We start from the raw sequence: 55,934 nt of genomic DNA on the forward strand, positions 1-55,934 counted from the left end.
GCTGGCGATTCTCATGGGAAGAACACTGAAAATTGCGCAACTTTTTGCGCACCGCTTGCAAAAAGTTGCGCACTCTCTCGGAGCCCTTTGGGTATTTGTTCCCTAGCGTTCTATCCACAACGTTATCAACCAAAAAGTTGCACAGTTCTTCATTGGCAAGGCAGCCGAAGATGGGGCGCGCACTATCACACGACGCAGCACCGGTCCCCCGGCCACACAGATCACCCGAGCGAAGTTTGCTGGGCAAATACGAGACGATACGTACCTGCGGATAGCGACGGTTGGTTGGTCGCTTTCAATGGTGGAGCGCCGCACGGTTTCGTTCCAGCGGCCCTGGGTGAAGGAAAGTGAGTTATTGGAGAGGTTGGGGGCTGAACGATATGGCCAGTTATGGCCAAAAGCCCTCTATGGAGAGGGCTTTTGGGGTAGGGCCAGCAGGGGTGTTCTGCTGCGGGGAACCGGAGGTGCGGTTCTTCGCCTTTCGGCCAAGGCTCAGTTGATCTGTGCGCCCTTGGCGATCCAGCTGCCGATCAGGTTGCGTTCTTCCTGGGTCATCTGCGTGATGTTGCCCAGCGGCATGATCTGCGAGGCCACGGCCTGGGCCTGGATCTTCGGTGCCAGTTGCTGGATCTGCTGCGGGGTGTCGAGCATGATCCCGCCTGGCGCGGTGCTGAACAGTTGGCTGGTCGGTTTCGCCGAGTGGCAGACGGTGCAGCGCTCCTGGATCACGTGATGGACCTTGTCGAAGTCGGCTCCGCTCGCGGCCCCGGCATTGGACGCCTGGGTCGCGGCAGGCGCGGCTGGTGCGTCGCCGCCGGTCGCCGGTTGTGCCGGTGCCGCCGCCGGGGTGCTGGCCAGCGGTGCGGAAGCCTGCTGGTAGTTCGGCGTGGTGACGAAGGCCAGGGCGATCATGCCCAGCGCGCCGGCGGGCAGTGCCCAGGCGAAGCGGTTGCTTTCGTGGCGGGTGTTGAAGTAGTGGCGTACCAGTACCGCGAGCACCGCGATGGCGGCCAGGATCAGCCAGTTGTACTGGCTGCCGTAGGTGCTCGGGAAGTGGTTGCTGATCATGATGAACAGCACCGGCAGGGTGAAGTAGTTGTTGTGCCGGGAGCGCAGCAGGCCCTTGGCCGGCAGCACCGGATCGGGCTCGCGGTTTTCTTCGATGGCTTTCACCAGCGCGCGCTGGGCCGGCATGATCACCCTGAACACGTTGCCGACCATGATGGTGCCGATGATCGCGCCGACGTGCAGGTAGGCGCCGCGGCCGCTGAACACCTGGGTCAGGCCGTAGGCGGCGGCGACCAGCAGGACGAACAGGACCAGGCCGAGCAGGGCAGGGGTCTTGCCCAGCGCCGAATCGCAGAGGATGGTGTAGACGAACCAGCCGCAGACCAGCGAACCGATACCGATGGCGATGGCCGCCGCCGGCGCCAGGTCGCTGCCGGGGGCGATCAGGTAGAGGGTCGGGTTCAGGTAGAACACGATGGTCAGCAACACCACCCCGGACATCCAGGTGGAGTAGGCCTCCCATTTGAACCAGTGCAGGTTCTCCGGCATTTTCGGCGGAGCCAGCTTGTACTTCTCCAGGTGGTAGATGCCGCCACCGTGGATTGCCCAGAGGTCTCCGGACAGGCCTTCACGCGGGTTGCTGCGGTTGAGGTTGTTCTCCAGCCAGACGAAATAGAACGAAGCGCCGATCCACGCGATCCCGACGATCATGTGAATCCAACGCACCAGCAGGTTCAGCCATTCGATGAGATGTGCTTCCACAGTCTTGTACCTCTTGCCCTGGCCGGCGGACCGGCGGCAGGACCTCTCTTATTGGTTTGATTGGGGGTCGAGGAGGAGCTGTTCGTCCTCGGTGAAGAAATGCTCGTCGCAGTTGTTCCCGGAACCGCTGCGATCGACCACCAGGAAGTCATCCCGCTTTTCGATCGTCAGCACCGGATGGTGCCAGACGCCGCGGTGGTAATTGACGCCCTGCCTTCCGTTGGTCAGGAAGGCGCGGACGAGGCCCGGTACAGGTACATCGCCAAGTGGCGCGACCACGACCAGAAAGGGGTTGCCGAGCAGCGGGATGAAGGCCTGGCTGCCCAGCGGATGGCGTTCCAGCATGCGGATGCGCAACGGCATTTCCAGCTTCTCGGCGCTGAAGATGCTGATGATCGCGTTATCTTCCGGCTGCGCGGTCTCGACTGTGGCCAGCTTGTGATAACGGCGGGTGGAGCCGTTGTTGATCATGAAATAGTCGCTGCCGGCGGTTTCGATCACGTCACCGAACGGGGCGAAGGCTTCCTTGGTCAACGGCTCGATCTTGAGAGTGCGCATACTGATCCTGTCGATTCTGTTTGTTGTATTCCGGACGCACGCGGGGCCCGGGTCTCACGGTAATTGTGGCCTGCCGAACAGGCGCAGGCGGCTGACGCCGCCGTCGGGAAAGATGTTCAGGCGTACATGGGTGATCGGGCCGAGGGCGTTGAGGTGCCGCTCGAACCGGTGTTCCTGGTGCATTTCCAGCTTCTGCGCTGGCAGCAGCTCGCGCCAGAAGAGGCTCTGCGCCTCGATCCGGGCCTCGTTCCCGCCTTCCACGAAGGCGGCCTGGATGCTGCAGCTTTCCGGATAGTTGCCCTTGAAGTGCAAGGTATCGACGACCGCCGCCTCGATGCTGCCGGGATGGCCGAGGGCGACGATCACCCAGTCGTGGCCCGGCGTGCGGCGGCGGCCGGTTTCCCAGCCGTCGCCCATGTTGATGGCACGTCCGGGGTTGAGCAGGTTGCCCATGCGTCCGAAATGCTGGTCGGAACAGGCCAGCGCCCGGCCGCCGTTGACCGCTGCGGCCAGGTCGAGCGCCGTTCCCGGCGGCTGGCTGCTCCAGTCGCGGTAGGGCACGCCATAGAGGCGCAGGCGGGCGATACCGCCGTCCGGGTAGATGTTCAGACGCAGGTGGGTCCAGGGACGTTCGTCGTCTATCGGGTGGTAGTGATGGCTATCGCCCTGCAGCCCCACCGCCGGCAGCACTTCGCTCCAGGACGTGCTGTCGTCCGGGTCGCCTTCGGTGCAGAAGCAGCCATCCAGGGAAGCCGCCGGCGGATGGTTGCCGGTGAAGAAGCGGGTGTCGATGTCGACGCCCTTCAGCACGCCCGGCACACCCAGGCGGATCACCGCCTGGTCATGGCCCTCGAAGCGCTTGCGGCGGGTTTCCCAGCCGTCCATCCACTTGCCGCTGTCGTCGAACACGCCTTCCTTCCACACCGGTTCGCCGGCCTGCAGCATGCGGCTGGCGGGGGCGAACCATTCGTCGCTGACGGCGACCACCTGGCTGCCCAGGCGCGCGTCGGCGAGGTCGAGGTAGTGGCGGAAGGGCGCGTGTTCGGCGTTCATGCTCGTCTCCGCAGGCCTCAGAGCTGCTGCAGGCGGAACAGGGCGATCTTGTTGATCTCGGCCAGCGCGGTAGCGAACTCCTCGTCGGCGGAGTGCTGGATGCGTTCCTCGAAGGCCGCCAGGATCTGATGGCGGTTGCTGCCCTTCACCGCCTTGATGAAGGGGAAGCCGAACCTGGCCTTGTAGGCGTCGTTGAGTTCGGTGAAGCGGGCGAACTCCTCGGCGCTGCATTCGTGAATCCCGGCGCCGGCCTGCTCGGAGGTGCTGGAGGCGGTCAGTTCGCCACGGATAGCCGCCTTGCCGGCGAGGTCCGGGTGGGCGTTGATCAGCGCCAGCTGGGCCTCGCGGCTTGCCGACAGGAGAATGTCGGCCATGCGCTGGTGCAGGCCCTCGATATCGTTGAGGCTGTCGTCGATACCCAGGTCATAGGCCTTCTCGGCGACCCAGGGGGAGTGTTCGTAGATGTCGGCGAAGGCTTCGACGAAGGCCTCGCGGGACAGCGAGGCGGGGGTCAGGGTCTGGAAACGGCTCATGCCTCGGTCTCCTGGAAAGGATGCTCACGGTGCCAATGGCGGGCGATGTCTTCGCGGCGGGCGAACCAGACCTTGTCGTGGCTCTGCGCGTACTGGATGAAGCGCTCCAGGGCGGCCATCCGCGCCGGGCGACCGATCAACCGGCAATGCAGGCCGATGGAGAGCATCTTCGGCGCCGTCGCGCCTTCTTCGTAGAGCACGTCGAAGGCGTCCTTCAGGTACTGGAAGAACTGCTCGCCATTGTTGAAGCCCTGCACCTGGGTGAAGCGCATGTCGTTGGTGTCCAGGGTATAGGGAATCACCAGGTGCGGTTTCTCCGCGGTGCTGGCCGGGTCCCAGTAGGGCAGGTCGTCGTCGTAAGTGTCGGAGTCGTAGAGGAAGCCGCCTTCCTCCATCACCAGGCGCCGGGTGTTCGGGCCGGTGCGTCCGGTGTACCAGCCCACCGGGCGCTGGCCGGTGAGTTCGGTGAGGATGCGGATGGCTTCGAGCATGTGCTCGCGCTCCTGGGCCTCGTCCATGTACTGGTAGTCGATCCAGCGGTAGCCGTGGCTGCAGATTTCGTGGCCGTCGGCGACCATCGCCCTGATCACCTCAGGGTTGCGCTGCGCCGCCATGGCCACGGCGAACACGGTGAGCGGCACGTTGCGTCGCTTGAACAGCTTGAGCAGGCGCCAGACCCCGGTGCGGCTGCCGTATTCGTAGAGCGATTCCATGCTCATGTGGCGCACGCCCTGCAAGGGCTGGGCAGCCACCATCTCGGAAAGGAACGCCTCGGACTCCTTGTCGCCATGCAGGACGCAGCGCTCGCCACCTTCTTCGTAATTGAGCACGAAGGACAGGGCGATGCGCGCATCGCCGGGCCAGTGAGGGTGGGGAGGGTTGTTGCCGTATCCGATCAGGTCGCGTGGGTAGTCAGCGCTCACAGCAGTGTTCCTTATTGTGGATGGGGCGGCGGGCCGGACGGGCCGGGGATGCCGTGATGGATTTATTGTATACAAGTTTGCCTGCGGTCTGTAAATACAATCCTGCTTGCCGATCCCTGCCATTCATCCAGCAAAAAACCTGCCCGACTGGTCAGTTAGCGAAGAATGAGGCCCTGCGGGGTGGGGCTTGTGGAAGGAATGCCCGATTTCGGGGCGGCTGCCGCATTTTCGGTTGTGGCGGTGTTTTTTGTATACAATTCATCGAAAGATAACTTATATTGCTTCGCAAGCGGCTCCCTGGCGGGCTGCAAGCGAGCGGCGCCGGGCAGGTCCCGGAGCGATCCCCATCGAACGAAGGCAAGAGGAGGAGTGGTGTCCGCCAGCGGGCGCCCGCAACCCATGGGACGTTTGACCACGCATGTACTGGATTCCGCACACGGCTGCCCCGGCCATGGCATCAAGATCGAGCTGTACCGGGTAGAAGGCCAGCAACTGGAACTGATCGCCACCACCCTGACCAACCACGACGGCCGCTGCGACCAGCCGGTGCTGCAAGGCGAGGACTTCCGTCCCGGGGTCTATCAACTGGTGTTCAACGCCGGCGACTACTATCGCGCCCGCGGCGTGCAATTGCCGGAGCCGGCATTCCTCGACCAGGTGGTGCTGCGTTTCGGCATCGCCTCCGCCGACGATCACTACCATGTGCCGCTGCTGATCTCGCCCTACAGCTATTCGACCTATCGCGGCAGCTAGGTGCGTGCCACGAAACATTGACTCCCTGAGTCCTTTTCCCTGGCCCGCCGTCGAGCGGGCCTTTTTTCGTTCGCGGGGAAGGCGCCGAGGGTTGCCGGTTATCCGCCATCTGCGGGGGGGGGGCAGGACGATGCGGCGCAAGGTGTGAATGGGCGACGGATGAGGCTGTGCGTCGCGAGCCCTGCGGGGCAACGACAGGTTCGAGGCGGATAGCCGCGTGCGGCCATCCGCCATCCGGGCGGGTCAGAGGAAGATGAACTTGGCGACGAAGATCACGAACAAGGCATAGAGGCTGGCCGAGACTTCGCGGTGCTTGCCGGTGAGGACCTTCATCGCGACGTAGGTGATGAAGCCCAGGGCGATACCGTCGGCCACCGAGAAGGTCAGCGGCATCATGATCACCGTGACGATCGCCGGGATGGTCTCGGTGTGCTCGTCCCAGTCGATGTGCGCCATTCCGCCCATCATCAGCATGGCCACGTAGATCAGCGCGCCGGCGGTGGCGAAGGCGGGGATCATCCCGGCCAGCGGGGCGAAGAACATCGCGGCGACGAACAGCACGCCGACCACCACCGCGGTGAGCCCGGTACGTCCGCCGGCGGCCACGCCCGCGGCGCTCTCCACGTAACTGGTCACCGGCGGGACACCGAGCATGCCGCCGAACACGCTGGAGGCGCTGTCGGCCTTCATCGCTTTCGACAGGTTCTCGATGCGCCCGTCCTCCTTCACCAGGTGCGCGCGCTGGGCGACGCCCATGAGAGTGCCGGCGGTATCGAACATGTGCACGAAGAGGAAGGCCAGGATCACGCTGATCATGGTGACGTTGAACGCGCCGGCGATGTCCATTGCCAGGAAGGTCGGCGCCAGGCTCGGCGGCGCCGAGAACACCCCGTCGTACTGCACCAGGCCGAGGGCCCAGCCGACCAGGGTGACGCTGAGGATGCTGATGAGGATGCCGCCGAACACCCGGCGGTACTCGAGCACGGCGATCATCAGGAAGCACAGTGCCGCCAGCAGCGGGCCGGGCGAGGTGAGGTGGCCGAGCTTGATCAGGGTCGCCGGGCTGGCCACCACGATGCCGGCGGTCTTCAGGCCGATCAGGCCGAGGAACAGGCCGACTCCCGCACCCATGGCGAACCTGAGGCTGCGGGGGATGCTGTTGAGCAGCCATTCGCGGACCCGGGAGAAGGTCAGCAGCATGAACATCACCCCGGAGATGAACACCGCGCCCAGGGCGATCTGCCAGCTGTAGCCCATGGTGCCGACCACGGTGTAGGTGAAGAAGGCGTTCAGCCCCATTCCCGGCGCCAGGCCCACCGGCCAGTTGGCGTACAGGCCCATCAGGAAGCAGCCGAGGGCGGCCGCCAGGCACGTGGCGACGAACGCCGCGCCGTGGTCGATGCCGGCGTCGGCCATGATGTTGGGATTGACGAAGATGATGTAGGCCATGGTGATGAAGGTGGTCAGCCCGGCCGCCAGCTCGGTCCTGACCGTCGTACCATGCTGGCGGAGCTTGAACAGGCGTTCGAGCAGGCCGGTGGCGGGCGGTGTCGCAGCGTAGATCCCTTGTTCTTCTTGTTTGGTGCTTTCCACAGCAGGTACTCCTCATCGCTCTTGTTGTTAGGTCCTGCGGGCCGGTTGGTTACCAGGTCCCTGACGCGGCTCGAAGGTGATGTGAGGGCACGATTTTCTGACCTTTGGGTCAAGAACTCGTGCGAGCGATTATGCCTTTGTATACAAAAAGGTCAAAGAATGTTTGAGGGTGTTTCGCCACATTTTTATCAGCTTTCCGTCACGCGTCCTTCCGGGCGGTGCCGCGCGCTCGGAACGAGGGGCGGAAAGGGGTGGTGCGCCGGATGCCGCTGCTTGTGTACACTATTTCGCTATCAGCCGCCGGCGTGCCTCACCCACGCCCGTGAGCGAGGATCAGCCCAGGCCACAAGCCGGACGCACAAGGTTCGAGACCGATGACCGATCAGTTGCAACACATCAGGAAGCCGCCGCGCACCGGCAAGGCTGCCCGCAGCGGTACCCAGGACGAGATCGTCTACGCCCACATCTTCGACGCCATCCTCGAACAACGCCTGGCCCCCGGCACCAAGCTGAGCGAGGAAGCGCTCGGCGAGATATTCGGCGTCAGCCGCACCATCATTCGCCGCGCCCTCTCGCGCCTGGCCCACGAGCAGGTGGTGCTGTTACGGCCGAACCGCGGCGCGGTGGTCGCCAGCCCGAGCATCGACGAGGCCCGGCAGATCCTTTTCGCCCGCCGCACCGTCGAGCGCGCCATCACCGAACTGGCCACCGACAACGCCACCGCCGAGCGCCTGGCCGAGTTGCGCGAGATGGTGGTGCAGGAACAATCCAGCTTCGCCCGTGGCGACCGGGGCGCCGGCATCCGCCTGTCCGGCGAGTTCCACCTGAAGCTCGCCGAGATGGCGCGCAACGCTCCTCTGGTGAGTTTCCAGCGCAGCCTGGTGTCGCAGACCTCGCTGATCATCGCCCAGTACGAAAGCGGCGGTCGCTCGCACTGCTCGTTCGACGAGCACAACGAGATCCTCGACGCCATCGAGAAGGGCGACAAGGAGCGCGCGGTGACCCTGATGATGCACCACATGGAGCATATCGACAGCAAGCTCAACCTGGAGAGCGACAACGCTTCCGGCGACCTGCACGCGGTGTTCTCGCACCTCCTCGGCGGCAAGAAGAAGCCACGCCGGGCCAAGGCCGACAGCGACTCGGCGGCCTGATCCGAAGCATGGAAAAGCCCCGCGATGCGGGGCTTTTTCGTTTCCGCTGTCCCGTCCTGAATAAGGTTTACACCTCCCATGCCGATTTTCCGGAGAGCTAGATGGAGCAAGGTATAAACCTATTTCAGGATTAGACGCTCGGCTTTTTCAGGGGATCGCCAGGCGGCCGATCCGGTCATTTTCCAGGCTGCCGAAGTAGAGCTGGTCGCCCACCGGCTTCGCCGAGGTGATCATGCGCAGGTGGTGGCCGCTGGTGTCGTGCAGGCTGCGGACGATCCTGCCCTGTTCGTCGATGGCGATGACCAGCCCGTAGGCGGTCGGCTTGGGCAGGAACATGCGCGGCAGCTTGGCCAGCTGCGCCTTCAACCAGGGATGCCGGTGGAGGAAGTCGGCGTCGGCCTTGCGCGGGGTCGGCAGGGCCACCCAGAAGGTACCTTTGCGGTCGCCCTGGAGGTTGTCCGGCAAGCCCGGCAGGTTGTCGATGAACACCTCGTGCTGGCCGGCCTTCTCGCCTTTCAGCCAGTAGCGGGTGATGCGATAGCGGTAGGTCTCGTTGACCAGTACGAAGTCCTCGTTTGCCGAGAGTGCCACGCCATTGGCGAAGTACAGGTCCTTGAGCAGCACCTCGGTCTTGCCGGTGGACGGGTCGTAGCGCAGCAGGCGGCCGTGCGGTCGGGCCTCAAGCAGGTCGAGGATGTAGTCGGGCTGATGGAACTTGCTGGAAGCGTCGCTGAAGTAGATGCGGCCGTCGCTGGCGATGTCGAGGTCGTCGGTGAAGGCGAAGGGGACGCCGTCGGCCTCGGTGGCGAGGGTTTCCACCTTGCCCTGCGGATCGATGCGAAGCAGGCCTTTCCAGGCGTCGGCGAGGATCAGGTTGCCGGCGGCATCGAAGTCCATGCCCAGCGGGCGGCCGCCGGTGTCGACGAAGGTCTCGACCTTGCCGCTGGCGTCCAGGCGTACCACGCGGCCGTCGGCGAGACCGGCATAGACGCGGCCCTGGCTGTCCACGGCGGTGTCCTCGGGGCCGTGCAGTTGGCCCTGGCCAAGCAGCTCGGCCTTCATCAGGGTGTCGTTGGGTTCGAGGACCCCGGTCATCTGCGGAGCGGCCGGGGCATCCCAGGCGAGCGGGTCGATCGGGCTGGTCTTCAGGGCCAGGTAAAGAGCCGCGCCAGCCAGCAGGAGGACGATTATTCCGCTGAGCTTCTTCATGCAGTTCCCTTGTTCGGATTGTCGGACAAGGGGCGGAGTATGGACATTCGCTACGTTCATCGGCAAGCGCGGTGCCGAGCGGAATGCTCGCAGGGCGCGAGGCTCTATATAATGCGCCGCACTTGACCAAGGAGATGTTCGTGACCGCGCCCGAAATCCAGTGGATCCGCGATGATGCCAGCCTGGCGCAGCAATGCCGGGAATGGCGCACACAGCCGTACCTCGCGCTCGATACCGAGTTCATGCGCGTCGATACCTTCTATCCCGCGGCCGGTCTGGTGCAGGTGGGCGATGGCCGGCAGGAGTGGCTGATCGATCCGCTGCTGATCCAGGACTGGAGTCCCTTCGCCGAACTGCTCGAAGACGAGCGGGTGGTGAAGGTGCTGCACGCCTGTAGCGAAGACCTCGAGGTGTTCCTGCGCCTCACCGGCAGCCTGCCGGTGCCGCTGTTCGATACGCAGTTGGCCGCCGCCTATCTCGGCATGGCCCATTCGATGGGCTATTCGAAGCTGGTGAAGGAGGTGCTGGACATCGACCTGCCCAAGGACGAGACCCGTTCCGACTGGTTGCAACGGCCGCTCACCGAGATGCAGATGCGCTACGCCGCCGACGACGTCCAGCACCTCGCCCAGGTCTACCTGGCCCTGGATGCGCGGCTGAGCGAGGAGAAACGCGCCTGGCTGCTGGAGGACGGCGCCGAACTGGTCGCCAACCTCTGCCGCGAGAGCGATCCGCGCGAGGCCTACCGCGAGGTCAAGCTGGGTTGGCGGCTGCGTCCGCAGCAACTGGCGGTGCTCCGCGAACTCTGCGCCTGGCGCGAGGAGCAGGCACGCCTGCGCAACCGGCCGCGCAACCACGTGCTGCGCGAACGCACCCTGTGGCCGCTGGCGCGCCTGCTGCCGAAGAACAAGACCGACCTGGCGGCGATCGAGGACATGCATCCGCGCACCGTGCGCCAGGACGGCGACTTCCTCATCGAACTGATCGCCCAGGCTGCGCGCCTGCCGCAGAGCGAATGGCCCGAGGCGCTGCCCGAGCCGCTGCCGCCGGAGGTCACCCCGCTGCTCAAGAGCCTGCGCGCCATCGGCCAGCGCGAAGCGGAGACCCTGGGCATGGCGCCCGAGCTGATGCTGCGCAAGAAGATCCTCGAGGCACTGCTCAAGAGCGGCTATCCCGAAGGTCCCTACGAACTGCCCGATTCCCTCCGCGGCTGGCGCCGCGAACGCATGGGCCAGGCCCTGCTGGACGCCCTGGAGAGCGCATGAAACGAATCTGTTCCGTTTACAAGAGCCCGCGCAAGAACGAGATGTACCTCTACGTCGACAAGCGCGAGGCGTTGAGCCGCGTGCCCGAGGCCCTGCTGGTGCCGTTCGGCGCGCCGCAACATGTCTTCGACCTGCTGCTCACCCCCGAGCGCCAACTGGCCCGCGAGGATGTCGCCAAGGTCCTGGAGAACATCGAGAAGCAGGGCTTCCACCTGCAGATGCCGCCGGGCGAAGAAGAGTACATCGAGCATCTCCCGGAAGAGTTGCTGCGCATGAACGACCCGCTCTGACGCGAGCCGTACCCCGCTGGCGCCGGCTTCCCGGCGCCACTTTCACGACGTGAAACCCGCTCTGTGCAAGGCTGCGCCTTCGGTGCATGATGTCCGCAAGATGTCGCACGATAGCGGAACCCCTGGCAGCGACCGTGGTCTACCAGCGCCAATCCTGCTGCTCTCGAGGGCTTCCCTCCAGGAGCCGTGATGCATGAAAGAACAATATTCTCCGGCCTGATCGCCAGCCCTTGTCCGGCTTGGCAGTGTGACCCATGCGCTTGCTGATTCTCGAACGTGACCACGCTCTCTATGCCGCGCTGCTGATGGCGGCCGACCCCAGCCTGAAGGTGGTGGCGGGGGACGACCCCCTGCAACTCATCGACGCCGCCAGCGAGTGCTCGATCTGGCTCGGCCAGCCCGACCTGGTGGCGCAGATGCTGCGCCAGGGCGTGCATCCGGTCTGGGTGCAGTCGACCTGGGCGGGCATCACGCCGCTGCTGGCCGCCGACCTGCCGAAGGACTACAGCCTGACACGCGCGGTAGGCATCTTCGGCCAGGTGATGAGTGAATACCTGCTGACCTACATGCTCGCCCACGAGCGCCAGTTCCTCGGTCGCCTGGCCAGCCAGGTCGGTTCGCAATGGGATAGCCGCACGCCTGGCGGGTTGCGTGGCCGGCAGGCGGTGATCGTGGGTACCGGGGAGATCGGCCAGGCGGTGGCGCATACCCTGTCCGGCTTCGGCATGGACCTGACCGGGGTGGCGAAGAATCCGCGTTCGCTGGTGCCGTTCAACCGCATGGGCTCGCTCGACGACCTCGGCCGCCTGGTGGAGACGGCCGACTACCTGATCAACCTGCTGCCCGACACCCCCGATACCCACGACATCTACGACCGTGCGCTGTTCGCCCGGCTCAAATCCACGGCGCTGTTCATCAACGCCGGGCGTGGCGTCGCGGTGGTGGACGCCGACTTGGTGGCGGCGCTGGAGAACAACCAACTGGCCGGCGCGGTGATCGACGTCTGCCGCGAAGAGCCGCTGCCGGCCAACCACCTGTTCTGGCATACCCCGCGCCTCTTGCTGACCGGCCACACCGCCGCGCCGACCCTGCCGGGGGCGATGGTCGAACTGTTCCGCGACAACCTCGCGCGCTTCTGGGCGGGCACCGCCATGCGTGGCGAGGTGGACTTCGCTCGCGGCTACTGAGCCGCGTTCCCTCAGGCAGCGAGCGGGAGCAGCGGATTCACCTCGACGGTGATGTGCACCAGTTCCTCATGCTCGGCCAGGCGGCGCTTGAAATAGTCGGCGCTGCCTTCCTCGGTGGTCAGCAGACTCAGCAGGCAGGCGTACTTGCCCTGGCCGACCTGCCATAGGTGCAGGTCGAGCAGTTCCGCCGGCAGCGGGCTGCTGGCGATCGCCGCGCGGATTTCCGCAGCCACCGGCGCATCCATCTGCGCATCCAGCAATACCCGACTGCTCTGCCGGATCAGGCCGCATGCCCAGACACTGACCAGTACCGCGCCGACGATACCCATCAGCGGGTCCAGCCAGGCCGCGTTCCACAGCAGGCCGCCGGCCAGCGCGACGATCGCCAGCAGCGAGGTGGCGGCATCCGCCAGCACGTGCAGGTAGGCGGCGCGCAGATTCAGGTCGTGCCGGTGGGCATGATGGTCGTGGTCGTGGTCGTGGTCGTGGTCGTGGTGATGGTGCGAGTGGCCGTGCCCGTGGTGGGCATGGCCGTCGCGCAGCAGCCAGGCGCAGGCGAGATTGACCAGCAGGCCGAGCGCGGCGACCAGCATCGCCTGCTGGTAGCGGATCGGGCTGGGGTCGAGCAGGCGTTCGACCGATTGGTAGAGCATCAGCCCGGCCACCAGCAGAAGCAGCAGGGCGCTGGTGTAGCTGCCGAGCACCTCGATCTTCCAGGTACCGAAGCTGAAGCGCGGGTCGTTGGCATAGCGCCGCGCGGCGCCGTAGGCGAGTACCGCAAGACCCAGGGCCAGGGCATGGGAGCTCATGTGCCAGCCGTCGGCGAGCAGGGCCATGGAGTTGAACAGCCAGCCGCCGGCGATTTCCGCGACCATCATGCAGGCGGTGAGCAATACCGCCCAGCGCGTGTTGCGCTCGGCCAGCGGGTTGCCCTGGTCGAACCGATGGGAATGGCGCAGGGGCTGGGTAGTCGGGGTGCCGGGCATTTGCTACTGTCCTGTAGAGACGTCGAAAATATACTATACCCCAGTATATTACCTGGAGGAGAGAGCGGTGGCCCATACCATCCATGGGAAGAAGAAGCTCCTGGCGCGGGTGCGCCGCATCGCCGGGCAGACCCGGGCGCTGGAGCAGGCGCTGGAAGAGGGCAGCGAATGCGCGGCAGTGCTGCAGCAGATCGCGGCGATCCGCGGTGCGGTGAACGGCCTGATGAACGAAGTGCTGGAGGGGCACATCCGCGAACACCTCGGCGCCGAGCAGGCGAGCGCGGAACAGCGTCGCGAAGACCTGGAACTGGTGGTGACCGCGCTGCGTTCCTACCTGAAGTAGCCATGTGCCGGCCGGTGCTTGGCCTGGAAGGGGCGGGGGACTAGACTATCGCGCCTTTTCACCAGCCCCCGATGCCATGGCCGCCAAAGTCGAACCCTTCTGGAAACGCAAGACCCTCGCCCAACTCGACCAGGACGAGTGGGAGTCGCTGTGCGACGGTTGCGGCCTGTGCTGCCTGCAGAAGCTCGAGGACGAGGACGACGGCAGCGTCTACTACACGCGTATCGCCTGCAAGCTGCTCGACCTGCAAAGCTGCCGCTGCACCAACTACGCCGAGCGCATCCGTTTCGTCCCCGACTGCATCCAGCTCACCCCGGCGCAGGCCGACGAGTTCCAGTGGTTGCCGCCGACCTGCGGCTATCGCCTGGTTGCCGAAGGCAAGGACCTGCCGCTCTGGCACCACCTGGTCTGCGGCGACCCGGAGCGGGTCCACAAGGAACGCATTTCCCAGTCCGGGCGCATGCTCAGCGAGACCCAGGTGGCCGAGGACGACTGGGAGGACTACCTGATCTTCCGCGCCGGCTGAGCTCGCGTCCGTCGCACTTCCTTACCTTGTGAAATGATATGTATTATCATTCGCATATTTGCGAAGGGACTTCCGTATCCGACGGAAGCGGGGAGGCGAGGTGTTGCAGCGGGTCAACGGCGCGGGGGGCGCCGCCGGAGGATGCACGGATGGATGAGCGCTTCCGTGGTTCCGTCTCGCATGCCTATCAGGCGTTCCATGGCGAGTTGCTGCGCTTCCTGCGCAAGCACCTGGGCAGTTCGGCGGACGCCGCCGACCTCGCCCAGGATACTTTCGCCCAGTGGCTGAAATGGCCGGGCCGGCAATCGGTCGAGCAGCCGCGCGCATTTCTTTTCCAGATCGCCCGCAACCTGTTGCGCGACCATTGGCGCCGGCAGCAGAGCCGCGGCCAGGATCTCGACCGGCCGGCGGCGAACGACGAACCCGCCGCGCTGGAAGGCGAGGCGGCCGGGCCGGGCGAGCGTTTCGAACAGCAGCAGCGCCTCAGCCACCTGGCGGCCGCGCTGGCCGAGCTGCCGCCGCGGCGGCGCGAAGCGTTCGTCCTGCACAAGTTCGACGGCCTGTCCCAGGTCGAAGTGGCCGAGCGCATGGGAATCTCCCTGAGCATGGTGGAAAAGCACATCGCCAGCGCCTTGCTGCACTGCAAGCGGCGGCTTGGCCAGGGAGGCGAAGGATGAAGCCGCTGGAACGACTGGAACCGCTGTTCGCCGACGAAACCGAAGAGGACATCGATCACCGCGCCGCCTACTGGTTCAGCCGGCGTCGTTCCGGGCATTTCAGCGCTGCCTGCCGGGCTGAGCTGGAGGATTGGCTACGCACCGATCCGCGCCATCGCGAAGCGCTCGAGGGCATGGAGCGGCTCTGGCGCGAATTCGACGGCCTGCCGCGCCCGGCGCTGGACGATATTCCCGAGCCGGTGCCGGCCTGGCGCCTGCCACGGGCGCTGGCGGCGGCGTTCTTCGTGTTCTGCGCGCTGCTCGTCGCCACCCTGTTCTGGCGCGACCAGTCGCTCGGGCCGAACCTCGCCTACGGCACGGCGCCTGGCGAGCAGCGCGAGGTGGTCCTGGCGGACGGCTCGAAGCTGTTCCTCGACGTCGATACCCAAGTGCAGGTGCGTTACGCCGAGCGCACCCGCGACGTGCTGTTGAAGAAAGGCGAGGTGTTCTTCGTGGTCAGCCACGATCCGGCCCGGCCGTTCCGGGTCGGCAGTGGCGACAGCCGGGTCACCGTACTCGGTACCCAGTTCAGCGTCCGGCGCAACGCGCAGGCCCTCGCCGTGGCGGTGAAACAGGGGCGCGTGGCGTTGCAGCCGTCCCTGGAGAAGGATGCCGAACATGTGCTGCTGGCTGGCGACAGCGCGCGCCTGGACCTCGCCGACCAGCGCCTGGAACTCGGCCATGTGGCGCCGGAGCAGGTCGCCAGTTGGCGCGATGGGCAACTGGTGTTCCGCGACAAGCCGCTGGGCGAACTGGTGGAGGAACTGTCGCGCTATCGCGCCGCGCCGATCCGCCTGGGAGATCCCCGGCTTGCCGGCAAGCGGGTCTCCGGCACGGTGCGGATCGCCCGCCCCGACGATTTTCTCCTCGCCCTGCCGGCGCTATTGCCGGTGCGGGTACAGCCGCAGGCTGGCGGCGAGGTGCTGATCCTGGCGCGCTGAGGCTCGTCTTCAGCATTAATGAAAATATTTTTCATTCGCATATGTGGGTTTTTCTCCCTGCTGCGTCTTCTCTGCTGTCCGTCGCCGCTGCCGGCGACATCCAGCAGTCACTTGGGGAGAGTTCCAGCATGACCTTGCCTTTCACCCGCGCCGCCTGGCGCCCACTGTGTTCCGCCGCCGTGCTCGGCGCCGCGTTGTGGGCCGCCGGCGCCAGCGCTGCCGAACGACGCTTCGACCTGCCGGCGCAGCCGCTGGCCGCCTCGCTGTCGCGCCTGGCGCAGCAGGCGCAGGTCCAGGTGCTGTTCGACGAGTCGCTCCTGCGGGGCCTGCGCGCTCCGGCGCTGAGCGGCAGCTACGGGGTGCGCGAGGCGCTGGAGCGGTTGCTGGTCGGTTCCGAGCTGGAGCTGGTGGAGGCGGGCGGCGGCTACGTGGTGCGCCGGCGCCAGGTCGACGCCTACAGCGACAACGCGTTGCAACTGGACGCGCAGACCATCGTCGGCAACGGTCGCGAAGTGGACGCCAGCAACGTCGGCCGCTCGACCCTGACCCGGCGGGATATCGAACGCCAGCAGGCGGACAACATCCCCAGCCTGCTGCAGACCCTGCCCGGGGTGACCATGGGCGGCTCGCCCAAGCCGGGCGGACAGACCACCAACATCTGGGGCCTGGGCGACGCCGAGGACGTGCCCTATACCCTGGACGGCGCGCAGAAGAGCGGCTTCGAGCGCTACCAGCAAGGCACCGTGTTCATCGAACCGGAAATGATCAAGCGCATCGAGGTGGAGAAGGGGCCGCACTCGGTGTTCACCGGCAATGGCGGCTTCGGCGGCACCGTGCACATGGAGACCAAGGACGCGCCGGACCTGCTGCGCGAAGGCCGCGACCTCGGCGCCATGCTCAAGTACGGCTATCACTCCAACGACCAGCAGAAGATCTACTCCGGCGCCGTGTTCGGCCGCAGCGAAGACCGCCGCGTCGATGCCCTGCTCTACCTCAACGGCCGCGACGGCCGCGACATGAAGCTGGCCGACAACCTGCCGCTGTCGCCCACCGACTATCCGATCAACCCCAAGCGCCTGCCCAACAGCGCCCAGGACGAGAAGACCGGCCTGTTCAAGCTCAACCTGCACCCCACCGAGGAGCACGACCTGGGTTTCACCTACCTGCGCTCGAAAAGCTCGCGCTGGACGCCGTTCTCCGCCAGCAGCTACCCGACCCCGCCGAGCCAGTGGACCATCGACCGCTACGGCTACGAGCTGGGCCTGACCCGCCTGCTGGCCCACCGCGATACCACCGACACCACTTGGACCGGCAAGTACAACTACCATCCGCTGGACAATCCCTGGATCGACCTGCAACTGAGCTATTCCGACGCCCGCACCGAGCAGCTCGACCGTCGCGAGGACACCGCCTTCTACCAGCTCGCCACCGGCGGCAAGCGGATGCGTACCGAGTACCAGGACAAGGTCCTGGAACTGCGCAACACCAGCCGTTTCGATACCGGAGCGCTACAGCACGAGCTGACCCTGGGCGCGGCGCTGCACAAGCACAAGCGCGACATCCTCATGCACATGCCGGGCAAGACCTATGAGACCCCGCGCTACAACTACGGCTGGCTGCAACCGGCATTCATGCCGGCCGGCAAGCAGGACACGCAGAGCTTCTACATCCAGGACGCGATCACCTACGGCAGCCTGACCGTCACTCCATCGATGCGCTTCGACAGCGTGCGCAACGACGGCCAGGCCAACCTGGCGCCGATCTACGACAATCCCAAGCTCGGCCATGACTATCGCGCCCAGACCTACTCCGGCTGGTCGCCGCGGCTGTCGGTGTTCTGGACCGCGACGCCGAACCTGGCGTTCTTCGCCGACTACACCGAGACCTGGCGAGCGCCGGTGATCGACGAACAGTACGAAGTGCAGAACAGTTCGACCATCGGCGGCAGCAGCCGCGACCTGGACGCCGAGCGCATCCATGCGATCCGTGGCGGCAGCGTGATCAACCTGCCGGACCTGCTGGTCGCCGGCGACAGCCTGCAGATCCGCACCACGTTGTTCCAGAACCGCATCAAGGACGAGATATTCCGCACCCGCAGCGTCGGCTGCCGCCAGCAGTCGATCGACAACGGCAGTATCGGCGGTAGCTGCGGCGACATGCTGCCGCTGAGCAACTACCGCAACCTGCCGGGCCTGACCATCAAGGGCTTCGAGATCGAGAGCTTCTACGACAGCCAGCGGCTGTTCGGCAGCCTGTCCTACTCGTGGATGACCGGCAAGCACGATGGTGCCTACAGCAATCCCTGGGGACCGAACGTGTGGGCGCGCGACATCCCGCCGCCGAAGTGGGTGGCCATGCTCGGCCTGAAGGTTCCGGAATGGGACGCCAAGCTCGGCTGGCAGGGCGAGTTCGTGCGCAAGACCGACCGCCTGCCCAGCGATCGCTACAGCGGCGGGATGGGTACCGGTTCCGGCGATATCTACTGGGATCACGCGGCCAACGACAGCTACGACACCCATCGGCTGTTCGCCGAGTGGGTCCCGGCCAAGCTGGGCCTGAAGGACACCCGCATCGACTTCACCGTGGACAACCTGTTCAACCGCTCCTATCGCCAGCCGCTGGGCGGCGACCTGGTCTACAGCCAGGGACGCAACGCCAAGATCAGCGTCACCCAGTTCTTCTGAGGGGCGTCAGCGCACCGAACCGATGCGCCGGGTGTCCTCGGCATACCAGACGACGAACACCCGGCCGACCAGGTCGGCGCGCGGTACGTAGCCCCAGTAGCGGCTGTCGTTGGAGTTGTCGCGGTTGTCGCCGAGCATGAAGTAGTGGCCGGCGGGGACGGTCCGCTCGGCCATGCGCAGGGAGTCCGGCTGGCGCAGCGCCTGCTGCGCCAGGTAGGGCTCGGTCACCTGGTGGTCATTGACGTAGAGCCGGCCGCCATCGATTCGCACGCGATCGCCGGGTATCCCGGCGATGCGCTTCACATAGGCGATGCTGCGCTGCGGCGGGAAGCGGAACACCACCAGGTCGCCGACCTGCGGGTCGGCGAAGGCGTAGCGCGCGGCGTTGGCGAGGATGAAGTCGCCCTGTTGCAAGGTCGGTTCCATCGAGCGCGAAGGGATCTTGTACAGCGCCACGCCGAGGAGCCGCGCGCGCGGGTCGAGACTGGCGGTGCCGAACGGATTCGCCAGGTAGACGGCCAGCATGATCGCGGCGAGCAGGCCCATGGCGGGCCAGAAGCGTCGTTTCACGAAGGTTCCCTTTTTCGTGGCGGAAGGCCGGCGTCGCCGGCCCCCGCGGTCGTCATACCAGGCCGAGGACCTTGAGCAGGAAGGCGTATTCCAGCGCCACGTCCTTCAGCCCCTGGTAGCGGCCGCTCATGCCGCCGTGGCCGGCGCCGAGGTCGGTCTTGAGCAGCAGCAGGTTGGCGTCGGTCCTGGTCGCCCGCAGTTTCGCCACCCACTTGGCGGCTTCCCAGTACTGCACGCGGCTGTCGTTGTAGCCGGCGACCACCAGCAGGTGCGGGTAGTCCTGGGCCCTGACGTTCTCGTAGGGCGCGTAGGCGGCGATCCGCGCATGCACCTCGGCCTCCTGCGGGTTGCCCCACTCGTCGTATTCGGTGACGGTCAGCGGCAGGTCCGGATTGAGCATGCTGTTCAGCACGTCGACGAAAGGCACCTCGGCGATCGCCGCGCCGAACAGTTGCGGGCGCTGGTTGAGCACCGCGCCGATCAACAGTCCGCCGGCGCTGCCGCCGCTGATGGCGAGGCCCTCGGGACGGCAGTAGCCCTCGGCGAGCAGGTGCTCGGCGCAGGCGATGAAGTCGTCGAAGCTGTTCTGCTTGTGTTCCAGCTTGCCGGCCCGGTACCAGGCTTCGCCCAGTTCGCCGCCGCCACGGACATGGGCGATGGCGAAGACGAAGCCGCGTTCGAGCAGGCTCAGGCGGGCGTGGGAGAACCAGGGATCGAGGCTATGCCCGTAGGCGCCGTAGCCATAGAGATAGAGTGGCGCGGGGCGCCCGGCGGCGATGCCGTCGAGGACTTCCTTGCGCGCCACCAGGCTGACCGGCACCTGCGTGCCGTCGCCGCTGCTGGCCCAGATGCGCCGACTGGCGTAGGCGTCGGCGTCGAAGGGGCCTTCCACCGGGGTCTGCTTGAGGACGGTCTGCGTGCCATCGGCGAGGTTCAGCTGGCGTACCTGCGCCGGACGGTTCAGGGCCTCGTAGCGCAGTCGCACGCAGGGGCTGTCGAATTCCAGGCTGTCCTGCACGTAGAGGCTGTAGGCGGCGTCCGGCAACTGCACGCGGTAGGCCGGCAGGCCCTGCGGTTGCACCTCGATCACCGGCAGGCCGCCGTCGCGCAGGCCGAGGATCACCGCCTCGGCGTTCAGGCTGACATCTTCCAGGGTCCGCTGCGGGTCGTGGGCCACGCGCAGTTGCCAGTGCTCGCGAGTCGGCCGCGACTCCTCGGCCTGGTAGAGGGCGAAGTTGATCCCCGCCTGGTTGCTGCGAATCAACCACAGGCCCCGGCCGTCGAGGCGACCGTGGTCGGGGTAGTACTCATGGCCTTCCTCGCGCGGCGCCAGGCAGCGGAACGTTCCCTGCGGCTGGTCGGCGTCGAGCACCCAGGCCTCGCTGGTGGTCTTGCTGTTGAGCAGGAGGATCAGCTGGCGTTCCGAGCTGGAGCGGTAGCAGTGCAGGAAGAAGCGCCCGTCGCCTTCCTCGAACACCAGCTCGGCGCCGGCCTCGCCCAGGCGGTGGCGATAGAGCTTGTGCGGGCGGTGGGTGTCGTCCAGTTCGCCGAAGAACAGTGTGCGGTTGTCGTTGGCCCAGGTCAGGCTGCCGTCGCAGTCGTCGAAGGGCAGGGCCTGCACCGAGCCGCTGGCGAGGTCCTTGACGAACAGGCGGTAGATCTCGTCGCCGCTGGTGTCCAGGCTGTAGGCCAGCAGGCTCTGGTCGGGGCTGATGCTGAAGGCGCCGAGGGAGAGGAAGCCGCCGTCGGCCAACTGGTTGGGATCGAGCAACAGTTGCTCGGCGCCTTCGTCGACCGCCAGGCTGCCGTCCGCCGGACGTGGGCAGCGGTAGTGGCGCGGGTATTCATCGCCGGCGGTGGTGCGCTGGTAGTACAGCCACGGACCCCAGGGACTGGGCAACGACAGGTCGGTCTCGCGGATGCGTCCCCTGATCTCCTCGAACAGGGTCTCGCGCAACCCGGCCTGGTCGGCCAGTTCGCTATCCAGGTAGGCGTTCTCGGCCTTCAGGTAGTCGAGCACCTCCGGGGCGTCGCGCTCCTCCAGCCAGGCGTAGGGGTCGCGTCCGGCGTCGCGGCGGGCGATGGGGGGCTGCGGATGGGGCATCGGGAATCCTCGTCGATCCGGCCATGCGCGAGGCCGGGAAATCTGAATAAAACTGGCGGCGCGGCGCCCGCCATCGGTGGGTAGGCGCGTCGGCATGCAAAAGCGGCTATCATAAGCCCCCCATCACCGCTATCGCCACGCACGCCGCATGAATGAACAAGACTATCTGATCGCCTGGGGCGCCTACGCCATCGCCGGACTCGGCCTGATGCTGGTGTTCTGGCTGATGACCGGCTGGATGTGGCGCTGGCTGCGCGAACCCCTGCGGCTGATCGTCTTCATCCTGCTGTTCACGCCGACTCCGGTGGACCCGCAGAACGACCTCTACGCCCCGGCCATCGCCATCACCGCGCTGGACGTCGTGTTCAAGGTCGGCAACAACGCCTGGCGCGCGGTCTCCGACCTGGCCCTGGTGGCGCTGCTGGGTTTCGGCCTGTACCTGCTGATCGCCGCTATCCGCTGGCCGCTGGAGCGGGCCTGGAAGAATCGCCGGCATCCGTCGCAGGACGCCGAGGACGAGCCGACCCTGCGGCAGATGATGCAGCCCGAGTTGATGCCGGACGTCGACACCCGCACCGACGAGCACGGCGACCGGCGCATGCGCATCGAGCCGCGCCTGTAGCCTTTCGCGACGAAATCCATTCTTGCACTACGCCCGGCAGGCGTTCAGCATGAGGCGAGGCCTATGTCGGGATTTCCCATGGATTGCGTGTTCTGCGCCATAGCGGGTGGCCGCGAGCCGGCGCACAGACTCTTCGAGGACGAGCATTTCATCGTCCTGCTGGACATCTTTCCGCTGCGACCGGCGCACGTGCTGATCGTAGCCCGCGAGCACGCCCCGCACCTGAGCGATCTTTCCGCCGCCGCCCGCGACGCCCTCCCGGCGCTCGCCGAGCGTACCGGTCGCGCGTTGCGCCGGGCCGGTTTCGGCGTGGAAGGCATCAACCTGTTGCTCAACGATGGCGTGGCGGCCAACCAGCACGTGGCGCACCTGCATCTGCACCTGATTCCCCGGCGTCGCGGCGACCTGCCGCGACTGCTCTGGCGCGCCCTGACCCGTTTCCTGCCGATCGGTCGCGCGAGCCTGCAGGCGCGTCTGCAGCGGGAAGGAGAACTACTACGTACAGCCTTGCTCAGGGAGGTTTGAGCCATGTGTGAACTATTGGGCATGAGCGCCAACGTCCCGACGGACATCGTCTTCAGCTTCACCGGACTGATGCAGCGCGGCGGCGGCACCGGCCCGCACCGCGACGGTTGGGGCATCGCCTTCTACGAAGGACGCGGCGTGCGGCTGTTCCAGGACCCGCTGGCGAGCGTCGATTCGGAGGTGGCGCGGCTGGTGCAGCGCTTCCCGATCAAGAGCGAGACGGTCATCGGGCACATCCGCCAGGCCAACGTCGGCAAGGTCGGGCTGAGCAACACCCACCCCTTCATCCGCGAACTCGGCGGGCGCTACTGGACCTTCGCGCACAATGGCCAACTGGCCGACTTCCAGCCCAAGCCCGGCTTCTACCGCCCGGTCGGCGAGACCGACAGCGAGGCGGCCTTCTGCGACCTGCTGAACCGCGTGCGCCGGGCTTTCCCCGAGCCGGTGCCGGTGGAGGTGCTGTTGCCGGTGCTGATCTCGGCCTGTGACGAATATCGCAAGAAAGGCGTGTTCAATGCCCTGATCAGCGACGGCGACTGGCTGTTCACCTTCTGCTCCAGCAAACTCGCCTACATTACCCGCCGCGCGCCGTTCGGCCCGGCGCGGTTGAAGGATGCCGACCTGACCGTGGACTTCCATGCGGAAACCACGCCGGACGACGTGGTCACGGTGATCGCCACCGAGCCGCTCACCGACAACGAGAACTGGACCTTGCAGCAGAGCGGCGAGTGGGTCCTCTGGTGGGGCGGCGAGGTGTTGGCCAAGGGGCGGGTCTGAATCGCCGCCGTGGACGAGGAGAGCGCATGTTCCGCAGTTACCTGAGACTGGTGCTGTTCACCCTGGGCCTGCTGCTCGGGGTGCAGGTGCCCGGCTTCATCGACGACTACGCCAAGCGCGTCGACGCCCATCGCCTGGAGGCCGCGCAGAACATCCAGGGCTTCCAGCAGACCGCCGGGCAGTTCTTCAACGGCAGCCTGGAGGAACTGGTCAGGCATTACCGCAGCAACAGCGATCCGGTGTTCCAGCGCGACGGCGAGAACCTCGACCGCCTGATGCGCCGCGCGCGCATGCTCGACGCCGAGTGGCAGGCCATGCAGGGGCCCTGGTACGCCCGCGCCTGGCACATGCTGCGCGCACCGAACCATGAGTTGCTGATGGAAACCTATGCCAGCTACAGCTACCAGGTCCTGCTCAAGCCCGAGGTGATCGCCTGGGGCCTGGGCTGCGCCTTGCTGGTCGCCTGGATCGCCGAGCTGATCGTGTATTCGCTGGCCTCGCTGTTCGGCTTCGGCGAAGACCGCCGCACCCGCGAGCGTCACTGGAGCTGACGGCGCGACTCAGGCCGCCGCCAGTTCCAGGAACGCCCGGATCACCCGCAGGCCGCGGCGCTTCTCCAGGCAGCCGATCAGGTGGCAGTTGGTCAGCTCGGGACCGACCAGCGGCACCGCGCGAACCCGCGGATCGTTGCCGACCTCCAGGGAAGACACCACGCCGACGCCCAGTTCGGCGGCCACCGCTTCGGTCACCGCTTCCCGGCTGTCCAGCTCCAGCAGCACCCGCGGCTGCACGCCCTGGCTGGCGCAGGCGCGGTCGAAGGTGCGGCGGGTGATCGAGCCGGGTTCGCGCAGCACCATGATCTGCTGGTCGAGTTCTTCCAGCGGTACGCCTTCGCTGCGTTCGCACCAGGGATGCTGGCGAGGCAGCAGGGCGCAGATGCGCGAATTCACCAACTCCTCCAGGAACAGCCCGGGACGCGCCTCGACCTCGGTCAGCACGGCGACGTCGACGTGTTCGCTGAGCAGCGCCGCGAGGGTTTCCTGGGCGTTGCCCAGGCGCAGGTTGACGGTGATTCCCGGATAGCTCGCGCGCAGCCGGGCGAGCATCGGCATCACCAGGTGCGGGCCGTCGGCGGCGACCTCGAGGCGGCCGGAGACCAATTGTCGATTGGCGTCGAGCAGGGCCTCGGCTTCTTCCTCCAGGGCGAACAGGGTGCGTGTGATCGCCACCAGGCGCGAGCCTTCCTCGGTCAGTTCGATGCGCCGGGCGGTGCGTCGGAACAGGGTGACCTGGTAGTGCTCCTCGAGTGCCTTGACGTGTCCGGTCACTGCCGGCTGGCTGATGCACAGGCGCTCGGCGGCGCGGGTGAAACTGCCTTCGCGGGCGACGGCGTCGAAGGCGCGGAGCTGGAAGAGATTCATGGTATCGGCCTGGCTTATGGCTGGCATCGGAACAAACAATTTGAACGATAGTAGCGCGGCGCTCACCTTATGTCTCCAGGCTTCCCCGGAACGCCGGCGCGGAACGACCGCCCAGGCCGCGAAGCCCGATCCGGTTTCTTTCGCCGATTCCCGCAGAGGAAATGAGCATGAGCACTGCCGAACGCGCACCCATCCTGCTGACCCCCGGTCCGCTGACCACCTCCTACCGTACCCGTCGGGCGATGATGGTCGACTGGGGCTCCTGGGACAGCGATTTCAACGAACTCACTGCCAGCGTCTGCCAGCGCCTGCTGAAGATCGTCGGCGGCGAAGGCAGCCACACCTGCGTACCGTTGCAGGGCAGCGGCACCTTCGCCGTGGAAGCGGCGATCGGCACCCTGGTGCCGCGCGACGGCAAGGTCCTGGTGTTGATCAACGGTGCCTACGGCAAGCGCCTGGCGAAGATCTGCGAGGTCCTGCAACGGCCCTTCAGCACCTTCGAGACCGAAGAGAACGTGCCGACCACCGCCGCTGATGTCGAGCGCCTGCTGGCCGCCGATCCGGCGATCAGCCATGTGGCGCTGATCCACTGCGAGACCAGTACCGGCATCCTCAATCCGCTGGAGGCCATCGCCAAGGTCGTCGAGCGTCACGGCAAGCGCCTGATCGTCGATGCCATGAGTTCCTTCGGGGCGATCGGGATCGATGCCCGGACAGTCCCGTTCGACGCCCTGATCGCCGCCTCCGGCAAGTGCCTGGAGGGCGTCCCGGGGATGGGCTTCGTCTTCGCCCGCAGCGCCGCCCTGGAAGCCAGCGCCGGCAACTGCCACTCCCTGGCCATGGACCTGCAGGACCAGCACGCCTATATGCGCAAGACCGGGCAATGGCGCTTCACCCCGCCGACCCATGTGGTCGCCGCCTTGCACGAAGCGCTCAGCCAGTACGAAGAGGAGGGCGGCCTGCCGGCGCGCCAGCGGCGCTACGCGAGCAATTGCGAAACGCTGCTCGGCGAGATGGCCCGGCTCGGTTTCCGCAGCTTCCTGCCGGCGGAAATCCAAGCGCCGATCATCGTTACCTTCCACGCGCCGCGCGATCCGCGCTACCGCTTCGCCGACTTCTACCAACGCGTGCGGGAGAAGGGCTTCATCCTCTATCCGGGCAAGTTGACCCAGGTGGAAACCTTCCGCGTCGGCTGCATCGGCCACGTCGACGCCGCGGAGATGCGGCAGGCGGTCGCCGCCATCGGCGAGGCGCTGCGCGAACTGGAAGTCCTCGAGATCTGAACTGAACGACAACGAGCAGAAAAGGGTTCACGACAATGAATTACAACCAGCCAGCCACCCTCCAGGCCGTCATCCTCGACTGGGCGGGAACCGTGGTCGATTTCGGCTCCTTCGCGCCGACCCAGATCTTCGTCGAGGCCTTCGCCGAATTCGGCGTCCAGGTCAGCCTGGAGGAAGCGCGCGGTCCGATGGGAATGGGCAAGTGGGACCACATCCGCACGCTCTGCGACATCCCGGCGATCGCCGAGCGCTACTGCGCCGCCTTCGGCCGCCTGCCCAGCGACGACGATGTCACCGCCATCTACGAGCGCTTCATGCCGCTGCAGATCGAAAAGATCGCCGAACATTCGGCGCTGATCCCCGGCGCCCTGCAGGCGATCGCCGAACTCCGCGGGATGGGCCTGAAGATCGGTTCCTGTTCCGGCTACCCGGCGGTGGTGATGGAGAAGGTGGTAGCCCTGGCCGAGACCAACGGCTACGTCGCCGACCACGTGGTGGCCACCGACGAAGTGCCCAACGGCCGGCCATGGCCGGCCCAGGCGCTGGCCAACGTGATCGCCCTGGGGATCGACGATGTGGCGGCCTGCGTGAAGGTCGACGACACCTGGCCGGGTATCCTCGAAGGGCGCCGCGCCGGCATGTGGACGGTGGCGCTGACCTGCTCGGGCAATGCCCTGGGCCTCACCTACGAGCAGTACAAGGCGCTGCCGGCGGCCGAACTGGAGCGCGAGCGGACGCGTATCGAACAGATGTTCGAAGGTTCGCGTCCGCACTACCTGATCGAGACCATCACCGAGCTGCCAGCGGTGGTCCGCGACATCAATGCGCGCCTGGCGCGCGGCGAGATGCCGCAGGGTAACTGAGCCACGTCTGTGCCGAGGCCGCTGCGGGCAATCGCGGCGGCCTCGGTTTTCTAGCCGGCGTCGGGTGCGCCAGGCGCGCCTTGCCACCCAGGCGGTCACGGCCCATCGCTTGCCTGGTTCCCTGGCGGGACTCGACGCCGAGCTGCCGGCCGCGCTGCTCTGGCGGCTGCGCGTTAGCGCCGGCCCGACGGCGGATACAATTGGCGCATCTGGACGAACGGCAGGGGTACAGTTGCAGGCCGATAGACGCTGACTCTCGGGTCACGATGCTGGCGCGGGGGCGATTTCCTTGCGCTATGCTGCTCGAAGCGAAGAATATTCGCGTATTCCAACTGTTGTGCTAGGGTATGACCTGCGACAACCTGTCGCAGGCAGGTAAAAGCCCTACTTTATCTATGTTTGAGAAAGTCTATTGCAAGATGTGTCATAGGCTCCTCAGCTGAAATGAATTGTAATAACTGACGCTCAGTTTCGGTCCAACGAGCGTCGCGCGAGTCTCTGCTCCGCATCGCGATAAATGGGTTCCTGCCTTGCCTGTTGCACAACAAATAGCCGACCGATAACTGCGACCTGATCACCCGGCGGGAAGGGCAATCCTTCTCGCCCAGGCATGCACGTGCCTTGGCCGCCCTTGGCCTCTTCCGGCACAGCTTCGAAAACGCTGTTCATCAAGGAACGACTCAGCGCGTGGAACGAGTCCGTCACCGGAATCGGGAAAGGTATCCGCTTGCCTTCTCCCGTGGCCGGGCAATGGCCGTTCCGTACCCCGGTGGCGACTGCATGTCTGGAACTGGCTGAAGCCAGCGGTCTCCGCCACAAGCCTTGCAAGGAGACATCCATGAGCGACCACTCGCTCCTTCCATCGATTAAGGCCGGAAGATGACCAAAGCAAACCCGTTTGCCGCATTGAAATGGCTTTCCCTGGCGCCCGCGCTGCTGCTCGGCGGCTGCGACATGACCCTGTTCAACCCGAAAGGGCAGGTGGGCATGGACGAGCGCACCCTGATCATTACCGCGACCCTGCTGATGCTGATCGTGGTCATCCCGGTGATCGTGATGACCCTGGCGTTCGCCTGGAAGTACCGCGCCTCGAACACCCAGGCCGAGTACAAGCCGGACTGGCACCACTCCAACCGCATCGAGGCGGTGGTCTGGCTGGTGCCCTGCGTGATCATCGCGATCCTCGGCTGGATCACCTGGGAAAGCACCCACAAGCTCGACCCGTACCGTCCGCTGGACTCCGAGGTCAAGCCGGTCACCATCCAGGCCGTTTCGCTGGACTGGAAGTGGTTGTTCATCTACCCGGAGCAGGGTATCGCCACGGTCAACGAGATCGCCTTCCCGAAAGACACCCCGGTGAATTTCCAGATCACCTCGGATTCGGTGATGAACTCGTTCTTCATCCCGCAGCTGGGCAGCCAGATCTACTCGATGGCCGGGATGATGACCAAGCTGCACCTGATCGCCAACGAAGAAGGCGTGTTCGACGGTATCTCCGCGAACTACAGCGGCGGCGGTTTCTCCGGCATGCGCTTCAAGGCCATCGCCACCTCCGAGCAGGGCTTCCAGGACTGGGTCGCCAAGGTCAAGGCGGCACCGACCAGCCTGTCGATCGGCACCTATCCGGAGCTGGTCAAGCCGAGCGAGAACGTTCCGCCGACCTACTTCTCTTCGGTCAGCCCGGAACTGTTCGGCCACATCCTCACCAAGTACGAGCACCACGGCGACGCCAAGGGTGCCGCGCACGGCGAGCACGCCGGGGCTGAGCACGAAGCCGCCATGACCGGTCACGACATGCAGGACATGGACATGCAAGCCATGCAGGGCATGAAAGACATGAAGGACATGCACATGCAACCGAGTACCCAGGAGTAAGCGCAGATGTTCGGGAAACTGACACTCTCGGCCGTGCCTTACCACGAGCCCATCGTCATGGTCACACTGGCCGTCGTCGCCCTGCTGGGCCTCGGCGTGGTCGGTGCGATCACCTACTACCGCAAGTGGACCTACCTGTGGACCGAGTGGCTGACCTCGGTCGACCACAAGAAGATCGGCGTGATGTACATCGTCGTCGCCCTGGTCATGCTGGTCCGCGGCTTCGCCGACGCGATCATGATGCGCGGCCAGCTGGCCCTGGCCGAAGGCGCCAACCACGGCTACCTGCCGCCGGAGCACTACGACCAGATCTTCACCGCGCATGGCGTGATCATGATCATCTTCATGGCCATGCCGTTCATGACCGGCCTGATGAACCTGGCCGTGCCGCTGCAGATCGGCGCGCGCGACGTGGCGTTCCCCTTCCTCAATTCGCTGAGCTTCTGGCTGCTCGTGGTCAGCGCCATGCTGGTCAACGTGTCGCTGGGCCTGGGCGAATTCGCCCGTACCGGCTGGGTGGCCTATCCGCCGCTGTCGGAGCTGGCCTATAGCCCCGGGGTAGGGGTGGACTACTACATCTGGGCGCTACAGATATCCGGGATGGGCACGTTGCTCACGGGGATCAACTTCCTGGTCACCGTGTTCAAGATGCGTGCCCCGGGCATGAAGCTGATGCAGATGCCGATCTTCACCTGGACCTGCACCTTCGCCAACATCCTGATCGTCGCCTCGTTCCCGATCCTCACCGCTGCGCTGGGCCTGCTGTCGCTCGACCGCTACCTGGACATGCACTTCTTCACCAACGAGCTTGGCGGCAACGCCATGATGTACATCAACCTCTTCTGGGCCTGGGGCCATCCCGAGGTGTACATCCTGATCCTGCCGGCCTTCGGTATCTTCTCCGAGGTCACCGCGACCTTCGCCGGCAAGCGCATGTTCGGCTACAAGTCGATGGTCTGGGCCAGCGCCGCGATCACCTTCCTCGGCTTCACCGTGTGGCTGCACCACTTCTTCACCATGGGTTCGGGCGGTGACGTCAACGGCTTCTTCGGCGTGGCCACCATGCTGATCTCGATCCCCACCGGGGTGAAGCTGTTCAACTGGCTGTTCACCATCTACAAGGGTCGCCTGCGCTTCAGCACGCCGATCCTGTGGACCCTGGGCTTCATGGTGACCTTCACCATCGGCGGCATGACCGGCGTCCTGCTGGCCATCCCGGGCGCGGACTTCCTGCTGCACAACAGCCTGTTCCTGATCGCCCACTTCCACAACACCATCATCGGCGGCGCGGTGTTCGGCTACCTGGCCGGCTTCGCCTTCTGGTTCCCGAAAGCGTTCGGCTTCACCCTCGACGAGAAGTGGGGCAAGCGCTCCTTCTGGTGCTGGCTGGTGGGCTTCTACATGGCCTTCATGCCGCTCTACATCCTCGGCTTCATGGGCATGACCCGTCGCCTGAACCACTACGACAACCCGCTGTGGAAGCCGTACCTGGTGGTCGCGTTCTTCGGCGCCGTGCTGATCTTCTGCGGCATTGCCTGCCAGTTGATCCAGCTGTTCGTCTCGGTCCGCAACCGCAAGCAACTGGCCGACGTCAATGGCGACCCGTGGGAAGGCCGCACCCTGGAATGGGCCACTTCCTCGCCGCCGCCGTTCTACAACTTCGCCGAACTGCCGAAGGTGCAGGACGTGGATGCCTTCCACGACATGAAGAAGACCGGCACCGCCTACCGCAAGCTGCCGGCCTACCAGCCGATCCACATGCCGAAGAACACCGCCGCGGGCTTCTCCATCGCCGTGTTCGCCTTCGTCTTCGGCTTCGCCGCCATCTGGCATATCTGGTGGCTCATGGCGGTCGGCTTCGTCGGCATGATCGGCTCCTTCATCGTGCGCAGCTACAACCAGGACGTCGACTACTACGTCCAGCCCGAAGAGATCGAGAAGATCGAAAGCGCCCGTTTCCAGCAACTCGCCAAGCAGGTCTGAACCATGTCGACGGCAGTATTGAACAAGCATCTGGCCGACGCCCACGAAGTGGGCCACGACCACGATCATGCACACGATAGCGGCGGCAACACCGTATTCGGTTTCTGGCTCTACCTGATGACCGACTGCGTGCTGTTCGCCAGCGTCTTCGCCACCTACGCGGTGCTGGTTCACCACACCGCCGGCGGCCCCAGCGGCAAGGACATCTTCGAGCTGCCCTACGTGCTGGTGGAAACCGCCATCCTGCTGGTTTCCAGCTGCACCTACGGCCTGGCCATGCTCTCCGCGCACAAGGGCGCCAAGGGCCAGGCGATCGCCTGGCTCGGGGTCACCTTCCTGCTCGGCGCCGCGTTCATCGGCATGGAGATCAACGAGTTCCACCACCTGATCGCCGAAGGCTTCGGCCCGAGCCGCAGCGCCTTCCTGTCGTCCTTCTTCACCCTGGTCGGCATGCACGGCCTGCACGTCAGCGCCGGCCTGCTGTGGATGCTGGTGCTGATGGCGCAGATCTGGACCCGCGGCCTCACCGCGCAGAACAACACCCGGATGATGTGCCTGAGCCTGTTCTGGCACTTCCTCGACATCGTCTGGATCTGCGTCTTCACCGTCGTCTACCTGATGGGGGCCCTGTAATGAGCAGCGCTGCACACGACAACCACGGCGCCGGCCACGGCAGCCTGGGTTCCTACGCGATCGGCTTCGTGCTCTCGGTGATCCTCACCGCGATCCCGTTCTACATGGTCATGGACGGCGGCTTCTCGCGCCACGCGACCATCCTCACCATGGTCGTCCTCGGCCTGGTGCAGGTGGTGGTGCACCTGATCTGCTTCCTGCACATGAACATGTCGTCGGAAGGGCGCTGGAACGTGATGGCGTTCATCTTCACGGTGATCGTCATCCTGCTGGTGGTCGGTCTCTCGCTGTGGATCATCTTCAGCGCCGACATGCTGATGATGCCGATGCCCTGAGGGCCATGACGTGAAGCTGAAACGCTATCTCCTGGTGGCCAAGCCGGGAATCATCTTCGGCAACCTGATCGCGGTGGCGGGGGGATACTTCCTCGCCGCCCGCGGCAGCGTCGAGCCGATGCTGTTGCTGGCCACGGTCATCGGCCTGTCGCTGGTGGTCGCCAGTGGGTGCGTGCTGAACAACTGCATCGACCGCGACATCGACCGGCACATGGAGCGGACCCGCGGGCGGGTCACCGTGACCGGGCAGATCTCGCTGAAGGCTGCCCTGGCCCACGGCCTGGTCCTCGGGGTCGCCGGCTTCGGCCTGCTGTGGTGGCGGACCAACCCGCTGACCACCGCGCTGGCCGGCTTCGGCTACTTCGTCTACGTCGGCCTGTACAGCCTGTGGTTCAAGCGTCGTTCGCAGTACGGCACGCTGGTCGGCAGCCTCTCCGGGGCGATGCCGCCGGTGGTCGGCTACTGCGCGGTGAGCGGCCAGTTCGACGCCGGCGCCGCCTCGCTGCTGGCGATCTTCTGCCTGTGGCAGATGCCGCACTCCTATGCCATCGCCATCTTCCGCCTGAAGGACTACGAGGCGGCCGGCATCCCGGTGCTGCCGGTGGCGCGCGGCATCGCGGTGACCAAGATCCACATCGTGCTCTACATCCTCGCCTTCATGGCGGCGACCCTCGCCTTGTGCCTGGGCGGCTACGCCGGCTACGGCTACCTGCTGGTGGCGGTGGCGGTGAGCCTGTGGTGGCTGGCCATCGCCCTGACCGGCTACTGGACCGCCGACGACCGGGTCTGGGCGCGCAAGCTGTTCGCCTTCTCCATCGTCGCCATCACCGCGCTGAGCGTGATGATGTCCATCGACTTCCAGGTGGCGCCCGCCACCCATCTGGTCGCTTCGCTGTTCTGAGGCGACACGCTTTAGGGAAAGCCCCGCCGGTCGATTGGCGGGGCTTTTTTTTGTCTGCGCGATGGCAGGGATGCGGTCGCCGTCTGGCAGAAGGGCCGCGCGGCGAGCCCTCTGTTCCGGGACTCTGCCGTTGGTTATCAGATTTTTCCGGGAGCTTTTTCGGAGCTGTCCGGCTTGTGGAAAAAACCCTCCATCAATCAAATGCCAATGATTCTCAATAACCAAGATGGAGTACTTCATGGATCGTCGCAACGAGCCGTCCCCCTTGCCCACCAAACGCCCGCTGGCGCCGCTGATGCTGCTGATGGCCGCCTGCTCCTCGCCGGCCCTGGCCGAGGACGCGGCGCGCAAGGACGATCCCCTGGAACTGGGAGCCGACACGGTCACCGGCGAGCAGGCCTCGTCCAGGGTCGAACGCTCGGCCTCGGCCAAGTACGCCGTGCCGCTGCTGGATACCCCGCAGACCGTCACGGTGGTGCCGCAAAAGGTGATCCAGGAGCAGAACGCCCTGAGCCTGCGCCAGGTGCTGTCCAACGTCTCCGGCATCACCTTCAACGCCGGCGAAGGCGGCGGCGGTTCCGGTGACAGCATCAACATCCGCGGCTTCAGCGCCAACGCCAACATGCAGGTGGACGGGCTGCGCGACAGCGCCCAGACCAGCCGCAGCGACCTGTTCAACCTGGAGGCGGTGGAAGTGATCAAGGGACCGAACTCGGTGTTCGGCGGCGCCGGCACCAGCGGCGGCAGCATCAACATGGTCAGCAAGCAGCCCAAGGCCGAAGCCTTCACCCACCTGGGCGCCGGGCTGGGCACGGACCGCTACCGGCGCCTGACCCTGGACACCAACCAGCCGCTGGAAGGGCTCGGCGAGTCGACCGCCTTCCGCCTCAACCTCATGGCCCACCACAACGATGTCGCCGGGCGCGAACAGATCGACAAGCAGCGCTGGGGCATCGCGCCATCCCTGACCTTCGGCCTGGACACCCCGACCCGCCTGACCCTGAGCTACTTCCACCAACGCGACGACAACCTTCCCGACTATGGCGTGCCGGCGTTGAACGGGCGCAAGCTGGACGGCGTCAGCCGCCACGATTATTTCGGCTGGCGCAACCTGGACGAGGAACGGATCGACAACGACGTCGCCACCCTCAAGCTCGAACACGATTTCAGCGACGACTTCCAGTTGCAGAACCTCATCCGCTATTCCCACCTGCATCGGGACACGGTGATCTCCGCCTCCCACGTCAACCAGAAGGGCCTGCCGCCGGGGCGCTACCTGCCGGCGGGACCGCAAGCCTACGGGCGCGATTCGAAGACGCGGATGTGGATCAACCAGACCAACCTCACCGGCCGCTTCGACACCTTCGGCCTGGCGCATACGCTGATCGGCGGCTTCGAGCTGTCCCGCGAGACCTACGACCGCACCACCTACTCCTACAACCTGGGCAAGTTCTACCCGGCCAACGGCTTCGACCTGCACAACCCGCCGGGCTACTGGAACGGCCCCACCGACAAGCGCGACAGCGCGCGCAACCGGACCGAACTGGAGGTCAAGGCGCTGTACGCCTTCGACACCATCGCCCTGGACGAGCGCTGGGACCTCAGTCTGGGCCTGCGCTACGACTGGATCGACGGCACCTCGCGGAGCACGCCCTCAGGCAAGCCGACGGTGCGCGCCGACAGTTCCGACGGCAAGCTGAGCACGCGGGCGGGGCTGGTGTTCAAGCCGCTGGAGAACGGGCGGGTGTACGTCTCCTACGGCACCTCCTTCAACCCCTCGGCGGAACACCTGGTCACCACCGGCTCGGGCGTGACCGAGGCGACCGGAGGCCTGGCGCCGGAGAAGAACAGCACCTACGAGCTGGGCACCAAGTGGGAGTTCCTCGGACGGCGCCTGGAGCTGGACGCGGCGCTGTTCCAGGTGAAGAAGGAAGACGCCCGCGAACGCCTGGCCGACGGCAGCTACGTGCTTGCCGGCGAACAGCGCGTGCGTGGCCTGGAACTGAGCGCCAGCGGCAAGCTGAACGAGCACTGGGACCTCTTCGCCACCTACACCTACCTCGACAGCGAAACCCTGAAATCCAGCAACCCGCAGCGTGAGGGGCAGGCCCTGGGCAATACCCCGCCGCGCTCGTTGAGCCTCTGGAGCACCTACGAACTGCCCGAGGGCGTGACCCTGGGCTATGGCGCACGCTACGTCAGCCAGCGCAACGTCACCTCGGTGGACAACGGCAAGCTGGATGCCTACTGGGTGCACAACATGATGCTCGGCTACCAGGCGACGCGCGACCTGAAACTGCAACTCAACCTCGACAACCTGTTCGACAAGGCCTACGTCGAGCGGGTGCGCCAGGTGTACGGCAACCAGTCGCGCTCCTCGGCCATCGAGTATGGCGACGGTCGCACGGCGATTCTTTCGGCGATCTACGCGTTCTGACGGCAGGCAGGCCATGGAAGCCGGCGCCCACTGCCTGGGCGCCGGTTCTTCCCGGCGATTTCCTCTGAACTTTTTCACTGCGGCGCCTATCAACTCCTTTGCAAGTCATTTTTCAGGGAGCCTCTTCGATGGCACGCAAAAACGCAGTGAAAGACAACCTCGAGCAGATCCAGCACCAGAGCTACAGCGAGCTGCAGGAACTGCTCTCCGAAGCCAACAGCATGCTCGCCGACAGCGCCGCCTTCGCCGGCGACAAGGCCGACAGCGCCCGTGCGCGGATCGGCGCGCTGCTGGAGAAGGCCAACGATGCCCTCGGCAAGGGCGGTAGCGCCGTGGCCGAACGCAGCCGCCACGCGGTGGATGCGACGGAAAGCTATATCGGCGCCAATCCCTGGCAGACCGTGGCCATCACCACCGCGGTGGGCCTGCTCGCCGGCTTCCTGCTCGGGCGCCGCTCCTGAGCACGCGGTCGGTGCCGCACAACGGACTCGTTACCTTCGCTTGAAAAAAGGAATTGCCCATGCTTTCGATCAAGAAGAACCTCGGCCTCCTGGCCATGACCGTGGCCCTGGCGGCCTGCGCCTCCAACCCCAACGACCTGCCGGATTTCCCGGAGCATGAATACGCGGCGACCCAGCAGGTGGGCGAGGGCGTGATCAACGGCGACCTGTACCTGACCAGCGCGTCGGGTGCGATCCAGAAGGGGACCAACACCAAGGTCACCCTGGAGCCTGCGACCAGCTACATGAAGGCCTACTACGCGAAGTTCGGCAACCTCGATGCCGCCAAGCGCGATCCCGACGTGCAACCGCCGGTGCTCGACCCGCGACGCGCCACCTATGTGCGCGAGGCGACCACCGACCAGAACGGTCGCTTCGACTTCGACCACATCCCCAACGGCACCTACTACATTTCCAGCGAATTGACCTGGAGCGCCCAGAGCGATGGCAAGACCATCACCGAGGGCGGCACCGTCACCAAGCTGGTCACCGTAAGTGGCTCGCAGCCGCAGAAGGTGCTGCTGACCCGCTGACCTCCGGCGGCGCTCGGCCAAAACGGCAAGCCCCTGCCATCGCGGCAGGGGCTTTTTCCTGCCAGCGCGGCCGGACCGCTTGACAGCCAACGGGGCGGCGCCGTAGTTTCGATACCCATGACCTTCGCGACCCTGCTTACCCGCCGCAGCATTATTACCGCCATTCCAGCTATGGCGGGTTAGCCAGCGTCCACTCCGAACCCGCCCTCGAGGCGGGTTCTTCGTTCTGTCTCCTGGGCCAAAACCACCGAACCGGGAGAACAGCATGCAGCACCAGACCCTCCAGAACCTCGTTGGCCGGGCCGACGCCCTGATCAATGCCGGGCAGTTCGATGCCCTGATGGATTTCTATTGCGACGACGCCACCCTGGTGGTCAAGCCGGGCCTCAACGCCTGCGGCAAGGCGCAGATCCGCCAGGCGTTCGACGCCATCGCCCGGCACTTCGAGCACAGCCTGCGAGTGCGCCAGCACGACCTGCGGGTGATCGAGGCGGGAGATACGGCGCTGGTCATGGCCGAGGCGGTGATCGAGTCGAAGGCCGGACGCCTGCAACGTCGGGCCACCTACGTGTTCCGCCAGGAGGCCGATGGCCAGTGGCGCTGCGCGGTGGACAACTCCTACGGCACCGACCTGCTGGCCTCGGTGGCGGCGAGCGCGGAGGCCAGCCGATGAGCGCCTCGACCCTCAGCGCAAGCAAACCCCTGCTGGCCGGCTACGTGGAAAGCATCCTGGCCGCGCCGGTGTACGACGTCGCCGTGGAAACCCCCTTGCAGGTCGCGCCGCAGTTGTCCCAGCGCCTGGGCAACCGGGTGCTGCTCAAGCGCGAGGACCTGCAGCCGGTGTTCTCTTTCAAGATCCGCGGCGCCTATACCCGTGTCGCGCGCCTGAGCGACGAGCAGAAGGCCCGCGGGGTGATCACCGCCTCCGCCGGCAACCATGCCCAGGGCCTGGCCCTGGCGGCGCAGCGCCTGGGCGTGCGGGCGGTGATCGTGATGCCGCGCACCACTCCCGAACTCAAGGTCAAGGGCGTGCTGGCGCGCGGCGGCGAGGCGTTGCTGCACGGCGACGCCTTCCCCGATGCGCTGGCCCATGCCCTGCAACTGGCCGAGCGCGAAGGCATGACCTTCGTCCCACCCTACGACGATCCGGACGTGATCGCCGGACAGGGCACGGTGGCGATGGAGATCCTCCGCCAGCACAGCGGCCGCCTCGACGCGATCTTCGTGCCGGTCGGCGGCGGCAGCCTGATCGCCGGGATCGCCGCCTACGTCAAGCACCTGCGTCCGGATATCCGCGTGATCGGCGTCGAGCCGGAGGATTCCAACTGCCTGCAGGCAGCGCTGGCCGCCGGCGAGCGGGTGGTGCTGGGCCAGGTCGGGCTGTTTGCCGACGGGGTGGCGGTGGCGCAGATCGGCGCTTGCAACTTCGAGGTCTGCAAGGACCACGTCGACGAGGTGATCACCGTCGGCAGCGACGAAATCTGCGCGGCGATCAAGGACATCTACGACGACACCCGTTCGATCACCGAGCCGGCCGGCGCCCTGGCCGTAGCGGGAATCAAGAAGTACGTGGCCCGCGAACGCACCGAGGGGCAGACCCTGGTGGCCATCGACTCCGGTGCCAACATCAACTTCGACCGCCTGCGCCACGTTGCCGAGCGCGCCGAACTGGGCGAACAGCGCGAAGCGATCATCGCCGTCACCGTGGCCGAGCGGCCGGGCAGCTTCAAGGCCTTCTGCGCGGCGCTGGGCCGGCGCCAGATCACCGAGTTCAACTACCGCTACCACAGCGACCGCCAGGCCCACCTGTTCGTCGGCGTGCAGACCCATCCGCTCACCGACAGTCGCGCCGACCTGCTCGCCGGCCTGCGCGAGCAGGGCTTCCCGGTACTCGACCTGACCGACAACGAGATGGCCAAGCTGCACATCCGCCACATGGTCGGCGGCCACGGTACCGAGGTGCGCCGCGAGCGGCTGTTCCGCTTCGAGTTTCCCGAACGCCCCGGGGCCTTGCTGAACTTTCTCGACAAGCTCGGCTCGCGCTGGAACATCAGCCTGTTCCACTACCGCAACCACGGCGCCGCCGACGGTCGGGTGCTGGCCGGATTGCAGGTGCCGGACGAGGAGCGCGGCGAGCTGGAGGCGGCGTTGCAAGCCATCGGCTATCCGTACTGGGAGGAAACCCACAACCCGGCCTACCGGCTGTTCGCCGGTTGAGCGGCGCTCCGCCAGCAGGACATGGCCCTGTCATGTCCCTCGGCTAGACTCCTGCCAGGGATATCCGCCCAGCGAGGGACATGGCCATGCGCAAGCGCAACCCCCGGCGGGCCACGCCGGAAGAACTGCGGGTCTGCTCGGTACTGAAGGAAAAGGGCACCCGCGAGGAACTCGCCCACCTCGCCGCCCGCGGTGAGTGGAGCAACGTGCCGGCGTACAACGCCAGCCGCGAGCAGATCGCCGACCACCTGGGCAAGAGCGTGTCGCCGGAATCCGACGCCTCGTTCTTCGACTCGCGGCGCTTCAGCGAGGCGATCGTTCTGCTCAAGAGCCGGCCGGTGCTGCTGGTGAAGAACGGTATCTTCGACGAAGCGCCGCTGGCCGGCCTGGAGCAGCGCCTGAAGAAGCATCGCGCCGCGCTGGCCACGCCGATCCGCTCGGTCGGCCGGCTGGAATTGATCGACCACGACAGCATGGACTGGTGCGGTACCGGCTGGCGCATCGAGGACGACCTGATCGTCACCAACCGGCATGTCGCCAGCCTGTTCGCCGAACGCCAGGGCAGCCTGTTCCGCTTCCGTCTCAACCAGGCCGGCAAGCAGGTGCGCACCCGCGTGGACTTCCGCGAGGAATACCGCCAGCCGGAAAGCGACGAGCATGTGATCGCGCGGGTCCTGTGGATCGCCCCGGACGTCTCCGAGGCGCCGGACATGGCGATCCTCCAGGTAGTGAAGGGCGACCTGCTGCCGCCGCCGCTGGTCCTCGCGCGCCAGGATGCCGAGCCGCGCCAGGCGGTGGCGGTGGTCGGCTATCCGGCGCGCGACAGCCGCAACGACGCCGGGGCGATGGAAGATATCTTCGGCAACATCTACGACGTCAAGCGTTTCGCTCCCGGCGAAGTCGTGGGATTGCCCCATGACGCCTGGTACCTGACCCACGACTGCTCGACCCTGGGCGGCAATTCCGGCTCGGCGGTGCTTTCGATCGACGGCGGCGAGGTGGTCGGCCTGCACTTCGGCGGCCAGTTCCGCAAGACCAACTATGCGGTGAAGGCCAGCGTGATCCGCAGCCTGCTGGCGCGTCGCGCCTGGGTGCCGGTGGCCGGGGCGGAGCTGAAGCGCGGCGCGCCGCGCTTCCAGGAAAAGCAGCGCAGCGTCGCCGACCTGGCCGAGCGCAAGGGCTTCGACGAGGCCTTCCTCGGGCCGAAGGCGACCTTGCCCAAGCCGGGCAAGAGCCACCAGGTGCTGCCGGTGGGCAAGGGCACGCGCCTGGACTATCTGCATTTCTCGGTGGTGATGAGCGCCAGCCGGCGCTTGCCGATCCTCACCGCGGTGAATATCGACGGCGCGCTCAAGCGTTCGCTCAAGCGCAAGGATTCCTGGGGCTTCGACCCGCGCATCGAGGCGGCCGCGCAGGTCGGACACAAGGACTTCTACGGTCCGGCTTCGTTCGACAAGGGCCACATGGTGCGTCGCGAGGATCCCGGCTGGGGCGACAGCGATGCCATCGCCCGGCAGGCCGAGGACGACACCTTCGTCTACACCAACGCGGTGCCCCAGGTGGCGCAGCTCAACCAGCGCAGCTGGCTGTCGCTGGAGGACTACGTGCTGCAGAACGCCAGGAGCGAGGGCTTCCGCATCTCGGTGTTCACCGGCCCGGTGTTCCGCGACGACGATCCGCTCTACCAGGGCGTGCAGGTGCCGCTGGAGTTCTGGAAGGTGGTGGCGATGATCGACGCCGACAGCGGCGAACTGGGAGTGTCCGCCTACCTGCTGGGGCAGGAAGGGATGATGCCCAGCGAAGGCTTCCGCTACGGTGCGTTCAAGACCTACCAGGTGCCGTTGGCGAAGGTCGAGGCCAGCGCCGACCTGCGTTTCTCCAGCGCCCTGCGCAAGGCCGACGTGCTCGCCGGCACGCCGCTGGAGGAGGCGCTGGAAAGCGGACGCTTCATCGAGATCGACGGGCCGGACGACCTCCTGCTGAGCCGGCCGGGGCCGGCCGGCAAGGGCCGCTGAGGTTCAGGCCGGCTGCCGCCACTCGCGTAGCAGTTCGATGAAGGCGCGCAGCTTGGCCGGTACGTGGCGGCGGTTCAGGTAATACAGCCACATCGGCGGCAGCGGCAGGCAACTGCCAGGCAGCACTTCCACCAGGCGCCCGGCGGCGAGGTCCGCGGCGACCCGCTCGCGGATGAATGCCTGGGCGATCCCGGCGCCGGCGCGGGCCGCCTCGATGATCGCCTCGGTGTCGGTGCTGACGAAGCGTGCCGGCAGGTCCACTTCCAGTTCCCGCCCGTCTTCCCGCAAGCGCCACTTGTGCAGGCGGCCGCTGCGCGGGAAACGGAAGCGCACGGCGGCATGCCCATCGAGGTCGGCGACGCTGGCCGGCGTACCGTACTCGGCGAGGTAGGCCGGAGTGGCCACCAGCAGGCACGCCAGCGGCGCTGTCAGTTGCACTCCGACCATGCCCGGCTGCAGGGCGTCGGCCAGGCGGATGCCGGCATCCAGTCGTTCCCTGACGATATCCACCAACTGGTCCTCGTAGCGAATCTCCAGTTGCACCTTCGGGTAGCGTCGCACGAACTCGTTGAGCATCGGTGCGATCACCAGGTTCTTCGCCAGGTGCAGGGCGCTGATGCGCAGCTGCCCGGAGGGTTCCGCGAGGCTTTCGCCGAGCGCTTCGCGGGCGCGCACCAGGTCGCGGTAGGGCTGTTCGGTCTGTTCGTGGTAGCGCTGCCCGGCCTCGCTCAGGCTGACCCCGCGGGTGGTGCGGTGGAACAGCTTGAGACGCAGCTCGGCTTCCAGTTGGTTGATCGCCTGGCTCACCGCTGCCGGCGTCACCCCGAGCAGGGCGGCGGCGCGGGTGAAGCTGCCGGTGTCGGCGACCTGCCTGAAGACGTGCAGGCCGGCGAGGGGATCGCGTCGATTCATTGTTAGAAAAACTTGAAAGTCTACGTAGGAGAAGGCCGGTTCTGTTAAAGCTTCGACCTTTCTAGACTGGCCCGCAAGCACTCGATGAGGACGCCGGCCATGTCTACCCACCTGTCTCTGCAACATGCCCAACGCTGCATCGCGGCGGCCATTGCCGAAGCGCGGCGGCAGCGCCTGGCGGTCTGCGTCGCGGTGGTCGACGCCCATGCCAACCTGCTGGCGTTCGTACGGATGGACGACAGCGTTCCCGGTGCCATCGACCTGGCCCAGCGCAAGGCGCGCAGCGCCGCGCTGTTCCGCCTGCCCAGCGGCGAGCTGGGCCGACTCGCCGGGCCGGGCCAGCCGTTGTGGAGCATCGAGCAGAGCAACGGCGGGCTGGCCTGCTTCGCCGGCGGCATGCCGCTGGGCGATGCCGGCGGTTCCTGCCTGGGTGGCGTCGGCGTCTCCGGCGCCAGCGCGGCCCAGGACCAATCCATCGCCGAGGCCGCCGTGGCCATGGCAACAATCCAGAGGTAATCGAGATGAAACAGAAGCGAATCCTGGTGACCGGGGCCGGCAGCGGCTTCGGTCGGGAGGTGGCGTTGCGCCTGGCCGCCCGCGGCCATCGGACGATCGCCGGCGTGCGCGGCGCCGGGCAGGCCGCCGACCTGCGCGAAGAGGCCGGGCGGCGTGGCGTCCCGCTGCGGGTGGAAACCCTCGACATCACCGTCGCCGCCGATCGCGAACGCGCCTGGGAATGGGATATCGACGTGCTGCTGAACAACGCCGGCAGCGCCGAGGCCGGGGCCAGCGCGGAGATCCCGCTGGAACTGGTGCGCGCGCTGTTCGAGACCAACGTGTTCGCCAACCTGGAACTGACCCAGGGTTTCGTCCGGCGCATGGTCGAGCAGAAGCGTGGCGGCAAGGTGCTCTTCGTGTCGTCCATCGCCGGCCTGATCACCGGTCCCTATACCGGCCCCTACTGCGCCTCCAAGCATGCCCTGGAGGCCTTCGCCGAGGCCCTGCATGCCGAGCTGAAGCCGTTCGGCATCCAGGTCGGCACCATCAATCCCGGCCCGTACCAGACCGGTTTCAACGATCGCATGATGGAAACCTGGAAACGCTGGTACGACCCGCAGCGTCACTTCACTGACCACAGCGGCGTGCGCTTTCCCTTCGAGCAGTACGATCCGGAGGAAATGATCGCGCGGATGGTCGAGCTGGCCGAGGCCGACGAAGGACCGTTCCGCACCCTGTTGCCGGAAGCTTTCGTCGAGGTGGTGAAGGACGAGCAGGTGCAGGCCTGGCAGCGCCGCCTGTAGCGGTCTGCCGCTGCGCCGGGGAGGGCGGCGGCCGGATCGGCGGCCGCCGCTTCGCTCAGCCCCTGCGCAGCAGGACCCGGGTCACCCGGCGTTCTTCCACTTCCACCACCCGCAGTTCCCAGTCCTGCCACTGCAGGCGGTCGCCGATCACCGGCAGGCGGTCGAGCAGGCTCATCACCAGCCCGGCGAGGGTCTGGTAGTCCTCCGTGGCGCGCGCGTCGAACCCCACGCGTCGACGCACCTGGCTGAGGTTCATGGCACCGCTGACCAGGTAGCCGTCGTTCTCCTCGACCACGTCCGGACCGTCGATCTCGCTGGCGTCGGGTAGCTCGCCGGCGATGGATTCGAGAATGTCGGTCAGGGTCAGCAGGCCGATGAATTCGCCGAACTCGTTGACCACGAAGGCCACGTGGGTCGAGGCCTCGCGCATCTGCTCCAGGGCGTTGAGGATCGAGCAGTCCTGCAACAGGTTGAGCGGCTGGCGGGCCAGGCTTTCCAGGTCCGGCTGGGCGCCGGCGAGCAGCTCCTTGAGCAGTTCCTTCTTGTGCACGTAGCCCAGCGGCTCCTCGACGCGCCCGTCGCGCACCAGCGGCAGGCGCGAGTAGGACGATTCGAGCAGCGCCGCGCGGATCGCCTCGCGGCCGCTGTCGAGGTCGATGCAGTCGACCTCGGCGCGTACCGTCATCAGGCTGCGGATGGGCTTCTCGGCCAATTGCAGCACGCCGCTGATCATCACCCGCTCGCGGCGGTCGAAGACCACCTGGTCGTCGCCTTCCTCGAACAGGTCGGCGACCTCCTCGCCGATCTCGTCGGCCTCCAGGCGCTGGCCGCCGAGCAGGCGCAGCACCGCATGGGCGGTACGCGCGCGCAGCGGGCGGTGGCCCTGCAGGCTCTTCTTGCGGCGCTTGCGGGCGACCTGGTTGAACACCTCGATGAGGATCGAGAAGCCGATGGCCGCGTACAGGTAGCCTTTCGGGATATGGAAGCCCAGGCCCTCGGCAGTCAGGCTGAAGCCGATCATCATCAGGAAGCCCAGGCACAGCATGATCACCGTCGGGTGACGATTGACGAAGCGGGTCAGCGGCTTGCTGGCGACGATCATCAGGCCGATGGAGACGATCACCGCGATCATCATCACTTCCAGGTGCTCGACCATGCCCACCGCGGTGATCACCGCGTCGAGCGAGAACACCGCGTCGAGCACCACGATCTGCGCGACTATCGGCCAGAACAGCGCGTAGGTCTTGTTGCCGGCGTGCTGGGCGACATGGCCTTCGAGGCGTTCGTGCAGCTCCATGGTGGCCTTGAACAGCAGGAACACGCCACCGAACAGCATGATCAGGTCGCGGCCGGAGAAGCTCTTGCCGAATACCTCGAACAGCGGCTCGGTGAGGGTCACCATCCACGAGATGCTCGCCAGCAGGCCCAGGCGCATCAGCAGCGCCAGCGCCAGGCCGAGGACCCGGGCGCGGTCGCGCAGGTGCGGCGGCAGCTTGTCGGCGAGGATCGCGATGAACACCAGGTTGTCGATGCCGAGGACGATCTCCAGCACGATCAGGGTCGCCAGGCCGAGCCAGGCAGTCGGGTCAGCTATCCATTCCATGTGCGCTTACCTCCCGGTCCGGCTGGCCGTCGCGCTGGCGCGACGCTGCACTGCGCGGCTGCGGCAGTTGGCGGTGACGGCGGGGGACGAAGCGAGGGATTCGGCGTCGAGGGGCGGACGCAGGTGGCGAAGGCGAAGCGGGGAGGGTTGTCCGGAAGGACGACTGGGGGGCTCCGAAAGGGTGGTCATGATGGCCATTGAGAGTCAAAGGGAAGTCGATCCTACTGTGTCGCGGGCCCTCGCCACAGCGGGAAACTATTACAAAACCTTAGGCGAAACCCGTGCCGACGCTAGACTGGGCGGAACCCCGCCACTGCGAGCAGACATGAGCACCGAGGATTTCGACGCGATCACCGCCATCACCCTGGCCGACTACCAGCGCAACGCCGAAGGCTTCCGCGAGGGCACCCGCGGCCACGACGTGAGCCAGAACGTCGAGGCGCTGCTGCGCCATATCGATGGGCCGCCGCCGTACCGGATCCTCGATTTCGGCTGCGGTCCCGGGCGCGACCTGGCCACCTTCCGTCGCCTCGGCCACCAGCCGGTCGGGCTCGAAGGCACGCCGCGCTTCGTCGAGATGGCCAGGGCCGACAGCGGTTGCGAGGTGTGGCAACAGAATTTCCTGGCGCTGCGACTGCCGGCTGGGCACTTCGACGGCATCTTCGCCAACGCCAGCCTGTTCCATGTGCCCGGCAGCGCCTTGCCGCGGGTGCTCGGCGAACTCTTCGAAGCGCTGCGGCCGGGCGGCGTGCTGTTCAGCTCTAACCCGCGCGGCGACAACCGCGAGGGCTGGAATGGCCAACGCTACGGCGCCTACCACGATTACCCGGCCTGGAAATGCCTGCTGGAGGAGGCCGGTTTCGTCGAGCTGGAACACTACTACCGGCCGCCGGGCCTGCCGCGCGAGCAGCAGCCCTGGCTGGCGAGCGTCTGGCGGCGCCCCGGCTGAAGGCGCTACAGGGTCTGCCGGTGCGGCGTGCCGAGCACGCTGCGGTACTGGTCGAGGCGTTTCGGCGAGAGGCCGCTGCGTTCCAGGCTGTCGAGGGCGTAGGACTTGATTTCGGCGTCGCTGTAGGGGCGTTCGACGCTGCGCGGCGGGTTGGCGCAACCGGCCAGGACGACCAGGCTGGCGGCCAGGGAGACGATCAGGGACTTGCTCATGGCGGATTCCTCGAAATGTTCCTCGATGCTATCGGTGGTCCCCCCTGTCCAGGAAATCAGGCCTATTAATAATGAATATCTGGCGAATTGAGTCTAGGTCCCGCCAGCCGTGGGTTCTAGTCGACCAAAGGCGAGGTTGTGGCGGCATGTTTCGCCAACCGGCCGCGCGCTCGCGGTCCGGTCGGCTAGGGGGTTCAACCGGCCGCCTGCGGCAGGCTCGGGTAGTCGGTGTAGCCGGCGCCGCCGCCACCGAAGTAGGTCGAGCGGTCGCCGTCGGCCAGCGCCAGGTCGTGCTCCAGGCGGTAGGGCAGGTCGGGGTTGGCGATGAACGGCCGGCCGAAGCCGACCAGGTCGGCCCAGCCCCTGGCCAGGGCTTCCTCGGCGCGCGCCTTGGTGTACATGCCGGAGTAGATCAGGCTGCCACGGTAGACGATGCGCAACGCTTCCTTGAACGCCGCCGGCATGGCCGGGGCGTCTTCCCAGTCGGCCTCGGCGATGTGGATGTAGGCCACGCCGATCTCGTCCAGTAGCCGCGCCGCGGCCAGGTAGGTGGCTTGCGGGGTGTCGTCGACCGCGCCCTGCAGGGTGGTCAGCGGCGCCAGGCGCACGCCGATGCGCTCCCTGCCGACCACCGCGGTGACCGCCTCGGCGACTTCGCGGAGGAAGCGCAGGCGGTTCTCCAGCGAGCCGCCGTATTGGTCGTTGCGCGCATTGGCCTGGGAGTCGATGAACTGGTTGATCAGGTAGCCGTTGGCGCCGTGCAGCTCGACCCCGTCGAAGCCGGCGTCGAGGGCGTTGCGTGCGGCCTGGGCATAGTCGGCGACGATCTCCCGGATTTCCTCCACGGCCAGCGCGCGCGGCGCCGAGTGCTGGACCATCTCGCCGCCGCCGGCCTGCGCTCCGCGGCCTTGGGGATCGACGAAGACCTTCACGCCTTCGGCCACCAGCGCCGAGGAGGACACCGGGGCGGCGTTGCCCGGTTGCAGCGAGGTGTGCGAGACCCTGCCGACGTGCCAGAGCTGGGCGAAGATGCGCCCGCCGGCGGCGTGCACCGCGTCGGTGACCTGGCGCCAGCCGGCGACCTGCTCGGCGCTGTGGATGCCCGGTGTCCAGGCGTAGCCCTGGCCCTGCCGGCTGATCTGGGTGCCTTCGGAAACGATCAGGCCGGCGCCGGCGCGCTGGCTGTAGTACTCGGCCATCAGCGCGGTGGCGACTTCACCACGGGCGGCACGGGAACGGGTCATCGGCGGCATGACGATGCGATTGGGGAGGGTCAGGTGGCCAAGGGCATAGGGGCTGAACAGCATGATGGCGATCTCGCTCGTGAGGCCGGCCGTGGCGCGGCGCGCTGGAAGAAGGTGAGCGCATTATTGGCGGAACGATTCGTGCGAAAAACCGCTGCCGGGGAAAATGACACTTGAGTTCAATTCATGAATGCCCGGATAGCGCATTCCCCACACCGGCGGGTAGGGCGAATAACGCCCCCGGCGTTATCCACCGAGCGGAAACGCAGGCGGGTGAGAAATGCCGGATGAAGCATCGCGTCCTGCGCCCCACGCCAGGCGGGCAGGGCGAAGAGGGCGCTCCGGCCTATTGCAGGCCGTACTTCTTCACCTTGTCGAACAGCGTGGTCTTGGCCATGCCCAGGTCCTGGCTGGCCTGGGTCAGGTTGCCGTGGTGGCGGGCCAGGGCGTCGCCGAGCAGGGCCTTCTCGAATGCCTCCACCGCTTCGGCGAAGCGCGGGCCGCCGGTCTGTACGGCCTGGCCGCCCTTGTTGAACACCGGCAGGCCGAGGGCGAAGCGTTCGGCGACGTTGCGCAGTTCGCGCACGTTGCCCGGCCAGTCGTGGGCCATCAGGCTGGCCACGGTGGCACGGTCGAGTTCCGGCGCGGGGCGGTCGAAGCGCAGCGAGGATTGCTGGAGGAAGTGTTCGAAGAGCAGCAGGATGTCCTCGCGGCGGTCGCGCAGTGCCGGCAGTTCCAGGCTCACCACGTTGAGCCGGTAGTAGAGGTCGCTGCGGAACTGGCCGCTCTTGCCCATGGCGGCGAGGTCCGCCTTGGTCGCCGCGATCACCCGGCAGTCCACCGGGATCGACTGGTTCGAGCCGAGGCGTTCCAGGGTGTGTTCCTGCAACACCCGCAGCAGCTTGATCTGCAGGTTGACCGGCATGCTCTCGATCTCGTCGAGGAACAGCGTGCCGCCGTTGGCATGCTCGATCTTGCCGATCCGCCGCTTGTTGGCACCGGTGAAGGCGTGCGCCTCGTGGCCGAATATCTCGCTGTCGAACAGGTTCTCCGGCAGGCCGCCACAGTTCAGCGCAACGAAGGCATGCTGGTGGCGCCGGCTGTAGTCGTGGAGGCAGCGCGCCACCAGCTCCTTGCCGGTGCCGGTCTCGCCGAGGATCAGCACGTTGGCCGAGGTGTCGCCGACGTTGGCGATCAGCTCGCGCAACGCCTGGATCGCCGGCGAGCGGCCGATGATCCGTTGCGCCAGGTCCTGGCGGCCGGCCAACTGGCGACGCAGCGCGCTGACCTCGCGGGCCAGCCCGCGCTGCTCCAGGGCGCGGCGGGCGACCTCGACCAGGCGTTCCGGAGAGAAGGGCTTCTCCATGAAGTCGTAGGCGCCGGCGTGCATCGCCTGTACCGCCATGGAGATGTCGCCGTGACCGGTGATCAGCACCACCGGCAGGCTCGGGTCGAGGGCCTTGAGACGCTCCAGCAGGGTCAGGCCGTCGATGCCGGGCAGGCGGATGTCGCTGACGACGATGCCGGCGAAGTCGCGGTCGACCCGTTGCAGCGCCTCCTCGGCGCTGCCGACGCCGATGCAGGGGATGTCCTCCAGCTCCAGCGCCTGCTGGCAGCCGAGCAAGACATGCGGATCGTCTTCGACGATCAGGACGGAAAGCGGCTCGTTCATCGGGCGGGACTCGCAGTCGGGGAATCGGGAACCAGGGACAGGCTCAGCTCGAAGGCGGTTCCGCCGCTTTCGGGGTGCTGCACGCTGAGGCTGCCGCCGGCGGCGGTGGCCAGGCTGGCCGAGAGGGTCAGGCCGAGGCCCAGGCCATGTTCGCCGGGCTTGGTGGTGAAGAAGGGTTCGAACAGGTGGACGCGCGCCGCCGGCGGGATACCGGGGCCGTTGTCGCGCACGCGCAGGACGTAGCGCTCCTCCTCGCGCCGGCCTTCCAGCCAGAGCTGGCGGTCGGCCTGCCCGCTCATGGCGTCGAGGGCGTTGGCCAGCAGGTTGACCAGGATCTGCTCCAGGCGGGTCTGGTCGATGCCCAGGCGCACGTCGTCGAAATGCCGGTGCAGGGTCGGCGGGTCCTGCTCCAGGCGCCCGTGCAGGATCAGCAGCGCCGCGTCCACCGCCTTGGCCAGGCTGGCCTGGCCGGCGTCGTCGCTGCGCCGGGCGAAGGCACGCAGGCTGGCGGTGATGCGGCCCATGCGGTCGACCAGTTCGTTGATGGTGGCGAGGTTGGTGCTGGCGGTCTCCAGTTTGCCGCGCTGGAGGAAGCGCACGGTGTTGCCGGACAGCGTACGCAGCGCCGCCAGCGGTTGGTTGAGTTCGTGGGCGATGCTGGTGGACATCTGCCCGATCACCGCCAGCTTGCCGGCCTGGACCAGTTCGTCCTGGGCCTTGCGCAGGGTGTCCTCGGCCTGCTGGCGCTCGTGGATCTCGGCGGTCAGGCGTGCGTTGCTGGCCTGCAGGTCGGCGGTACGTTCGGCGATCTTCACTTCCAGCTCGCCGTTGGCCCGTTGCAGCGCCTCGCGCGCGGCGAGGCGGGTGGCGAGTACCTTGCGCCGCTCGTTCCAGGCGATCAGCAGGAAGGCCAGGAGGGCGAAACCGATGGCGGCCAGCATGCCATTGCGCACCGCGTCGCGGCGCAGGTCTTCCAGCGGGCTGAGCAGGGTCAGGTTCCACGGCGTGTCATTCAGCGCGCGGGTCTGCGCCAGGTAGGTGACCGCTTCGCCGCGCGGGTGCTGCTCATCGGCGGGGAAACTGAGCTTCTCCACTCCGGCGGCCAGCGGCTCGCGCAGCAGCGGCTGCCACTCGTTCAGCGCCCACCAGTAGTACTGCATGCTGCGCGCCAGGCGCTCCTTGTCGTCGGCGCTCAGGGAGCGCACCGCCTTCAGGCGCAGGGCAGGGTTGCTGGAGAGGATGATGATGCCGTTCTCGTCGCTGACGAAGGCTTCCAGGCGCGCCTTCTCCCAGCGCTCCTCGAGGGCGTCCATCTTCACCTTGACCACCGCCACGCCGATGATCCGGCCGCCGTGGACCAGGCCGTGGGCCAGGTAGTAGCCCGGCTCGCCGCGGGTGCTGCCGATGCCGTAGAAGCGGCCCGGCTTGCCCTTCATCGCGTCCTGCCAGTAGGCGCGGAACGACAGGTCCTCGCCGAGGTAGCTGTCCGGGTCGCTCCAGTTGCTGGTGGCCAGGACCCGACCGTTGGTGTCCAGCAGGTACACCGCGCGGCTGCCGGCGCGGCGGTTGAGGCCTTCGAGGTAGGCGTTGACCTGGTTGCGCCGGTATGGCGTCGGGTCGGTGAGCAGGTGGCTGACGCTGCGCTCCAGCTCCAGCAGGCTGGGCAGGTAGGTGTACTTGCTGATCTCGCTCTCGACCGTCCGCGCATGCAGCTCCAGCTGGCGTTCGCCATTCTCGGCGAGGGCACGGATGCCGGCGCTCTCGCTGATCCGGTAGCCGCCGTAGCCGAAGCCGAGCATCAGCAGGAGCAGGGGAATGGGGAGCAGCAACTGGCGGACGAGGCGGGGCTTCACGGTCAGTGACGGAGGTACGCTGCAGGGCGGGTCGGGGGATTCCATCACAGTCGTCGCGGCTAGGCCAGCCCGCCGCCACGATGGGCGGCGGAGCGGGCGGTTTTCCGGCACGGCCGGCAGGCGGCGCCGGAAGGGTTCACTCAGTATTCCCAGAAGATCCGTTGCAGCTCCTTGCTGTCCTGGGTCTTGGTCATCGCGACCGCGGCCAGGATGCGCGCCTTCTGCGGGTTCAGGTCGTGGGCGACGATCCAGTCGTTCTTGTCGTCCGGCTGCTCGGCGTTGCGCAGGACGAAGCCGCCGGCATTGACGTGCGAGGAGCGGATGATCTGCACGCCCTGCTTGCGCAGTTCCTGCAGGGTCGGCACCACGCGCGCGGGCACCGAGCCGTTGCCGGTGCCGGCATGGATGATCGCCTTGGCGCCGGCCTGGGCCAGGGCCTTGTAGGCGGTGTCGCTGACGTTGCCGTAGCTGTAGGCGATTTCCACCGGAGCCAGCGCGGAGATCTGCTTGATGTCGAACTCGGAGTTCACCGTGTGCCGCTTCACCGGTGCGCGGAACCAGTAGCTCTTGCCCTCGACCACCATGCCCAGCGGGCCCCACGGGCTCTTGAACGCTTCGGTCTTGATGTTGACCATCTTGCTCGCGTCGCGGCCGGAGAGGATCTCGTCGTTCATGGTGATCAGCACGCCCTTGCCGCGTGCCGACTTGTCGCCGGCCACCGCCACGGCGTTGTACAGGTTGAGCATGCCGTCGGCGGACATCGCGGTGCCCGGGCGCATCGAGCCGACCACCACGATGGGCTTCTCGGTGTGCTCGACCAGGGTCAGGAAGTAGGCGGTCTCTTCCAGGGTGTCGGTACCGTGGGTGATCACGATGCCGTCGACGTCGTCGCTATCGGCCAGCTTGGCGACGGTCTTGCCCAGTTCCAGCAGGTTCTCGTTGGTGAAGCTTTCCGAGGCGATCTGGAACACCTGTTGGCCGCGGACGTTGGCGATGTCCTTGAGCTGCGGCACGCTGGCCAGCAACTGGTCGACCGGCACCTTGGCGGCGGTGTAGGTGGCGCTGTTGGCGGCGCTGGCGCCGGCGCCGGCGATGGTACCGCCGGTGGCCAGGATGACCACGTTGGACAGTTTCTGTTGCGGTGCGACTTCCTTGGCCTGGGCGGCCTGCGGCAGCAGGAGCATCAGGGCCATAACACCGGGGGCGAACGCGTGGAGCAATGGCTTCATGGCGATATCTCGTGTCGGTAGGTTGGTAGGGTTATCGTCGTTGCACGCAATCAGGCGCGGGCGGCGTCGGCCGCCCGCCGTCCTGTCAGGGTTTCACCACCAGGCCGACGCCGCGGCCACGGGGATCGGAGGCGGTCTCCAGGGCCTTGCCGTCGACGCGGATGGCCTGGATATCGCCCATGTTCCAGCCCTGGTCCTCCAGGGTGTAGCCCATCGCCTTCAGCTCCTCGGCGACCTTGCCGGCGAGCGGCGCGTAGGCGTCGTAGTAGATCGTGTCCTTGGGCAGCAACTGGTGGTGCACGCGCTGCGCGGCCACGGCCTTCTCCAGCGGCAGGTGGAAGTCGTAGATGTTGTTCAGCACCTGGAAGATCGAGGTGAAGATCCGCGAGCCGCCGGGCGTGCCGACCACCAGGCTGACCTTGCCGTCGCGGGTGACGATGCTCGGGCTCATCGAGGAGAGCATGCGCTTGCCCGGCTCGATGGCGTTGGCGTCGCTGCCGACCACGCCGAAGGCGTTGGCCACGCCCGGTTTGGCGCTGAAGTCGTCCATCTCGTCGTTGAGCAGGAAGCCGGCGCCCTTGACCACCACGCCGCTGCCGAAGTCCCAGTTGAGGGTGTAGGTGTTGCTCACCGCGTTGCCGTCGGCGTCGACGATGGAGAAGTGCGTGGTCTGGTGCGGTTCCAGGCCGGGACGGACCTTCTCGGTCGGCGAGATCGCCGTCGGGTTGACCTCGGCGGCACGCTGCTTCAGGTATGCCGGATCGGTCAGGCGCGCCACCGGGACCTTGGAGAAGTCCGGATCGCCGAGGTAGTCGGCGCGGTCGGCGAACACGCGTTTCTCGATCTCCGCCAGCAGGTGGATGTAGCGCGCGGAATTCAGCTCGACGCCCTTGAAGTCGGCGGCACGGTTTTCCTTGATGCCCAGCAACTGGGCCAGGGCGATCCCGCCGGAGCTTGGCAGCGGCGCGGTATAGAGCGTGTTGCCCTGCCAGTCGACGCGCATCGGTTCGCGCCACCTGACCTTGTAGTCGGCGAGGTCCTGGTGGGTGATCAGTCCCTTGTCCTGCTGCATCTGTGCCACCAGCAGGTCGGCGGTATGGCCTTTGTAGAACTCGTCCGGGCCCTTGTCGGCGATACGCTCCAGGGTCTTCGCCAGGTCCGGCTGGAGGAACGCCTCGCCGGCCTTCATGTGGCCGAAGTAGTCGCCGAAGTTGGTCTTGCCGTTGAACAGCGCGACGGCGTCCTGGCGGTACTGGAACTGCTTGTCGGCGACCTTGAAGCCCTTTTGCGCGTAGCCGATGGCCGGGGTCAGCAGCTCGCTCCAGGGCAGCTTGCCGAAACGCTTGTGGGCTTCCCAGAGGCCCATCACGGTGCCCGGCACGCCGGCGGCCTTGGCGCCGACCAGGCTGAGGTTCTCGATCACCTCGCCCTTGTCGTCCAGGTACATGGTCTTGCTCGCGGCCTTCGGCGCCACCTCGCGGTAGTCGAGGAAGTACGGCTTGCCGTCCATGTACAGGGTCATGAAGCCGCCGCCGCCGATGTTGCCGGCCTCGGGGTAGGTGACCGCCAGGGTGAAGGCGGTGGCCACCGCGGCGTCCACCGCGTTGCCGCCGGCTTTGAGGATCTGCGCGGCGACCTTGGCGCCGTACTCGTCGGGCGCGGCGACGGCGCCGCCGTCGAGCGTGGCGGCGAAGGCCGAGGAGGATGCGGCGGCAATGGCGACGCCGAGGGACAGGGTTCTGAAGAGCACAGGTTGCATGGGCTTTCCCTATTTATTGTTATCGCAGGCGAGGGTAGAGCAGGCCCCCGCCGGGCGGGCCGGCGAGGGCGGGTACATCAGTGCGGGAGGATCTTGGCGAGGAACTGCTGGGCGCGTTCGGAGCGGGCGCTGACGTCGCCGAAGAACTCCTCCTTCTCGCAGTCTTCCACGATCTGCCCGCGGTCCATGAAGATCACCCGGTTGGCGACCTTGCGCGCGAAGCCCATCTCGTGGGTCACGCACATCATGGTCATGCCTTCGTGGGCCAGCTGGACCATCACGTCGAGCACTTCGTTGACCATTTCCGGGTCGAGCGCCGAGGTCGGCTCGTCGAACAGCATCACCACCGGGTCCATCGCCAGCGCGCGGGCGATCGCCACGCGCTGCTGCTGGCCGCCGGAGAGCTGGCCGGGGTGCTTGTGCGCGTGCTCCTTGAGACCGACGCGCTCGAGCAGGGCCAGGCCCTTCTTGGTGGCTTCTTCCTTGCTGCGGCCGAGCACCTTGATCTGCGCGATGGTCAGGTTCTCGGTGATGCTCAGGTGGGGGAACAGCTCGAAATGCTGGAACACCATGCCGACCCGCGAGCGCAGCTTGGGCAGGTTGGTCTTCGGATCGGCGATGGAGGTGCCGTCGACGACGATGTCGCCCTTCTGGAAGGGTTCCAGTGCGTTGACGCACTTGATCAGGGTCGACTTGCCCGAGCCGGACGGCCCGCAGACCACCACCACTTCGCCTTTCGCAACCTCGGTGGAGCAGTCGGTCAGGACCTGGAAGTCGCCATACCACTTGCTGACATTCTTGATGGAAATCATACGGTTAACCTTTTCTGCAGACGTTTGACGGCGAACGAGGCGGTGAAGCTTACGACGAAGTAGACCAGGCCGGCGAAAATCAGGAACTCGTTGGCCTGGCCGATGATGTCGCCGCGCGAACGGGCCGAATTGAGGAAGTCCATCAGGCCGACGGTATAGACCAGCGAGGTGTCCTGGAACAGGATGATGCTCTGTTGCAGCAGCAGCGGGGTCATCTTGCGGAACGCCTGCGGCAGGATCACCAGGCGCATGGTCTGCCCGTAGGTCATGCCCAGTGCCTGGGCGGCGCCCATCTGGCCTTTCGGGATGGCCTGGATGCCGGCGCGGACGATCTCGCAGTAGTAGGCCGCCTCGAACATCATGAAGGCCACCAGGCAGGAGGTGAACGCCCCCACCGGGGTGTCCTCGCCAGTGATCCAGCGCAGGATGAAGGGCACCGCGAAGTAGAACCAGGTGATCACCAGCAGCAGCGGGATCGAGCGGAAGTAGTTGACGTAGAAGCCGGCGATGTTCGACAGCAACTTGCTGTGCGACAGCCGCATCAGCGCCAGCACGGTACCCAGCGCGACGCCGCCGAGGACGCCGAGGACCATCAGCTTGAGGGTCATCAGCATGCCTTCCCAGAGGCTCGGCAGGGCGGGAACGATTCCACTGAAGTCCATCATTTACCTCCTACGGAGATCAGGCCCGGTACGGCGACCTTTCTCTCCACCAGGCGCATGATCAGCATCAGGCTCATGTTCAGCGTGAAGTAGATCAGCGTGGCCAGGGTGAAGGCCTCGAACAGGTTGGCGGAGAACTCGGCGGTCTGCTTGGTCTGCGCCAGCAGCTCCATCAGGCCGATCAGCGACGCCACCGAGGAGTTCTTGAAGATGTTGAGGAACTCCGAGGTCAGCGGCGGGATGATGATCCGGAAGGCCTGCGGCAGCAGCACGTGGCGGTAGATCTGCGGCAGGCGGAAGCCCATCGCGCGGGCCGCCGAGGTCTGCCCGTAGGGCAGCGCCTGGATGCCGGTGCGCACCTGCTCGCAGACCCGCGCGGCGGTGAACAGGCCGAGGCAGACGACCACGCTGAGGTAGGCCGAGGTAGTCGGGTTGAGGTCCTGCTTGAACCAGGTCTGCAGGCCCTCGGGCAGCAGGTCGGGTACCAGGAAGTACCAGATGAACAGCTGCACCAGCAGCGGCACGTTGCGGAAGATTTCCACGTAGGCGGTGGCGATCCCCGATACCAGGCGGTTCGGCACGGTGCGCATGACGCCGAGCAGCGAGCCCAGCGCCAGGGCGATGATCCAGCCGACCAGGGCGATGGCGATGGTCCAGCCCAGACCGGCGATGTACCAGTCGAGGTAGGTTTCGCTGCCGATCCCGGTGGACTTGAAGAACACGCCCCAGTCCCAGTTGTAATTCATGTTGGGGTTTCCCCTCGGTTCAATCGGTTGCAGACACTGGCGGGGAAGGCAGGCGCCGGCGCGGCCGTGCGGGCCGGCGGCGCTGCTCTTCCGGGGGAGACGGCTGGGGAGGGGCAGGCCCCTCCCGCGTCCCCGAGGCCCCGCCGCGAGGCGGGGGCGACGCGCGAAGCGCTGGCGCTCCGGGAGGAACGCCTGGCGCTCGTTACATCTGCTCGGCGGCCTTGTCGGTCGGGCTGGCGATCAGCTTCTTCAGCTCTTCGCTCATGGGGAAGTTGAGGTTCAGGCCCTTCGGCGGGATCGGCTGGGTGAACCACTTGTCGTAGATCTTGTTGACCTCGCCGGAGGCGTAGGTATCGGTGATGGCCTTGTCGACCACTTTCTTGAACGCCGCGTCGCCCTTGCGCACCATGCAGCCGTAGATCTCGAAGGACTGCGGGGTGCCACCGACGACCCAGTCGTCCGGCTTCTTGGCCTTGGCCATTTCGCCGTAGAGCAGCGCGTCGTCCATCATGAAGGCCACCGCGCGGCCGGATTCGAGCATCATGAAGGACTCGCCGTGGTCCTTGGCGGAGATGATGTTCATGCCCATCTTCTTGTCCGCGTTCATGGCCTTGAGCAGGCGCTCGGAGGTGGTGCCGGCGGTGGTCACCACGTTCTTGCCCTTGAGGTCGTCGAAGTCCTTGATGTTGGCGGTCTTCTTCGACAGCAGGCGGGTGCCGACCTCGAAGATGCCGACGGAGAAGTCGACCTGCTTCTGGCGCTCTTCGTTGTTGGTGGTAGAGCCGCACTCGATGTCCACGGTGCCGTTCTGCACCAGCGGGATGCGGGTCTGCGAGGTGACCAGGTTATAGCGGACCTTCAGGTCGGGGAGGTTGAGTTCCTTCTTCACCGCCTCGACCACT

At 66.4% G+C, this 55,934-nt stretch carries 53 protein-coding genes and 1 pseudogene (1 of these 54 running past the window's edge); 31 read left to right on the plus strand and 23 right to left on the minus strand.

Going from position 1 to position 55,934, the window contains the following annotated elements; translation table 11 throughout:
• Positions 1-492: 492 nt before the first annotated feature.
• The 5 genes from AC4OR5_RS16675 to puuE are packed head-to-tail and all read right to left on the minus strand — an operon-like array spanning position 493 to position 4,837.
• The gene (locus AC4OR5_RS16675; RefSeq protein ID WP_003083321.1) at positions 493-1,770 is read right to left on the minus strand and encodes a urate hydroxylase PuuD; all 1,278 of its coding nucleotides are present in this window, start codon (positions 1,768-1,770) and stop codon (positions 493-495) included.
• Between the two features lie 48 nt (positions 1,771-1,818).
• Positions 1,819-2,328 carry an ureidoglycolate lyase gene (locus AC4OR5_RS16680; protein ID WP_003083329.1) on the minus strand — a complete coding sequence of 170 codons (510 nt, stop codon included), beginning with the start codon at positions 2,326-2,328 and terminating at the stop codon, positions 1,819-1,821.
• Between the two features lie 54 nt (positions 2,329-2,382).
• A complete protein-coding gene (alc, locus tag AC4OR5_RS16685; RefSeq protein ID WP_009876177.1) occupies positions 2,383-3,381 on the minus strand; it encodes an allantoicase in 999 nt (332 codons plus the stop codon).
• A gap of 17 nt (positions 3,382-3,398) precedes the next feature.
• The gene (uraD, locus tag AC4OR5_RS16690) at positions 3,399-3,914 is read right to left on the minus strand and encodes a 2-oxo-4-hydroxy-4-carboxy-5-ureidoimidazoline decarboxylase (protein WP_003087205.1); all 516 of its coding nucleotides are present in this window, start codon (positions 3,912-3,914) and stop codon (positions 3,399-3,401) included.
• The gene (gene puuE / locus AC4OR5_RS16695; RefSeq protein ID WP_009314756.1) at positions 3,911-4,837 is read right to left on the minus strand and encodes an allantoinase PuuE; all 927 of its coding nucleotides are present in this window, start codon (positions 4,835-4,837) and stop codon (positions 3,911-3,913) included. The genes uraD and puuE overlap by 4 nt, the downstream gene beginning before the upstream one ends.
• A gap of 372 nt (positions 4,838-5,209) precedes the next feature.
• On the opposite strand from puuE, the gene uraH reads away from it, so the two are divergent.
• Positions 5,210-5,590 carry a hydroxyisourate hydrolase gene (uraH, locus tag AC4OR5_RS16700; protein ID WP_003087207.1) on the plus strand — a complete coding sequence of 127 codons (381 nt, stop codon included), beginning with the start codon at positions 5,210-5,212 and terminating at the stop codon, positions 5,588-5,590.
• 243 nt (positions 5,591-5,833) lie between these two features.
• Here uraH and AC4OR5_RS16705 read toward each other — a convergent pair whose 3' ends face one another.
• Positions 5,834-7,183: an NCS2 family permease gene (locus AC4OR5_RS16705; protein WP_023099760.1), complete on the minus strand. Its 1,350-nt coding sequence runs from the start codon at positions 7,181-7,183 to the stop codon at positions 5,834-5,836.
• Positions 7,184-7,557: 374 nt separating this feature from the next.
• Between AC4OR5_RS16705 and AC4OR5_RS16710 the strand changes: the two genes are divergently transcribed.
• Positions 7,558-8,337: a GntR family transcriptional regulator gene (locus AC4OR5_RS16710; protein ID WP_003083340.1), complete on the plus strand. Its 780-nt coding sequence runs from the start codon at positions 7,558-7,560 to the stop codon at positions 8,335-8,337.
• Positions 8,338-8,484: 147 nt separating this feature from the next.
• Here AC4OR5_RS16710 and AC4OR5_RS16715 read toward each other — a convergent pair whose 3' ends face one another.
• Entirely contained in the window at positions 8,485-9,546 is a 1,062-nt protein-coding gene (locus AC4OR5_RS16715; RefSeq protein ID WP_003082649.1) for an SMP-30/gluconolactonase/LRE family protein, read from the minus strand.
• Between the two features lie 140 nt (positions 9,547-9,686).
• On the opposite strand from AC4OR5_RS16715, the gene rnd reads away from it, so the two are divergent.
• The 3 genes from rnd (at position 9,687) to AC4OR5_RS16730 (ending at position 12,288) form a co-directional block, all read left to right on the plus strand.
• Positions 9,687-10,811, plus strand: coding sequence for a ribonuclease D (gene rnd / locus AC4OR5_RS16720; protein ID WP_003109272.1), 1,125 nt, complete (start codon positions 9,687-9,689; stop codon positions 10,809-10,811).
• Positions 10,808-11,101: a YcgL domain-containing protein gene (locus AC4OR5_RS16725; RefSeq protein ID WP_003082651.1), complete on the plus strand. Its 294-nt coding sequence runs from the start codon at positions 10,808-10,810 to the stop codon at positions 11,099-11,101. The genes rnd and AC4OR5_RS16725 overlap by 4 nt, the downstream gene beginning before the upstream one ends.
• Before the next feature lie 254 nt (positions 11,102-11,355).
• Positions 11,356-12,288 carry a D-2-hydroxyacid dehydrogenase gene (locus tag AC4OR5_RS16730; RefSeq protein WP_003086815.1) on the plus strand — a complete coding sequence of 311 codons (933 nt, stop codon included), beginning with the start codon at positions 11,356-11,358 and terminating at the stop codon, positions 12,286-12,288.
• Between the two features lie 11 nt (positions 12,289-12,299).
• Here AC4OR5_RS16730 and aitP read toward each other — a convergent pair whose 3' ends face one another.
• Positions 12,300-13,274 (minus strand): CDF family iron/cobalt efflux transporter AitP, encoded by a 975-nt coding sequence (gene aitP, locus AC4OR5_RS16735; RefSeq protein WP_031636387.1) that lies wholly within the window; start codon positions 13,272-13,274, stop codon positions 12,300-12,302.
• A gap of 67 nt (positions 13,275-13,341) precedes the next feature.
• On the opposite strand from aitP, the gene AC4OR5_RS16740 reads away from it, so the two are divergent.
• The 5 genes from AC4OR5_RS16740 (at position 13,342) to hxuC (ending at position 18,484) form a co-directional block, all read left to right on the plus strand.
• The gene (locus AC4OR5_RS16740; RefSeq protein WP_003082658.1) at positions 13,342-13,617 is read left to right on the plus strand and encodes a metal/formaldehyde-sensitive transcriptional repressor; all 276 of its coding nucleotides are present in this window, start codon (positions 13,342-13,344) and stop codon (positions 13,615-13,617) included.
• A 76-nt stretch (positions 13,618-13,693) separates the two neighbouring features.
• The gene (locus AC4OR5_RS16745) at positions 13,694-14,143 is read left to right on the plus strand and encodes a YcgN family cysteine cluster protein (protein WP_003082662.1); all 450 of its coding nucleotides are present in this window, start codon (positions 13,694-13,696) and stop codon (positions 14,141-14,143) included.
• A 149-nt stretch (positions 14,144-14,292) separates the two neighbouring features.
• On the plus strand, positions 14,293-14,820 hold the full coding sequence (locus AC4OR5_RS16750; RefSeq protein ID WP_003082669.1) for an RNA polymerase sigma factor: 528 nt from the start codon (positions 14,293-14,295) through the stop codon (positions 14,818-14,820).
• Positions 14,817-15,800: a FecR family protein gene (locus tag AC4OR5_RS16755; RefSeq protein WP_058155870.1), complete on the plus strand. Its 984-nt coding sequence runs from the start codon at positions 14,817-14,819 to the stop codon at positions 15,798-15,800. Before AC4OR5_RS16750 ends, AC4OR5_RS16755 begins: the two co-directional genes overlap by 4 nt.
• Positions 15,801-15,928: 128 nt before the next feature.
• Positions 15,929-18,484, plus strand: coding sequence for a heme receptor HxuC (gene hxuC, locus AC4OR5_RS16760; protein ID WP_015503250.1), 2,556 nt, complete (start codon positions 15,929-15,931; stop codon positions 18,482-18,484).
• A gap of 6 nt (positions 18,485-18,490) precedes the next feature.
• Here hxuC and lepB read toward each other — a convergent pair whose 3' ends face one another.
• On the minus strand, positions 18,491-19,030 hold the full coding sequence (gene lepB, locus AC4OR5_RS16765) for a signal peptidase I (RefSeq protein WP_003133458.1): 540 nt from the start codon (positions 19,028-19,030) through the stop codon (positions 18,491-18,493).
• 76 nt (positions 19,031-19,106) lie between these two features.
• Positions 19,107-21,158: a S9 family peptidase gene (locus AC4OR5_RS16770; protein WP_015503248.1), complete on the minus strand. Its 2,052-nt coding sequence runs from the start codon at positions 21,156-21,158 to the stop codon at positions 19,107-19,109.
• 148 nt (positions 21,159-21,306) lie between these two features.
• Here AC4OR5_RS16770 and AC4OR5_RS16775 point away from each other — a divergent pair, with 148 nt between their 5' ends.
• From AC4OR5_RS16775 to AC4OR5_RS16790, 4 genes are all read left to right on the plus strand, one after another.
• Positions 21,307-21,780, plus strand: coding sequence for a hypothetical protein (locus AC4OR5_RS16775; RefSeq protein WP_003086834.1), 474 nt, complete (start codon positions 21,307-21,309; stop codon positions 21,778-21,780).
• Between the two features lie 63 nt (positions 21,781-21,843).
• Complete coding sequence (locus tag AC4OR5_RS16780) at positions 21,844-22,305, plus strand: HIT family protein (protein WP_003086845.1); 462 nt, start codon at positions 21,844-21,846, stop codon at positions 22,303-22,305.
• A 3-nt stretch (positions 22,306-22,308) separates the two neighbouring features.
• On the plus strand, positions 22,309-23,082 hold the full coding sequence (locus AC4OR5_RS16785) for a class II glutamine amidotransferase (RefSeq protein WP_003082680.1): 774 nt from the start codon (positions 22,309-22,311) through the stop codon (positions 23,080-23,082).
• Positions 23,083-23,108: 26 nt separating this feature from the next.
• Positions 23,109-23,633 (plus strand): DUF2937 family protein, encoded by a 525-nt coding sequence (locus AC4OR5_RS16790; protein WP_003086848.1) that lies wholly within the window; start codon positions 23,109-23,111, stop codon positions 23,631-23,633.
• A 9-nt stretch (positions 23,634-23,642) separates the two neighbouring features.
• On the opposite strand, the gene AC4OR5_RS16795 is transcribed toward AC4OR5_RS16790, so the two are convergent.
• Positions 23,643-24,503, minus strand: a complete 861-nt coding sequence (locus tag AC4OR5_RS16795; protein WP_003109262.1) for a LysR substrate-binding domain-containing protein — start codon at positions 24,501-24,503, stop codon at positions 23,643-23,645.
• A gap of 167 nt (positions 24,504-24,670) precedes the next feature.
• Between AC4OR5_RS16795 and phnW the strand changes: the two genes are divergently transcribed.
• From phnW to AC4OR5_RS16865, 14 genes and pseudogenes are all read left to right on the plus strand, one after another.
• Positions 24,671-25,786 (plus strand): 2-aminoethylphosphonate--pyruvate transaminase, encoded by a 1,116-nt coding sequence (gene phnW / locus AC4OR5_RS16800; protein WP_015503246.1) that lies wholly within the window; start codon positions 24,671-24,673, stop codon positions 25,784-25,786.
• 35 nt (positions 25,787-25,821) lie between these two features.
• Positions 25,822-26,649, plus strand: a complete 828-nt coding sequence (gene phnX, locus AC4OR5_RS16805; RefSeq protein ID WP_058161163.1) for a phosphonoacetaldehyde hydrolase — start codon at positions 25,822-25,824, stop codon at positions 26,647-26,649.
• A gap of 76 nt (positions 26,650-26,725) precedes the next feature.
• A pseudogene (locus tag AC4OR5_RS16810) lies at positions 26,726-26,902 on the plus strand (MFS transporter); the annotation flags it as partial.
• Between the two features lie 626 nt (positions 26,903-27,528).
• Positions 27,529-28,524 (plus strand): ubiquinol oxidase subunit II, encoded by a 996-nt coding sequence (gene cyoA / locus AC4OR5_RS16815; protein WP_003086856.1) that lies wholly within the window; start codon positions 27,529-27,531, stop codon positions 28,522-28,524.
• Between the two features lie 6 nt (positions 28,525-28,530).
• On the plus strand, positions 28,531-30,507 hold the full coding sequence (gene cyoB, locus AC4OR5_RS16820; RefSeq protein ID WP_003086857.1) for a cytochrome o ubiquinol oxidase subunit I: 1,977 nt from the start codon (positions 28,531-28,533) through the stop codon (positions 30,505-30,507).
• A 3-nt stretch (positions 30,508-30,510) separates the two neighbouring features.
• Positions 30,511-31,140, plus strand: coding sequence for a cytochrome o ubiquinol oxidase subunit III (gene cyoC, locus AC4OR5_RS16825; RefSeq protein WP_003086858.1), 630 nt, complete (start codon positions 30,511-30,513; stop codon positions 31,138-31,140).
• Complete coding sequence (gene cyoD, locus AC4OR5_RS16830) at positions 31,140-31,475, plus strand: cytochrome o ubiquinol oxidase subunit IV (RefSeq protein WP_003109258.1); 336 nt, start codon at positions 31,140-31,142, stop codon at positions 31,473-31,475. Before cyoC ends, cyoD begins: the two co-directional genes overlap by 1 nt.
• Positions 31,476-31,485: 10 nt before the next feature.
• Positions 31,486-32,376, plus strand: coding sequence for a heme o synthase (gene cyoE, locus AC4OR5_RS16835; RefSeq protein ID WP_003082726.1), 891 nt, complete (start codon positions 31,486-31,488; stop codon positions 32,374-32,376).
• Between the two features lie 238 nt (positions 32,377-32,614).
• Positions 32,615-34,813, plus strand: coding sequence for a TonB-dependent receptor (locus AC4OR5_RS16840; protein WP_003145267.1), 2,199 nt, complete (start codon positions 32,615-32,617; stop codon positions 34,811-34,813).
• 128 nt (positions 34,814-34,941) lie between these two features.
• Positions 34,942-35,274, plus strand: a complete 333-nt coding sequence (locus tag AC4OR5_RS16845) for an ElaB/YgaM/YqjD family protein (RefSeq protein ID WP_003082731.1) — start codon at positions 34,942-34,944, stop codon at positions 35,272-35,274.
• Between the two features lie 59 nt (positions 35,275-35,333).
• Positions 35,334-35,846 (plus strand): prealbumin-like fold domain-containing protein, encoded by a 513-nt coding sequence (locus AC4OR5_RS16850; RefSeq protein WP_003082734.1) that lies wholly within the window; start codon positions 35,334-35,336, stop codon positions 35,844-35,846.
• 265 nt (positions 35,847-36,111) lie between these two features.
• Positions 36,112-36,519, plus strand: a complete 408-nt coding sequence (locus tag AC4OR5_RS16855; RefSeq protein ID WP_003082737.1) for a YybH family protein — start codon at positions 36,112-36,114, stop codon at positions 36,517-36,519.
• The gene (gene ilvA / locus AC4OR5_RS16860; RefSeq protein WP_003082739.1) at positions 36,516-38,063 is read left to right on the plus strand and encodes a threonine ammonia-lyase, biosynthetic; all 1,548 of its coding nucleotides are present in this window, start codon (positions 36,516-36,518) and stop codon (positions 38,061-38,063) included. Before AC4OR5_RS16855 ends, ilvA begins: the two co-directional genes overlap by 4 nt.
• An 86-nt stretch (positions 38,064-38,149) precedes the next feature.
• A complete protein-coding gene (locus AC4OR5_RS16865) occupies positions 38,150-40,078 on the plus strand; it encodes a DNA/RNA non-specific endonuclease (protein WP_009314862.1) in 1,929 nt (642 codons plus the stop codon).
• Positions 40,079-40,081: 3 nt separating this feature from the next.
• Here AC4OR5_RS16865 and AC4OR5_RS16870 read toward each other — a convergent pair whose 3' ends face one another.
• Positions 40,082-40,990, minus strand: a complete 909-nt coding sequence (locus tag AC4OR5_RS16870) for a LysR family transcriptional regulator (RefSeq protein ID WP_003112374.1) — start codon at positions 40,988-40,990, stop codon at positions 40,082-40,084.
• Between the two features lie 84 nt (positions 40,991-41,074).
• On the opposite strand from AC4OR5_RS16870, the gene AC4OR5_RS16875 reads away from it, so the two are divergent.
• Both AC4OR5_RS16875 and AC4OR5_RS16880 read left to right on the plus strand, forming a co-directional pair.
• Positions 41,075-41,506, plus strand: a complete 432-nt coding sequence (locus AC4OR5_RS16875; protein ID WP_003133416.1) for a GlcG/HbpS family heme-binding protein — start codon at positions 41,075-41,077, stop codon at positions 41,504-41,506.
• A 5-nt stretch (positions 41,507-41,511) separates the two neighbouring features.
• Entirely contained in the window at positions 41,512-42,291 is a 780-nt protein-coding gene (locus AC4OR5_RS16880) for an SDR family oxidoreductase (RefSeq protein ID WP_003145264.1), read from the plus strand.
• A gap of 55 nt (positions 42,292-42,346) precedes the next feature.
• Here AC4OR5_RS16880 and AC4OR5_RS16885 read toward each other — a convergent pair whose 3' ends face one another.
• Positions 42,347-43,894 carry a TerC family protein gene (locus tag AC4OR5_RS16885; RefSeq protein WP_058161165.1) on the minus strand — a complete coding sequence of 516 codons (1,548 nt, stop codon included), beginning with the start codon at positions 43,892-43,894 and terminating at the stop codon, positions 42,347-42,349.
• A gap of 325 nt (positions 43,895-44,219) precedes the next feature.
• Between AC4OR5_RS16885 and AC4OR5_RS16890 the strand changes: the two genes are divergently transcribed.
• Positions 44,220-44,843, plus strand: coding sequence for a class I SAM-dependent methyltransferase (locus AC4OR5_RS16890; RefSeq protein WP_058161167.1), 624 nt, complete (start codon positions 44,220-44,222; stop codon positions 44,841-44,843).
• Between the two features lie 5 nt (positions 44,844-44,848).
• Here AC4OR5_RS16890 and AC4OR5_RS16895 read toward each other — a convergent pair whose 3' ends face one another.
• The 10 genes from AC4OR5_RS16895 to AC4OR5_RS16940 all read right to left on the minus strand — a co-directional run.
• Complete coding sequence (locus AC4OR5_RS16895) at positions 44,849-45,055, minus strand: hypothetical protein (protein ID WP_031693347.1); 207 nt, start codon at positions 45,053-45,055, stop codon at positions 44,849-44,851.
• Between the two features lie 194 nt (positions 45,056-45,249).
• A complete protein-coding gene (locus AC4OR5_RS16900) occupies positions 45,250-46,362 on the minus strand; it encodes an alkene reductase (RefSeq protein ID WP_058161169.1) in 1,113 nt (370 codons plus the stop codon).
• Between the two features lie 283 nt (positions 46,363-46,645).
• Complete coding sequence (gene aauR, locus AC4OR5_RS16905; RefSeq protein WP_003086877.1) at positions 46,646-47,971, minus strand: two-component response regulator AauR; 1,326 nt, start codon at positions 47,969-47,971, stop codon at positions 46,646-46,648.
• Entirely contained in the window at positions 47,968-49,869 is a 1,902-nt protein-coding gene (locus AC4OR5_RS16910) for a sensor histidine kinase (RefSeq protein WP_003140368.1), read from the minus strand. The genes aauR and AC4OR5_RS16910 overlap by 4 nt, the downstream gene beginning before the upstream one ends.
• A gap of 95 nt (positions 49,870-49,964) precedes the next feature.
• A complete protein-coding gene (locus AC4OR5_RS16915; RefSeq protein ID WP_003109247.1) occupies positions 49,965-51,053 on the minus strand; it encodes an asparaginase in 1,089 nt (362 codons plus the stop codon).
• A gap of 85 nt (positions 51,054-51,138) precedes the next feature.
• Entirely contained in the window at positions 51,139-52,812 is a 1,674-nt protein-coding gene (gene ggt / locus AC4OR5_RS16920; protein WP_003086881.1) for a gamma-glutamyltransferase, read from the minus strand.
• 77 nt (positions 52,813-52,889) lie between these two features.
• Positions 52,890-53,624, minus strand: coding sequence for an amino acid ABC transporter ATP-binding protein (locus tag AC4OR5_RS16925; protein ID WP_003082761.1), 735 nt, complete (start codon positions 53,622-53,624; stop codon positions 52,890-52,892).
• Positions 53,621-54,289: an amino acid ABC transporter permease gene (locus AC4OR5_RS16930; protein ID WP_003082765.1), complete on the minus strand. Its 669-nt coding sequence runs from the start codon at positions 54,287-54,289 to the stop codon at positions 53,621-53,623. Before AC4OR5_RS16930 ends, AC4OR5_RS16925 begins: the two co-directional genes overlap by 4 nt.
• Complete coding sequence (locus AC4OR5_RS16935) at positions 54,286-55,032, minus strand: amino acid ABC transporter permease (protein WP_003082767.1); 747 nt, start codon at positions 55,030-55,032, stop codon at positions 54,286-54,288. The genes AC4OR5_RS16930 and AC4OR5_RS16935 overlap by 4 nt, the downstream gene beginning before the upstream one ends.
• A 202-nt stretch (positions 55,033-55,234) precedes the next feature.
• Positions 55,235-55,934, minus strand: partial view of a glutamate/aspartate ABC transporter substrate-binding protein gene (locus AC4OR5_RS16940; RefSeq protein WP_003140367.1) — the 3' portion only. Its footprint extends 209 nt past the window's final position; 700 of the gene's 909 nt are visible here — the last part of the coding sequence; the start codon falls outside the window, past its right edge; the stop codon is at positions 55,235-55,237.

It is taken from the genome of Pseudomonas sp. YA1 (genome assembly GCF_058680555.1).

Excerpts from the sequence above, each read along its gene's own strand:
- AC4OR5_RS16680 (WP_003083329.1), bottom strand. The coding sequence starts at position 2,328 with ATGCGCACTCTCAAGATCGAGCCGTTGACCAAGGAAGCCTTCGCCCCG.
- alc (WP_009876177.1), bottom strand. The coding sequence starts at position 3,381 with ATGAACGCCGAACACGCGCCCTTCCGCCACTACCTCGACCTCGCCGAC.
- uraD (WP_003087205.1), bottom strand. The coding sequence starts at position 3,914 with ATGAGCCGTTTCCAGACCCTGACCCCCGCCTCGCTGTCCCGCGAGGCC.
- AC4OR5_RS16710 (WP_003083340.1), top strand. The coding sequence starts at position 7,558 with ATGACCGATCAGTTGCAACACATCAGGAAGCCGCCGCGCACCGGCAAG.
- AC4OR5_RS16715 (WP_003082649.1), bottom strand. The coding sequence starts at position 9,546 with ATGAAGAAGCTCAGCGGAATAATCGTCCTCCTGCTGGCTGGCGCGGCT.
- AC4OR5_RS16725 (WP_003082651.1), top strand. The coding sequence starts at position 10,808 with ATGAAACGAATCTGTTCCGTTTACAAGAGCCCGCGCAAGAACGAGATG.
- AC4OR5_RS16730 (WP_003086815.1), top strand. The coding sequence starts at position 11,356 with ATGCGCTTGCTGATTCTCGAACGTGACCACGCTCTCTATGCCGCGCTG.
- aitP (WP_031636387.1), bottom strand. The coding sequence starts at position 13,274 with ATGCCCGGCACCCCGACTACCCAGCCCCTGCGCCATTCCCATCGGTTC.
- AC4OR5_RS16745 (WP_003082662.1), top strand. The coding sequence starts at position 13,694 with ATGGCCGCCAAAGTCGAACCCTTCTGGAAACGCAAGACCCTCGCCCAA.
- AC4OR5_RS16750 (WP_003082669.1), top strand. The coding sequence starts at position 14,293 with ATGGATGAGCGCTTCCGTGGTTCCGTCTCGCATGCCTATCAGGCGTTC.
- AC4OR5_RS16755 (WP_058155870.1), top strand. The coding sequence starts at position 14,817 with ATGAAGCCGCTGGAACGACTGGAACCGCTGTTCGCCGACGAAACCGAA.
- hxuC (WP_015503250.1), top strand. The coding sequence starts at position 15,929 with ATGACCTTGCCTTTCACCCGCGCCGCCTGGCGCCCACTGTGTTCCGCC.
- lepB (WP_003133458.1), bottom strand. The coding sequence starts at position 19,030 with ATGGGCCTGCTCGCCGCGATCATGCTGGCCGTCTACCTGGCGAATCCG.
- AC4OR5_RS16770 (WP_015503248.1), bottom strand. The coding sequence starts at position 21,158 with ATGCCCCATCCGCAGCCCCCCATCGCCCGCCGCGACGCCGGACGCGAC.
- AC4OR5_RS16775 (WP_003086834.1), top strand. The coding sequence starts at position 21,307 with ATGAATGAACAAGACTATCTGATCGCCTGGGGCGCCTACGCCATCGCC.
- AC4OR5_RS16780 (WP_003086845.1), top strand. The coding sequence starts at position 21,844 with ATGTCGGGATTTCCCATGGATTGCGTGTTCTGCGCCATAGCGGGTGGC.
- AC4OR5_RS16785 (WP_003082680.1), top strand. The coding sequence starts at position 22,309 with ATGTGTGAACTATTGGGCATGAGCGCCAACGTCCCGACGGACATCGTC.
- AC4OR5_RS16790 (WP_003086848.1), top strand. The coding sequence starts at position 23,109 with ATGTTCCGCAGTTACCTGAGACTGGTGCTGTTCACCCTGGGCCTGCTG.
- AC4OR5_RS16795 (WP_003109262.1), bottom strand. The coding sequence starts at position 24,503 with ATGAATCTCTTCCAGCTCCGCGCCTTCGACGCCGTCGCCCGCGAAGGC.
- phnW (WP_015503246.1), top strand. The coding sequence starts at position 24,671 with ATGAGCACTGCCGAACGCGCACCCATCCTGCTGACCCCCGGTCCGCTG.
- phnX (WP_058161163.1), top strand. The coding sequence starts at position 25,822 with ATGAATTACAACCAGCCAGCCACCCTCCAGGCCGTCATCCTCGACTGG.
- cyoA (WP_003086856.1), top strand. The coding sequence starts at position 27,529 with ATGACCAAAGCAAACCCGTTTGCCGCATTGAAATGGCTTTCCCTGGCG.
- cyoB (WP_003086857.1), top strand. The coding sequence starts at position 28,531 with ATGTTCGGGAAACTGACACTCTCGGCCGTGCCTTACCACGAGCCCATC.
- cyoC (WP_003086858.1), top strand. The coding sequence starts at position 30,511 with ATGTCGACGGCAGTATTGAACAAGCATCTGGCCGACGCCCACGAAGTG.
- cyoD (WP_003109258.1), top strand. The coding sequence starts at position 31,140 with ATGAGCAGCGCTGCACACGACAACCACGGCGCCGGCCACGGCAGCCTG.
- AC4OR5_RS16840 (WP_003145267.1), top strand. The coding sequence starts at position 32,615 with ATGGATCGTCGCAACGAGCCGTCCCCCTTGCCCACCAAACGCCCGCTG.
- AC4OR5_RS16845 (WP_003082731.1), top strand. The coding sequence starts at position 34,942 with ATGGCACGCAAAAACGCAGTGAAAGACAACCTCGAGCAGATCCAGCAC.
- AC4OR5_RS16850 (WP_003082734.1), top strand. The coding sequence starts at position 35,334 with ATGCTTTCGATCAAGAAGAACCTCGGCCTCCTGGCCATGACCGTGGCC.
- AC4OR5_RS16855 (WP_003082737.1), top strand. The coding sequence starts at position 36,112 with ATGCAGCACCAGACCCTCCAGAACCTCGTTGGCCGGGCCGACGCCCTG.
- ilvA (WP_003082739.1), top strand. The coding sequence starts at position 36,516 with ATGAGCGCCTCGACCCTCAGCGCAAGCAAACCCCTGCTGGCCGGCTAC.
- AC4OR5_RS16865 (WP_009314862.1), top strand. The coding sequence starts at position 38,150 with ATGCGCAAGCGCAACCCCCGGCGGGCCACGCCGGAAGAACTGCGGGTC.
- AC4OR5_RS16870 (WP_003112374.1), bottom strand. The coding sequence starts at position 40,990 with ATGAATCGACGCGATCCCCTCGCCGGCCTGCACGTCTTCAGGCAGGTC.
- AC4OR5_RS16875 (WP_003133416.1), top strand. The coding sequence starts at position 41,075 with ATGAGGACGCCGGCCATGTCTACCCACCTGTCTCTGCAACATGCCCAA.
- AC4OR5_RS16880 (WP_003145264.1), top strand. The coding sequence starts at position 41,512 with ATGAAACAGAAGCGAATCCTGGTGACCGGGGCCGGCAGCGGCTTCGGT.
- AC4OR5_RS16885 (WP_058161165.1), bottom strand. The coding sequence starts at position 43,894 with ATGGAATGGATAGCTGACCCGACTGCCTGGCTCGGCCTGGCGACCCTG.
- AC4OR5_RS16890 (WP_058161167.1), top strand. The coding sequence starts at position 44,220 with ATGAGCACCGAGGATTTCGACGCGATCACCGCCATCACCCTGGCCGAC.
- AC4OR5_RS16895 (WP_031693347.1), bottom strand. The coding sequence starts at position 45,055 with ATGAGCAAGTCCCTGATCGTCTCCCTGGCCGCCAGCCTGGTCGTCCTG.
- AC4OR5_RS16900 (WP_058161169.1), bottom strand. The coding sequence starts at position 46,362 with ATGCTGTTCAGCCCCTATGCCCTTGGCCACCTGACCCTCCCCAATCGC.
- aauR (WP_003086877.1), bottom strand. The coding sequence starts at position 47,971 with ATGAACGAGCCGCTTTCCGTCCTGATCGTCGAAGACGATCCGCATGTC.
- AC4OR5_RS16910 (WP_003140368.1), bottom strand. The coding sequence starts at position 49,869 with ATGGAATCCCCCGACCCGCCCTGCAGCGTACCTCCGTCACTGACCGTG.
- AC4OR5_RS16915 (WP_003109247.1), bottom strand. The coding sequence starts at position 51,053 with ATGAAGCCATTGCTCCACGCGTTCGCCCCCGGTGTTATGGCCCTGATG.
- ggt (WP_003086881.1), bottom strand. The coding sequence starts at position 52,812 with ATGCAACCTGTGCTCTTCAGAACCCTGTCCCTCGGCGTCGCCATTGCC.
- AC4OR5_RS16925 (WP_003082761.1), bottom strand. The coding sequence starts at position 53,624 with ATGATTTCCATCAAGAATGTCAGCAAGTGGTATGGCGACTTCCAGGTC.
- AC4OR5_RS16930 (WP_003082765.1), bottom strand. The coding sequence starts at position 54,289 with ATGATGGACTTCAGTGGAATCGTTCCCGCCCTGCCGAGCCTCTGGGAA.
- AC4OR5_RS16935 (WP_003082767.1), bottom strand. The coding sequence starts at position 55,032 with ATGAATTACAACTGGGACTGGGGCGTGTTCTTCAAGTCCACCGGGATC.